Below are 57,671 nucleotides of genomic sequence, written 5' to 3'. Positions count from 1 at the left end.
TTTTTGATTCTTTTCAGTCGCTACCTTTTGATTTTTTTCTGTCTCTGCTTTTTGATTCTTTTCTGTTGCTACCTTTTGAGTCGTTACTGCAGTGTTTTTTTGTGCCTTCGCTGGTGCTTCACTTTTTGCATTTTTTTCTTCTTCATTAATTTTAGTAACTAATCCTACCGCTTTTTTATTATATTCTTCAAGTTTCTTGTTATCTTTTGTTTCTGCAACTAGCTTATTTAATATCTCTTTTGCTTCTGCATAATTTTTCTTACTTATTAACTCTTCACTTTTCGTCAGTTGCTCGCTATACTTCTTTTTTTGTTCTAAGATGGCTAGTAATGCTGTTCGTTCTTCCTTTGCTTGTTTTATAAGCGTAGTATTTCCATTCTTCATGTTCTCTACTTTTTCAAATGACTTGATTGATTCTTCTATCTTTGTTTCTTCTTTTAACTTTACAGCTTCAATCATTGCTTTCGTTTGTTCTACTAGAACTTTTGCATCTGAATCGTGTTTTTTCTCATCTAACGCTTTTTCAAATGATGATAAGGCATTTTTATATTCTTTATTCGTTAACGCGGTCTTTCCTTCATCCATTGCTTTGTCAAAATTCCCATTACTACATCCAGCTAACATTAAAAATGTAAGTCCAATTACCATTAATAACTTTTTCATTTTTTCTCCTCCTATATATCCCTAAAACAATAACAGCATATGTATAAAAGTCTGTGTAGTAATTAGACTGAAAGTAAAGATGTACTGTGTGTGGGAAAGGAAGTACATTTCATTTACTATCATTACTTAAAACTCCTAAATAGTTGGTAGTTGGTTTTCTTCTTTTAAAGACAGAAAGGAATTTTAATAATGTGCGTAAAGCTCTCACCAGGCCCTTTACTACACACACTCTTATACACATAGAAAAACTATTTTTAGGTTGCTATTTTTTTAACTTTACATATTCTCGGTTGTTTTGCTACGAATCTCATTTCGTAACATACCGAAAAACAAAAGAAAACAAACCGTAATGTAAGTTACAGTTTGTAACTTTTCTGTAACACAAATGTAACATGATGTTTTTAAATATACAATAGTTTTTTTTACATTATTTTCCCCTATCTACATTTTAAGGTGCTACTACAGTGCTAAAACGCTTTTCATCTCCCACCTGCTATTGGACTATTATCCTTTGAGTACTTTAGGAAATAGACTTCTTTCCTAAAGTACTCAAATTAATTACAAAGATAACTCTTTTTTCATCCAAACATTAAGAAGGCCTTTAATCTTTTACTTTCACATTAAATATATATAGCTAACTTTTTTGATATAGCCACATTAAGAAAATAGGGCAAACTTTGTATTCCTTTTTGTTTTTATTTGTATCGAGTTCTTTTGCTAAATACCTTTTTTATGTCAAATAAAAAAGGTATCCTCAAATACTTTGAGGATACCTTTTCACCTTTATTATCTCCGCTGTTTTCTACCTAATACGAGTAACCCAAAACTCATCATTACAAGAAGTGCTCCCATATATGGTTCCACAGGCATTTTCTGCCCTGTCTTCGGTAATTCTTTTTCAGGATTTTCTGGATTCGGTATTCCAGGTTTTTCTGGATTTGGTGTTCCAGGCTTTTCTGGATCTGGTGTTCCAGGCTTTTCTGGATTTGGTGTTCCAGGCTTTTCTGGATTTGGTGTTCCAGGCTTTTCTGGATCTGGTGTTCCAGGCTTTTCTGGATCTGGTGTTTCTGGACCTGGTGTTTCTGGACCTGGTGTTTCTGGACCTGGTGTTTCTGGACCTGGTGTTTCTGGACCTGGTGGTGCTAAATGATTCAATTTGTTTAATACTTCTAATTGAACTGCATTTATCATTCCATTTGTAATTTCAAATGGAATTGGATTAGTTAATTTTTCATATCCTTTTGGCGCTTCTACTTCTACTAGTGTGTAGTTACCTACAGATAGATCTGCGATTTTTGCCTTTCCATCTTTATCTGTTGTTACTTTCACTACTACTTTTCCCTTGTCATCATGAACTTCAAACACAGCTCCTGATAAGACTTCCTTGCTTTCAGCGGCCATTTTTGTAATCTCCACTGAACCTTTGTCTAACTTTTCATTCTCTACTTTCAATGATAAGACTTTTGTCATACCTTTTTTAATTTCGAATGATACTGGTTCCGTTAACTTCTTGTAACCTGGTAAGCTCTTCGTCTCTACTAATTTGTATTTTCCTACTGATAGATCTGAAACTTTTGCTTTTCCTTCTTTATCTGTCGTTACTTCTGTTACTACTTTGCCTTGCTCATCTTGTACTTCGAAGACTACGCCTTCTAATACTTTTTGGCTATCTTTATCTACTTTTGTTACTTCTACATTTCCCTTGTCTAACATTTCATTTTCTACTGTTAAAGCAAGAGATTTTGTCATGCCTTTTTCAATTTGGAAAGTAATCGGATCTACCAATTGCTTATATCCTTTTGGTGCTTTTACTTCTACTAACTTGTATGTTCCAACTGATAAATTAGTAACTTGTGCTTGTCCTTTTTTATCTGTCGTTATTTTAGCGACTACTTGTCCTGCTTCATCTTGAATCTCAAATACAGCATCAGCTAAAACATCTTTCGTTTCTTTGTCTACTTTTGTAATTTCTACATTTCCTACATCCACTAATTCATTTTCTACAGTCAATTGTAATGCTGTAACTCTACCTTTTTCAATTTCGAATGAAACTGGCTTTTCTAGTGGTTTGTATCCTGCCGGTGTTTCTACTTCTACTAACTCATACTTTCCAATAGATAAATCTGAAACGTTTGCTTTTCCTTCTTTATCCGTTGTTACTTTTGCAACTACTTTTCCTTTTGAATCACGTACTTCAAATACAACATTTTCTAATGGTGCTTTACTGTCTTTATCTATTTTTGTGATTTCTACATTCCCCGTATCTACCATTTCATTTTCTACAGTGAACGTTAAGGATTTTGTCATACCTTTTTTAATTTCAAATGGTACAGGCTTTTCTAATTTTTTGTAGCCTGGTAAACTCTCTACTTCTACTAACTTGTACTTTCCTACAGATAAATCTGAAACTGTTGCTTTTCCAGCTTTATCTGTCGTTACTTTCGTTACCACCTTGCCTTTGTCGTCTTGAACTTCAAAGACTACACCTGCTAACGGTGCCTTATTATCTTTATCTATTTTTGTAATTTCTACATTTCCCGTATCTACCATTTCATTTTCTATTTTTAATGATAGAACTTCTGTCATGCCTTTTTTGATTTCAAACGATACTGATTCTGTTAATTGTTTGTAACCTGGTAAGCTTTCTTTCTCTACTAATTTGTACTTTCCTACAGATAAGTCTGAGATTTTTGCTTTACCATTTTTATCTGTTTTTACTTCCGTTACTACTTTGCCTTGCTCATCTTGTACTTCGAAGACTACGCCTTCTAATACTTTTTGACTATCTTTATCTACTTTTGTGATTTCTACTGAACCTTTGTCTAACTGTTCATTCTCTACTTTCAATGATAAGACTTTCGTCATACCTTTTTTAATTTCGAATGATACTGGCTCTGTTAGATTTTTGTAGCCTGGTAAGCTTTCTACTTCTACTAGTTTGTAATTTCCTACAGATAGATCTGAAATTTTCGCTTTTCCTTCTTTATCTGTTTTTACTTTCGTTACTACTTTGCCTTTTTCATCTTGCACTTCGAATGTTACGCCTTCTAATGCCTTCTGGCTGTCTTTGTCCACTTTTGTAATTTCTACTGAACCTTTATCTAACTGTTCGTTCTCTACTTTTAGTGATAAGACTTTTGTCATGCCTTTTTTGATTTCGAATGATACTGGTTTTGTTAGTTTTTTGTATCCTGGTAAGCTCTTTGTCTCTACTAGTTTGTATTTTCCTACTGATAGATCTGAAATTTTTGCTTTTCCTTCTTTATCTGTCGTTACTTTTGTTACTACTTTATCTTTTTCATCTTGCACTTCGAATGTTACGCCCGCTAATACTGCGCCACTTTCTTTGTCCACTTTTGTAATCTCTACTGAACCTTTATCTAACTGTTCGTTCTCTACTTTCAATGATAAAACTTTCGTCATACCTTTTTTGATTTCGAATGATACTGGTTCTATTAATTTTTTGTAACCTGGTAAGCTCTTCGTCTCTACTAATTTGTATTTTCCTACTGATAGATCTGAAACGTTTGCTTTTCCATCTTTATCTGTCGTTACTTCTGTTACTACTTTTCCTTTGTCGTCTTGAACTTCGAAGACTACGCCTTCTAATACTTTTTGACTATCTTTATCTACTTTTGTTACTTCCACATTTCCCTTGTCTAACATTTCGTTTTCTACTGTTAAAGCAAGAGATTTTGTCATGCCTTTTTCAATTTGGAAAGCAATCGGATCTACCAATTGTTTATACCCTTTTGGTGCCTTTACTTCTACTAACTTGTATGTGCCGACTGATAAATTAGTAACTTGTGCTTGTCCTTTTTTATCTGTCGTTATTTTAGAGACTACTTGTCCTGCTGCATCTTGAATCTCAAATACTGCATCAGCTAAAGCATCTTTATTTTCTTTATCTACTTTTGTAATTTCTACATTTCCTGTATCCACTAATTCATTTTCTACTGTTAGCTTTAGCGCTGTTACTCTACCCTTTTCAATTTCGAATGAAACTGGCTTTTCTAGTGGTTTGTATCCTGCCGGTGTTTCTACTTCCACCAACTCATACTTCCCAATAGGTAAATCTGAAACGTTTGCTTTTCCTTCTTTATCCGTCTTTACTTTCGCAACTACTTTTCCTTTTGAATCACGTACTTCAAATACAACATTTTCTAATGGAGCTTTACTATCTTTATCTATTTTTGTTATCTCTACATTCCCTGTATCCACCATTTCATTTTCTACTTTTAATGATAGAACCTCGGTCATGCCTTTTTTGATTTCAAATGATACTGATTTTTCTAGCTTTTTATAACCAGGTAAACTTTCTACCTCTACTAATTCATACTTTCCTACAGGTAAATCTGAAACATTTGCTTTTCCATCTTTATCTGTCGTTACTTTTGTAACTTCATTCCCCTTTTCATCTTGGACGATGAATGTTACTCCCGCTAACGGTGCTTTATTATCTTTATCTATCTTTGTTATCTCTACATTTCCCGTATCTACCATTTCATTTTCTATTTTTAATGATAGAACTTCAGTCATGCCTTTTGTAATTTCAAATAATACTGGATCTGTTAGTTTCTTATAGCCTGGTAAACTTTCTTTCTCTACTAATTTGTACTTTCCTACTGATAGATCTGAGATTTTTGCTTTACCATCTTTATCTGTTTTTACTTCCTTTACTACTGTTCCAGCTTCATCTTGCACTTCAAAGACTACGCCTTTTAATGCTTTTTTGTTGTCTTTATCGACTTTTGTAATTTCTACTGAACCTTTATCTAACTGTTCATTTTCTACTTTCAATGATAGGACTGTTGTCATACCTTTTGTAATTTCGAATGATACTGGTTCTGTTAGCTTTTTGTAGCCAGGTAAACTTTTCGTCTCTACTAATTTGTACTTTCCTACTGATAAATCTGAGATTTTTGCTTTACCATCTTTATCTGTTTTTACTTCTGTTACTACTTTTCCTTGCTCATCTTGCACTTCGAAGACTACGCCTTCTAATACTTTTTGACTATCTTTATCTATTTTTGTAATTTCTACTGAGCCTTTGTCTAACTGCTCATTTTCTACTTTTATTACTAAAGCTTTTGTCATACCTTTTGTAATTTCAAATAGTACTGGTTCTGCTAGATTTTTGTAACCTGGTAAGCTTTTCGTCTCTACTAATTTGTACTTTCCTACTGATAGATCTGAAACGTTTGCTTTTCCATCTTTATCTGTTACTACTTTTCTTACTACGTCATCTTTCTCATCTTGGACTTCAAATTCGACACCGGCTAATACTGCTCCGTTTTCTTTGTCCACTTTTGTAATTTCTATATTACCTTTGTCTACCATTGCATTTTCCACTTGTATTGGGAATATGCCGTCCCCTGTTACATTTACTTCGAACTCTGTTTCTTTTAATTGGTAGCCTTCAGGTGCTTTTGTTTCTTTTAAAATATATTTTCCTGGTGCTAACGGTTTAGAGATTGCCTTACCATCTTTATCTGTAACAATATATTCGACTACTACACCGTCTTTTACTATATCAAACTCTGCATTTGCTAATGGTTTTTCACCATTTTCCGAATCAATTTTCTTTACTTCAATTTGACCCTTTTGCATAGTATTTTTAATTTCAATTGTTTTTATTTCTCCAGCTTGAAGTGTAACCTCTACTGGGCTTGTTAATTTTTGATATCCTTCTGGTGCTACTGTTTCATAAACTTTATACGTCCCAGGAGCTAAAGTTTGAGGTACTGAAAAACCTTTTTCGTCCGTTTTCAGTTTTACAACAACTTCATTTGCACTATTTCGAACTTCAAATTCGGCACCTTTTAACCCTTTGTTCGGATTCTCAGAATCTATTTTATGAAGCGATACTGTACCATCTTTTGGAGCTTCAGGCGGCGTAATAGTTACTTCTTTTGATGTTAATGTTTTATCATCAAAATGTAATTCCGCTTTATTAGGAATCTTCTTATCTACGTAAGAAGATAAGTCTGCATTATTTTTAATTTTCGCCTTAATACTAAGGTTAATTATCTGGTCTTCATATGACTTATAGTCAAAACTCTCACCAAATGTAAATGTTACTTCACTTCTTTGTTTATCTATATTTAACGTTCCTTTAGAAGTAATATCTTGGCCATTTTGATCATACACTTTTGCCTCTAATACTTCTAAAACATCTTCTAAATCATCACTAATTACCATAGATGTGTATTTAGGAGGATCGTTCGGTATATGTGTACCAACTTGGTATTGAATAACTTGATCCATTTGTGTTAACTGCTCATTCTCTACAAGCTTGCCATTCTCATCAACTATATTTTTTTCAATGCTAGGTGGATTATTGTCACCTGAACCGGATCCTCCCCCACCACTTACAAATACTTGTCCTACTTTTTCTTCAGTTTTAATATTTTTACCTTCTAATTTCACAGTATTTTTATGAGGCTTTGCAGCAGGATTAGTAATCTTTGTTTTATATCTTAAAATATAGCCTTTTGAACTGTCGGGAAATTCAATTGTAAATCCAGTCTTCGTTGCATTTATTTTAATGTTAGATAAATTTGCTGGCTTAATATTTGTTGGTGCATAACCATCTTCAAATACAGCCTCTTCTAATACTACGCTGTCTGTAATTAACTCATGCCCAGGTCCTAATGTATCTGTTAATTTAAGATCTTGCATTTCTGTTCCAGTCGCATTTACATATACAAGCCAATCAGCAATGGACGGATCTTCTTGATTATAAGAACCCCATTTCAATAGATTATCTGTATTGGGCTGTGGCTTCGGTCTCTCTGTAGTATTACTTACATTTACTTCTTTATTTACGATTTGACCATCAACGTTAAATTCTAATGGAATTTCTTTAACACCATCATATGCTTCTAGACCAAAGTAGAATTCTACGAATAAAGAACCTTTAATGTTATTCTTTCCTTCTACGTAATCACCCATAGTACACGTTAATAGACCCTTTTTCATCTCACATGTACCAACTGTTTTTCCTTCAGCATCTTTTAAAGGAAAACTCATATTCATAAGGTCTTTTCGAAACTCTTTTGGCATATCAATTGTGAATTGATCTCCACTTTTTATTTTTTCTTTAGCTGACCACTTCACTTCTACTTTCATACCATCTGAGGCTTGATATGGTTCAGATGTCGTGCCATCAGTACGGGAAATATTAATTTCGTCCACTGGACTTTTCATCACAGCAGCTTGAATCACTGGAGCCCACACATTCAGCACTGAAAATAATACTAGAAAAACTAATGAAACCATTGAAATATGCCTTTTAGTACTTTTCATTTGCATAGTTCCCTCCTATTTTTTATATTTATATAACAAAAAAAGACCGTCCGGTTGCATCAAAAATGTGCAACCAGACGATCTTAGTAACCAATATGTATTACCGTAGACTCTAAGCTTTGCGGCCTATCCTTTCGAATAGTGTGCTAAAAATATCTTTTATTCTTTTTTTGTTTCATTTTCCTCTTAAACCAAATATTACTATACCGTCTGGACGGTTATAATTCAATACTCTATAAAATTGTTCTATTTTTCTAATAAAAAAAACAATTCACCACTACATTAAATAAGTAATGGTGAATTGTTTTCGCATTATATAGTTCGTATATTCTATTTATATGAATTACTAATAAGAGCTTGAATCACTTTTTCTCTTAACTCGGGGCTTAGTCTGCCAACCCCTAAATATTCCGAATACCATAATCCATCTGCTGCTAATCTAATAATTGTTGCACAAACTGAATCTATCTCATCGTTTTCTATATTCTTTTGCAGTTGCTGAAATGATTGTTGTAATGGCTCAAGTAATTCAGGTTTTAACATGAATGCTGCCATCATACTACTAGACAACTCTTCTGTTCTTCTCTCATTACTTAATCTTTCCTCTACAAAAGAGCGAACCCATCTCCCTTTCCTCTCTGAGTCTTCCGCTACTTTATTGTAAATAGCGCCCTCATTATCCTCTATCCCTCTGACTATCATACCTTCTATTAAAGCTTCTTTATTTGCAAAGTGATACAATAATCCACCTTTACTTACACCCGCCTCTTTTGCCACTGCTTCTAAGGTTAATTTAGCAACCCCTTTACATTGCACAATTTGAGAAGCGGCCGCCAAAATCTTTTGCCGCGTTATGCTGATACTCATTCCTTTTTAAAACCCCATTTCTACTAAATTTATATAAATACGAATCTTATTTTTAATATTGTTGATTACTACTAAGTATTTTCTTTATACAACAAAAGCTGCATTACCTTTGAATTTTCAGTTACTTATTCCATTAAAAATTTCCATATCATTCAATATGATAACATCAAATATATAACATTGACTATACATCTATACTTTTATATTCATCGAAAATATATCCATAAACACGAAATGTATAAAAATTGATTATCCTTATACATCTAATCTATAATTTAAAGAGGTTTATATTTTCATAAAAATAAAGTGAAATTTTATAAGGATGATTCCATTGAAAAAATTTTCTATTAGTTATTTAATATGCTTATTGTTTTTTTCTATCATTGTGAATGTTTTACAGTATACAAGCGTTCCAAATTATGCGGATTCATGGGGGCCGATTTGGGTATCTATTATTATGCTTTCAATTCTTGGAAGTATTCCTGTTCTTATCGGTTGTTTAATAGGCGAATTTTGTTATAGAAAAATAAAAGGAAGTCACGAATTAAAAATTGGTATTCCTTTATTTATAGTGTTAGGTATTTCCTACAATCATTTCTTCTTTATGTTATTTAACGACCGATATTTTCTATCCTTTAATTTAGAAGCCTTTTTGGAAACAGGCCTACCTATTACGTTATCATCTTTATTATTTTACCTTATAAGACGCCGTTAATTCTTTCATCATTACATAAAAAAATGTTATTACTCTTGTTACATCGAGTAATAACATTTTTATTTAAATCTATTTAACTAATTTGCTTCCAACTAGTATTCTTCACATCTTCGCTAGTCGGCTTTCTAACTGATTTCACAAAACATTCCTCGCAAGCACCAAATGCAATGAAGTTTTTCTGTGCTTGTCTTAACGAGACTTCATTTGCCCCGCCTTCAAAGTCAGGATCGTTAAACTGTACCTCATCATCTTCCCAGTAACATATATTACAAATTTCATATGTACCTGGTGGTTCTTCTTCTATTGTTCTATACCCGCAGCACGGACATGTATATTTCATTCTGTCACTCCATTATTCATTTCTTTTTTCTCCCATATATTCCGGCCCATAAAGAATGTAACAGCGCAAATCATAGTTATTACCATGAAAGTAGTATTAGAATCCTCATATGTAGTTGGAATTCCAACCGTTACAGAAGCAATACTAAAAGCTAAAAGTAAATATAATAATAAAGATAGAATATAGCTTAGTTTAAATCGTAAAATGATACCTCTAAACAATAGCTCACCAAGTAGACAGCCACCTAAAATGATAGGTACTCCGAAATATAATGTAAGGACTCCCATTTGCGCAGTAGATTGAATTATCTTACCGATTATGTTCGGCGAAACCAGCTCACTATTGTTTCCCATCCTATCATATAAATCAAGTGCCGTTACTGAAATAAAGAAACTTAATATAGAAAACGAATACGGTATTAAAAATTTGCTCACTCTCATTCACCTCACTTTTTTTGTTTCACATATATTATTCATTACTTTCACAAAAAAAATAGCCCTCTATGCTAAAACATAGAGGGCATAATTTTTATATAAAAACCTATACCTTATCCTGAAACCCCCCCTAAACAGAACATCTAAACTATCTGTGCCCTATATTCTTTAGGAGATAGGTGGTTATTAGAAAGTAGTGCCTTCTTTTTTATAATATTCTTTTGAAATCTCTTCATAAAATGCGGCTGATGTCGCGTAGAAATACGGTGCTAACCATAAGAAACCGATTCCTATAGTAAGAATACTTAATATGAACCAGCCTAAGAAACTTAAGCATAGTAAAAAGTAATCCATTTTATGTCCATTCATCATATGACGACTCTCAGTAATCGCTTGATTCGCTGTATATTCTGGATGATCATTCAAAATAAAATATGTCATAGAATAAGAAAATGATTTAATAATACCTGGAATAATAAGAAGTAATGTCCATAGAGTCAAGTATACATACATTAGTAAATATGTTAAAAACGACTTCATCAACTTACTTCCATCGCTAAACCATCTAAATATATGACCAATGCGAGCATCAGTCCCACGAATTGCATTTAAAACAAGATAATAGGCACCTATTGTTAATGGACCAATAACAAGCATTACTATAATACTTACTGTAAGTGAATCACTTGCCTCTTCCCAACCCCAAAATATCGAGAAAATACCTGTTGTTAGCATTTCAACAGCTCCAATAAGGATTCCAATTAATAAAGTTGCCCCTACCGCTAATCCCCATCTTCCTTTTAATGCATCAAGCGCTTCTCTTTTCAACTGACTTATCATATATAACCTCCTAATACTATTTATATTTTAGTATACCATTTATATCAAAAATTCCACAGATTCCCCTGAAATAGAAGCATACTCCTTTTTGCATACGTATTGATACATGTGTGCTGTAGTTGTACTAATATATGGATTAAACGACTCTTTTCCCTATAACAAAAAAGCTTGCCCTTCATAATAGGCAAGCTTTCTCAAGTTATTTCTCACTTAACTTCTTATACCAATTCTGCATTCTCTCCGCATCTTCTACTCTCGTATGCTCTATTTTATAACTAGATGATGCACTCGAAAACTTATACGTACATAAATCCGCACGGCGCTGGAAATATGATTGTGTCTTCTCCATTGATTGGACATGTCTTCTTCTAATAAGTCCTGTATATTTTCCGACGCTACGATAGACAAGTGTAATTTGTTCTCCGTTAACACTGTAACCATTTGTTTTAAATGTTGCGTATCCAAGTGTAAAGATGAGGATCGCGAGCGGAATTAATGCCCACATGATGAAGTGCTTTTCAGAGTATATACTTATTCCAATAAACGGGATTGCTAGCATTGCGAAGAAAATGAAACTATCAATGAGATAGCGGCGTAATGCTGCTTTTGGTAATGCAATAATGTTTGCATTCAGTTCGTATGGTAATTGTAAATGGGCGAGTAACTGTTGTACTCGATCTTTTCGAATGATTGGGTGCAGTGTAACCTTTTCTTTTTCGTCACTCATTCCTTTACTTTGAATGACTTCTACTTGCACAGCACAATAACCGAATGGTTGGCGTAAAATACTTTCTTTTATCGTAATACCTTGAATACGATGCAATTTTAGTACGAGCTCTTTTTTCTCAAGCAATCCTTGCGAAATGCGGACTTCGTCATTTCTTCGATTCACTGTGAAATCGCCATGTTTTAACGCGTAACCGATTGTAGATATAATCCAAGAAAGAACGAGTAACATGGCTACCATGAAAATCCAGCCATATATATCATGTTCCATTACATACGACTTTACGCCATTCTCTATCCATTTCGGAATGTACTCATCTACTTGGTGATAAACGAAAAAGATTAAAGAGAATAATAGTCCAAATTGACCAGATGTAACAGATGCTAATAAAATCTCTTTCCAAGTTAATTTATATTCTGTCGCTTGTTTTTCTTCTGTAACAATTTCTTTTTCTACTACATTTTCTGTTGCTTCGTCTAACGTTCCTTCTGCTTTCACTTCTGGAGTTGGCTCATTTAGCAAAGTAATAAGCTCCGCCGCTTCTTCTGCCGTAATACCAGCTAAGCTAACTTCTGCTTCATCGCCCCCACCAGCTGTTTCAATCTGAATTTTTTTTAAACCGAGCATTTGATATAGTACGTTAGAACTTGTATTAATCGTTTGAACACGTTCTTTATTTAAGTAGCTCTCCTTTTTCACGAAGAGACCTTTTTTCACATGTAATACGTTATTTTCAACCCAATATGTTGTGTAATACCATTTTTCAAATGCTGAAAAAACGGTGAGTAAACCAAATGCTGCGGGAATTAAATACCAAAACGGGAATTTTCCGTTTAAGCTAAACATGAAAATAATGAGTGGTATAAAATCTGTTATTTTTAATTCTAATAACATCGTGATTGGATGCTGCCTCTTATACATCCTCATCACTCACTTTCGCTAATTCTGCGATTTTCGTTTTCAACATTTCTGCTTCATACATCGTTAAGCCTGGGATGCTATGAGAAGTTGCTGCTGTTGAAATGTGTAATTCTGCTAAGCCATATTTTCTCATAATTGGTCCTTGTTCAATCGTTACGTGCTGCACACGAATCATCGGTACTAATACGCGCTTTACGACAAAAAGACCATGCTGAATTTCAAGCTCTTCTTCATTTAGTTGGTAGCTGTAATAACGTTGACGTAGTTTCGGGAATAAGAAGTACGAAAATGGTGCGAACACAACTGTCAGCCCAATCATTACATACAAAATCCACGCCCACCAATCAAACTTTATCATGAGGAAAAGGTAAGCTAAAATGACGAGTATACCGATCCCTTCTTCAATTACAGCACGAACTTTCCACACCTTGACCATGTCAGGGTGAATTTCATTTTTCAATGGATCCATGTAACCACTCCAAATCTAGTAATCTAATATATGAATACTCTTAATCTACATTTTACATAACTTTACAGAAAATTGAAATTTAATCTTCTTTCTTCTCAGGAATAAAATATCCGAACCAAAGTAACCAAATGAAACCGATTAACTTCATCCAACTTCCATCCGCTTGAAAAGCTTCAATCATACCTGGTATTTTATAAATCCCAATAAATCCAAGAAAACCGAGCCACCAGTTTTTTTGCATTTTCATCTTTACTCCTCCTTCATGACGTTTTTCACATTTCGAATCCAAATTTCTTTATACTTTAAATGGAATCCCATGAGCATATAGTTGCTCATATTATCGATCACAAGCGCTAGCGTATGAGCATTTTCTTCCGTTTCATGTTGTGACACAACGCCCAGTCTCGCGCCTTTCTTCAATAAATCGTGGAAACCATGTAAGAAATCCTCTTGTATTTCAAATAAACGTTTCTGGTACTTTTCATTTCGCGATGCAGTTACGATAAATTCATTGATAACGCGCAGTATTCCTTCTTGCCCTTCATACTCAGAGAGCATATGTAAACCATCTGCGATTAGCTTTTCTGCAAAGTTTTCTTTCGTATACTGCTCTTTATCGAAGTAATTTGCAAAATGATAATCAGAAAAAATCTCTTCAAATAAAAAATCAACTAACGCTTCTTTAGAAGAAAAATGATAGTAAATAGCCGGTTTTGAAATACCTACCTCTTTCGCAATCATGGAAAGACTCATCTTCTCAATGCCGTGTTCTGCCATAAGTTTAAATGATGCCTCTACAATGTTCTGCGATGTTTGTAAATTCTTCGTCATATTGTACCTCACTTATTTTTACTTACCGGTCGGTAAGTGAATTATAAAACAAAACGAAATGATTTTCAATTTAGTTAGCACTACATAAGGTATTTATTGGAAAATACAGAAAGTTATAAAGTAAAAGCAATATATAACAATAAGGAGGATATCATATGGGACTTGGTGGTAATGGCGGCGGTGAAGCGGGACAAGCTGGTAAGAGCGGATTTTCATTAATCATTGTACTTTTTATCGTATTGATTATAGTTGGAGTTAGCTATATCGGACTTAGCTTCCAAGAAAAGGCGTCCTACATTACACATGTAGGACGCCTTCTTTTTAATCCCTATTCAGCAACCGCATACGATAACAATTCATCGTTACTTCCCCAAGTCTTTGCAGTAATTGATAGTTCGCATACGCGCCGACTGGGGCACCGATTATGGGTACGAGCTGAAGCATTTTTGCTAAATCGATATAGTCTCGGTACTCTGTTTGGAACTTTTCCCAGTCCATATGATTTTCTTCTTCTGTATCCCATGTTTCGATTGCTTTCCATATTTCTTTTCGGTGGTCGTCACTTGAAAAGGCAAGCTGGAAAACGTGAAGGATAAAAAGGCGCTCTTCTTTGTCGCTCGTATCAAATCCGTACAATGTTGCTGCATCGAATAAAAATTTAATTTTAATGCCGAGTAAAAGCGGAAAGTCAGCAAGGCCAAGGAGAATACCGCCTGCTCCCGTCCCTGCTCCTTCTGCCGCTGCTATTTTTTTGTACTCATCCATTTTTTTACGTACTTCATCGTCTCGTCTTTGCAATGACCAGTTCGTCTCTTTTAATTTCGGCTTTATAAAGTTTGATCCGGCGCTAATTGTTTGTACCATCATCCGAATCGTTTCTGTTAATACTTTTTGCACTTTCGCCGGAATAAGCTGTTGTACTTTCGTCTGCACTTTCTTTGAGAACCGTGTCATCATAGAAGAATCTTTCATGAATGTAGCTTTCCACTGCTCCAGTTCTTTTATAACCTTTTCTTCATATGTAATCATAGGTTCATTCCCTTCAATTTAAACGCTCAATACGTTTTGCCCCGTATTGATAAACGAAACCGATACTAAATACTATGCTTACGACTAGTAAAATTCCCGTCATCATGAAATCTTTCGTCGCAAGTGCAAATATCACTGTAAAGATTACGCTCCCGATGATTAGAATCGCATTTAATAAAGTAAGAAAATCTTTCTTCTTCTCTTCTCCCCCTACTGGGTACAAATCAAGCCAAATTTTCATGCGGTGATGTTTCCATAAAGTTAATAGCTGATAACCGATTAAGTATAGGAAGATAAGGCTTACGATAAATCGTCCATATAAAAACGGAATGAAGTAAAGAATAACTCCGCCAAGAGCAAGCAGGCGCACATATAAGCCAAAATAATTACCAGATCTTAAGAAAGTTCTCGTATATAAGTATAAATATGTACGCTTTTCGCCTATCATCGACAGAATGAAATCAAGCCATTTTCTGCGTGCTACTCTCTCTTTTAATGCTGGTACATCAACGAACATATTCGCAATTCGGTACAGCAGCATCATTTTCTTACCTTCTTCAGAAATTAAATACTCCCAGTTTAGCGGCTTTCCTTTTACCATTTGATGCATGATAGCAAGATATAACACCATGAGCAGAACGATTCCGCCAATAACAAGAACTGAATTACGTTCTACAAGGAAATATACAAATAAACCGTTTAAGATAAAACGAATAAACCAATCAGCCTTTTGTATATTTTGATCTGTTAAAAATGACTTTTCCCACGCTACAAATAAATTCCACGCTTTTACAATGACGAATGCGAGTACGATCCATATGTAGCCAGCACCTGTTTGCTTCATTTGTTGGAAGTATAACGGAGCAAGCGCAGCTGCTACGATTGCAATTATGTATAACTGAATCATAAATGTAAAAAGAAATGCCTTGGTGAAGTAAGGTTTTAACTTTTCTTCAACTGGCAGTAAGTAAACGAGATCCGCTTCTTTTAATAACGTTTGAATGGATCCAGCTGTTAACACGAGTCCAAGCAACACTGCCATAACAAGCGCTGTCGGAAACGAAGGTGTTAACGTTTGTAACCATTGCTGGTAATAATACGCTCCTGCGCCGATGATAAATACAAAAATAAATTTCAAATGATCATTAAATACGTATTTACTATATGTACGAACTTCTTTTAGAAAGTGACGAAATCGTTCTTTCCATAATGCTGTGCTATTCATAATCTTCTTCCTTTGTTAGCGCGATGTAAATATCATCTAACGTTGCACCTGGCATATTAAACTGTGATTGCAGCTCAGATAACGTTCCCTTCGCTCTTACTTCACCTTGATGCAAAATAATGAACGAATCACAATAACGCTCTGCCGTCGCTAAAATATGTGTGCTCATTAAAATGCCGGCGCCACTCTTTTTCATTTGATCCATCATTTGAAGAAGTGATTGAATTGCTAACGGATCTAATCCAACGAAAGGTTCGTCTACTATGTAAAGAGATGGCTCAACTAAAAACGCGCTCATAATCATTACTTTTTGTTTCATCCCTTTTGAGAAATGAGATGGAAACCATTTTAAACGATTTTTCATGCGAAATTCATGTAATAGTTGTCCTACACGTTCTTCATATTGTTTTTCATCGACACCGTACGCCATCGCTGTTAGCTTCAAATGTTCTTCTAGCGTTAGCTCATCATATAATACAGGTGTTTCTGGGATGAACGAAAAACTAGAACGGTATGCTGTCATATCATCACGAATTGTTTTCCCATTAATTGTGACAGTTCCTTTTTTCGGTTCCATTAAACCAATAATATGTTTAATCGTCGTACTTTTACCAGCTCCATTTAAACCGATTAAGCCGACAAGTTCGCCTTTATTAACAGAGAACGAAACATCTTTTAATACAGGTCGTTTCGTATATCCTCCTGTAACATTTTCTACACGCAATAACTCGCTCATACGACACCACTTTCTTCATTAGTATTCATTCTATATTCATCTTACCAAAAATGGCGCTGTACTACATAGTATCGATGTCTTAAAAAAAAATTAAATTTGTTAGCATATATTTTTACGAAAGCGGACATCATAATTAGTGAAGAAGGAACACATTGAAAAAGCGACCACCAATTGATGAGTACAACAACATAGTGAAGTCATCATGAAATGGGGTGTCCATGTTGGACAATGAAATTTACACATAACCAGATTATTTGTTTCATTTTCGAAACGGGGTGTCTCTGAAAGAGCATATACTGTTTTAAAAAATAAACAATTTCATTTTAAAAAAGATTGCAATTCATTTCACTTGAAAATGGGGTGTCTACGGCAGAAACTTTAGCCGATTTACCGTGCATTTCTTAAATAAATGAGGTGTCTGCGAAACGTAAATTACGATAATGCTTTTTCAATCCCTCTTCAGAAAACAGGAAGCTGAGTCAGCTTCCTGTTTTTCGTGTTTGTTCTCTTATGTAATTATGGTAAAATACGGCTAAGGATATTTGAAAGGATGAGATCAATGAATCATACAGCAGACAATTGTATTTTTTGTAAAATCATTGACGGGCAAATCCCTTGCTCAAAAGTATACGAAGATGAACATGTGCTTGCATTTTTAGATATTAGTCAAGTAACAAAAGGACATACTCTTGTTATTCCGAAAGTTCACAAACAAGACATTTTTGCGTTAACGCCAGAAATCGCATCACACATTTTTTCTGTCGTTCCAAAAATCGCAAATGCGATTAAAGCAGAGTTTAATCCAGTTGGCTTTAACCTACTTAACAATAACGGTGAAAAAGCTGGACAAACTGTGTTCCACTTCCACCTTCATTTAATTCCACGCTACGGTGAAAAAGATGGTTTCGGTGCTGTTTGGAAATCACACCAAAATGAATACACTATGGAAAATTTACAAAACATCGCAAGTACAATTGCAAATAGTGTGAAATAATGACACTATAAGAAGGCGTAATACATAACAAGCCACTTCCCTGAAGTCATCAAATTCCGCATGGCTTGTTTCTTCACTTAAAATGCTCAGGGATGATTGTTTGTGCATAGCACATATAAGAAAGATATGCATATTTTTTCACATCATGAATACGAACAAAAAATAAGGAGGTCTCCTTTTATGTCAAAAGCTAAATCCTTTATTACAGGTGTTATTTGCGGGGGAGCAGTTGCTGGACTAGCCGTTCTTTTCTCAACTCCTTCTTCTGGTAAAGACATGCGCGGCAAGTTAAAAGAAAAAGGAAATGATATTAAAAAGACTTTAGCTGATATTACAGCTGATACGAAATTATTAAAGCGTCAAATTGTTGAAACGGCTTCAGAAGGTAAAGAAGTGTTTCAAGAACTAAAAGATGACATGCAAGACACGCTTTCTAACTGGAAACAAGATATTTCTCAAAACAAGCGCCATATTGAGAAAGAAATTTTGGACATCCAAAAGTCAATTGAGAAACTACAAGAAGCTGTTCCAGAAAAAGCGTAAACAAATTCCTGCTTAGTTTTTTGCATATAACAAATATTTTTTATATAAATTGACCTTGACACGGCATATCGTATAGATATGCCGTGTTTTTATGCATTTACAATATATGTTATCAATTAACATGTAAGGACAACGCATGTATTCACGACTCATAAAACGCTTCCATAGTTATGCATGATTTGTATAGAATGTCATTTTGTTAAAAAATTTTCACAATTCTTACAAAAAGACTTTATTAATTTTTATTTTACTGGCATAATAGATAGTAATGAAAAAGAATGTTAAAGTGGGTGAGTAAATGAAAAGTGGAGAAAAAGATTACTCGGTAAAAGAAGCGATGATTTTCAGCCAACGCATTGCTCAATTATCGAAAGCGTTATGGAAATGTGTAGAGAAAGATTGGCAGCAGTGGATTAAACCTTACGATTTAAATATTAATGAACATCATATTTTAACAATCGCTTATCATTTAAAAGGGGCTTCTATTTCTGAGATTGCTAAGTTTGGAGTTATGCACGTATCAACGGCGTTTAACTTCTCGAAAAAGCTGGAAGAACGCGGCTATCTTGTATTCTCAAAAAAGGAAGATGATAAACGAAATACGTACATTGAAATTACAGACAAAGGGGAAGAATTACTACTTCGCTTAATGGAGGAGTATGATCCTGAAAATAATTCAGTGTTTAATGGGGCTCTTGCACTTCGTAATTTTTATGGGAAGTTCCCAGAAAATATCGAACTGATTGCAATCCTGCGTAATATTTACGGACAAGACTTTATCGATATTTTTGAGAAATCATTAGAAGATATTGAAGAGAACTTTACAGAATCCGATCAAAAGTTAGTTAAGAAATAATCTATTTATTTTTTCGCAATCATGCTTAAGAATTCATTCATAAGCGGCTTAAATAAACCTTGTTTTGCTAGCGCTTCCGCAGTTTCGTGTACTTCGAGCTGATGTGGAAGCGCTTTTTCAAATTGATTTAACAGCGCATCGAACAAAAGAAGCCCTTCAGCTTTCTCCACTACATATTGCTCGTTCAGTTTTTCACAAAGATTTAGTATACGTTCAATATCTTTTTTACGAGCTTTTTTCTTTATGATCAAAGAATAAAATGGACACTTCTCTTCATCAATCATTTTAAATAGTAGGTCTACGTAGTATTCAGCTTGTTCTAATCTTCTAACAACGTCCATTTTCTCCCTCACTTTCTAACACAAAGTCTTCTATTTCTGAATTTTGTAACACGAACAAAATATCGTGTGATACAATATATGTATATGTATTTTAGCCAAAAGGAGGTCTCGCCTCATGACACTTATAACAGTTGTTTTTGTCGCATTCGCACTTCTTGTTATATTTTACACGAATTTCATGACACATACACTGTGTGAACGAAAACAAATAGCTGCGAGCCGCCAGCCCGGTGTCTTTCGGGTTATTAATGTATGTATAACAATTTTATTAATTTCTAGTTATATAGAAATTATATTTCATGGAAAGTGAGGAAGGAAAGCCCCTTCCTCACTTTTTTCCTCTATAAGCAAATTATACCTACAATAACCAATAAAATAAACAGTACAAGTAATAAAATAAGTTGAGAATTCATCCCCATCCCCTCCTCTATTCTGTATATGCGGCATACGCCCAATATGGCACACTTTTAAAATCTGACACGTACTGGTTAATTTTTCTTTATCAATATGAAAACGCGTCGAAATATGATATATTAAATTTTGTACATATTGCTTATACTATAGAACAAAACATTCATCAAAACTTTATCCTCAGCCACGGTAAGCCCTGTTAAGCGCGCTTTACCAATACAAAAAAGCAAAAGTATCAGTGAGACTTAATCGGGCTCTTATGAATTTAAAATTCATCGGTGTAGGATAAATTAAAAATACATAATAGTAGGAGTGTTTATCGAATGAAGAAAGCTATGCTTGCCTTAGCCGCAACAAGTGTAATCGCATTATCAGCATGTGGAACATCATCATCAGACAAAATCGTTACATCTAAAGCTGGTGACATTACAAAAGAAGAATTCTACGATCAAATGAAGACACAAGCTGGTAAACAAGTACTAAACAACATGGTTATGGAAAAAGTACTTATTAAAAACTACAAAGTTGAAGACAAAGATGTAGACAAAAAGTTCGATGAAATGAAAAAACAATACGGTGATCAATTCGATACCCTAATGAAACAACAAGGTATTAAAGAAGAAACTATAAAAAATAGTGTACGTGCTCAATTAGCTCAAGAAAAAGCGGTTGAACAATCGATTACTGATAAAGATGTAAAAGCAAAATTCGAGGATTATAAAAAGGAAATTAAAGCAAGTCATATCCTTGTAAAAGATGAAGAAACTGCTAAAAAAGTGAAAGATGAACTTGCTCAAGGTAAATCTTTCGAAGAATTAGCAAAACAATACTCTGAAGATACAGGTTCAAAAGAAAAAGGTGGCGACTTAGGATTCTTCGGACCAGGGAAAATGGTAAAAGAATTCGAAGAAGCAGCTCAAAAGTTGAAAAAAGATGAAGTAAGCGAACCTGTAAAAACACAATTTGGTTACCATATTATTAAAGTAACTGATAATCACGCAGATGCTACTTTCGATAAAGCAAAAGCTGATATTAAAAAATCACTAGCTCAAGAAAAAACGCAAGATGCTCAATTCATGAACGATCTTATGATGAAAGAAATCAAAAAAGCTGACGTAAAAGTTGACGATAAAGATTTAAAAGATCTTTTCAAAGAGCAAAAAGCTGACGAGAAAAAAGACGAAAAGAAATAATGAAAAGCTCGGGCTAAGCCCGAGCTTTTTTATATTCCCTCTTCCAGGGGGAAATTGTGTACAGATTGAGTAAATGAAATTACATGATTGACTCTTCGATTCTATAGAAAGGATAACGTCTTTTTCATTTTATGGATAGTGTACAATCTTAGCTAGTTTTACACTATCTTCGTTACCGAAAGTTTATTTTGTCATTCGTTTAACTAAAACCACCTTTTATGCATTTCACTTAAAAACATTTCTGTGATTCTAAATCCTGAACTTTCCCCTATAATAGAGTCAATCCCACAATACGGACAAACTGCTGTGTTATCATCATCCCACCACTCTGTAATTTTTTCTGGATGAAAAATTTCTAAACAATAGAAACAACCACATATAACATCCTTTTCTAAGTGCTTTCTATTACGAGAACAAAAACGATGTGCTTCCTCAAAATATTTTTGCATCAGTATCCCCCTATTCCTGATTGTTGCTATACTTTACTTAGATCATCCTCGGCAAAATTGCAATTATTTCTTACAGAAAAACAAAAAACCCTTGATTCACAATGCGTGGAACCAAGGGTTTATCTCATCATTATTGATTAAATTAAGAAACTATGTTAAATTAGTACAGAAACACGTTTCCTAAAATACACAGAACGTATTTATCCGTATCTTAATTTTACAACAAAACCTTTCTTCAGTCAACCTCTATTTTTCACTTTTAAAGGAGTGCTTACGTATGAACAAAAAACTTGATCTAGAGCAAAAACGATTGGATACCGTAATCGAAACGATTACGCAGCAAATTGATAAGCTGGAAAACGAAACTGGCAGACGCCGGGCAGAAGTAATCAACATCCGTAAACACTTCTGGGATGACGTTAAAGTGAATACAGATACTTTTGATGATTACCTTGAAACAGTTATCAACTTAAGACAACAAGCTCAGTCACTAGCTGTTACACAAATCACCCATAAACACACCTTTAATCGACTTGCCGCGCTGCGACGTATGCAAAAAGCACCTTACTTCGGACGCATCGATTTTACTGAAGAAGGCGAACCTGCCGCAGAACAAATCTATATCGGTGTTTCTACCCTTACTGATGCAAGCGGAGAAAACTTTCTTATTTATGACTGGCGCGCCCCAATTTCAAGTGTTTATTACGACTATCCACCAGGACCGGCTGAATACAACACACCAGGCGGCGTAATTCGCGGTAATGTGGAGAAAAAATTACAATACATTATTCAAAATGGCGAGATTGATTCCATGTTCGATACGAGCCTCACAATCGGTGATGAAATTCTGCAACAAGCGCTCGGAAAAGGTACAAACAAACATATGCAGAGCATCGTCGCTACGATTCAGCGTGAGCAAAATGAAATTATCCGTCACGATGAAGGCCGACTCCTTATCGTTCAAGGAGCTGCTGGTAGTGGTAAAACATCAGCTGCCCTGCAGCGAATCGCCTACTTACTATATAAATATCGCGAATGGCTAAAAGCGGATCAAATTATTCTCTTCTCCCCAAACTCTATGTTCAATAGCTACGTATCTAACGTACTACCTGAACTCGGTGAAGAAAATATGCAGCAAGTTACATTCCAAGAGTATTTAAATCATAGACTAAGTAAGTCATTTGATGTTGAAGACCCTTATGAGCAATTGGAATATATGTTAACTGAAACGAATAGCGCAAATTACAAAATTAGAAATATGAGCATCCGATTTAAAGCATCCACTCAATTTTTCGAAATGATTAGAGCGTACAGACAATCTCTTGAAACTTCAGGCATGCTATTTAGAGGAATGAAATTTAGAGGAAAACTGATTGCCTCTGCTAAAGAAATTACAGAGCAATTTTACAATACTGACTCCTCCCTCCGCTTCCATAGTCGAATTGAGAAGTTAACGAATTGGCTAAATAAACAAATAGATGCACTTGAAAAAGCAGAACTGAAAAAGCCTTGGGTAGAAGAAGAAATTGAATTACTTAGTAAAGATGAATATCAAAAGGCTTATAAATACTTGCAGAAAAAAGGCGAGTTTGACGACAACTCTTTTAATGACTATGAGAAAGAAACGAAAGTCCTAGGACGTATGATTGTCCGCAAAAAATTGAAGCCGCTTCGTAAAGGCGTTCAAACACTGCGCTTCATCAATTTCACAGGAATCTATAAACAACTCTTCACAGACGCATCATGGGTTACTGGAGAAAAACCGAAAGAATGGGATGACATTTGCTCTCTAACGGTGAACATGCTTGATGAAGGAAAGCTATATTACGAGGATGCGACTCCATTTTTACTTTTAAAAGAATTAATTGAAGGCTTCCAAACAAATAGATCGATTAAACATGTACTCGTAGATGAAGCACAAGATTACTCTCCGTTCCAGTTCGAGTTTTTAAAACGTCTCTTCCCTGCCGCAAGAATGACGGTACTCGGAGACTTTAACCAAGCGATATTTGCCCATGCGAGTGAGGCAGTGAATTTCAATACACTTACTAGCTTATACGGACCAGATGAAACGAACGGTATTAACTTAACTCGTAGCTACCGCTCAACAAAACCGATTATTGAATTTACACGTGCTCTCGTACCGGAAGGGAAGAACATTCACGCCTTTGAACGCGACGGCGAGAAACCTACAGTAACGAAAGTAGCTGATTACAGCGAACTGCACGAGCATATTACTGCTAAAGTTGCTGCACTACAAACAGAGCAACACAATACGATCGCAATCATCTGTAAATCCGCAGCTGAAAGCGCCGCTGCCTATGAGGAACTTAGTAGCATTGAAGATATTAAACTTGTGAAGAGCACCTCTGCTGAATACGAACAAGGCGTTGTTATTATCCCTGCTTATTTAGCGAAAGGCATTGAATTTGATGCCGTTATTATTTACGATGCTTCTAAAGATGTGTACAGCGATGAGAGCGTTCGTAGATTGTTCTACACTGCTTGTACGCGAGCGATGCATGAATTGCACCTTTATAGCGTTGGCGAGGTTAGTCCTTTTGTGCTTGGGGCTGATTCGGATAGTTTTGAGCTTATAACAAAAACACCTTGATGATTATCAAGGTGTTTTTCTCATTCTAAAAGGAATATCTTTACGTCGATATACACTTAACACAATTCCCATTATAAATGCATGAAACAGAGTTGGTATCAATCCGTAGCTAATAAAAGGTAATGATATAGAAACACGTGGTAATATCCCGAGGGTCATGCCAACGTTACAAATAAAATGGATTACAAAAAGAGTCACTCCGCCAACGAGAAGCAATTTACCATAACCATCATTTATTTTATAAGCTATGTTCATTATTCTTACTGCAAAAAGAGAAAGAATCACGACAAGAACTAGCGCAAGTACATATCCATAATAGTAAGTCAAACTTGCAAATACAAAATCAGTATGGGCAGCACGGATAGACTTTATATTTCCATATGTACCAAACCAACCTGCTGAAGACATTGCCTCTTGTAAACGTAAATCCCATTGATCATGCGCTGGATTTATAAATCCTAAAATTCTAGCTATCCGGTATTCTTTTACCGCAGACCAGGAAAATAGATCCCTAACAATAAAGGGTAAAATTGGTAAAATTGTAATGAGCCATGCCGTGTTCTTTCCTAACTTACTCCACCAAAGCATAACGAATACCATCGTAATGTAGATGAAAATTGGTAAAAGAATTGATGCAGTTGAAAATAGATATAAAGAAAATACGTATAATATGAGAAGATGCATAAACTTTAACCTACTATTATTGAAAAAAGAAGCCCAAGCTAGAAAGAAGAATGGCATCGTCATTAAACAGTCAATTTTGATGGGGCCAATTTTTATTATTGCTTCCCCAATCACGTAATCAGTCGGAAAACATTTTATCATTAACAAGATAAGTACGCCAATTGTATAAAACAGCCACCCAAGTTTCTCTAATCTCCGATAATCAAGTAGCATCATGCCCATAGCTGTTACAACACCGAGAATAACAAATATCACCTTATTCATGAATAAGTCAGCATGTCCAAAAGTTATAATCGGCAAAAACCCTAGCCCCATCGCAGCCACTAATAAACCAATTAAAAACCAATCAACCTTTGGCTTATACAGTTTGTTAAGTTCTTCGCCAAGTTTGACCGGGCTTCCCATTTGTTCAACAGCCTTATCTTCAGCAACTTCCTCACTTAATCCTTTATACATCCACATATTCTTCGCCTGTTTTAAGTGAAAGTCTAGTTCCATCGCCACCAAATCCTTCGCTTCTTTTGATTTAATATGGTTCGTAACTTCTTTTAAAAAACGCTCCCCTTTTTTGTTCAATTCCGCCTCACTCCTGTACTAATCCTTTTAATATAAATCGTGCCTTCGTAGCATTCTTCTCTGCCTTTCGCAGCATCTTGTTTCCTTTATCATTTAATTGATAATATTTAGCTCCCGCATGATCCCAGCTAGATTGGATAAAGCGATTCTGTTCTAGACGATGCAATAAAGTGTATAGAGATCCTTCATCACCTTCGAATTTTTGAATTCCTCTCCCCCGCAGTAACTGCATCAATTCATAACCTGTTTTTTCATTCATAAGAAGTTGCAACACCGCTAAAAGGATATCTTCTTCCTTTTCGGACGATTGATTGATTTTTTCACGTACCCGCTTTCGATGTTGATCAGAAAAACTCAAATGTTTAAACGTTGTATTCTCCATTGATTTTCGCAAGCCTTTTAATCGATCTTCCATTTGATTATCCCTCCAATCCTTTCTTCAATAGTTCCTTGGCTTTTTTCAGTCTCGTTTTTATCGTGTTTTCTTTCACGTCTATTACAATAGCAATCTCTTTAATTGATAATTCTTCATAATAAAATAGATAAATGACCTCTCGATATTTTATCGGTAAATTCATTACTGCAGAAGCGAGCTCACGGTCCTCCGCATTTTGAATGACAGTTTGTTCCACACTTTCTTTTTGACTCTCCATATACGTAAAGTCATCCTCTGTAACGATAACTTTTTTGTTATACCAACTTTTTAAATAGTCCTTACAATGATTAATAGCAATTCTCCATAACCATGTTTTTAAATTCGAATTTCCTTTATATGTATGAAGAGATTTATAGCATTTCACAAATATATCTTGCGTTAAATCCTCCGCAACCTCTTTATTATTCACATATGAATACACAAGCTGCAGGACTTCTTGTCCATACTTGTTCATTATTTCATCGATAAGGAGTTCCTTATCTTCTATTTCAAACGCTTCTACCGTTAATTCATCCACACCATTTCCTCCTTCCCATATATTAGACGACGCACCGTATGGAAAAGTTTTATAAATGTATAAAAAAATACGATTGGCAATCATATTTTTTATAAAGCACTTCCTCAGTAAATTACATATAATAAACCGAATAGTCGTTACAATGCGTTCACCTAAAGAGCGTCTTTCTCCCAAGGCGCTCTTTAAGTTTACAATAAGGATTTTGTCTTAGTTTTATATCATCAAGATTCCCCTCATCGCTAAATTAAAAAGAGAACCGATTTAATTGAGTCCTCCTTCTTTCTAACGCTCACTTAAAGAATCTAATATATCATGGCCATACAAAGATGAATCGAAAATATCAAAACTAATATATTCTTCATACAAGTGTAGTATTTAAACTTCTATACATAACGCAATTGCATGAAAACCTTAACTTGTAGGAAACTCATAAACAGGTTATATATGATAAACCAAAATTTACACAACCACCATTTAAAACTAGGGCTTTTCATCCATATGTCTTGTTCCCTATTTTAAAACATAATACAATGAATACGTAACTTAATAAGCTATAACTAGTAGGTGTGGCAATCATCTCTTCCATTTTGAAAAAAAGGGGGAGGTGATAATATGATCGCGATGTTTGTAATTAAATTAGTGTATGGTATCCTAACCGGAGCTGGCGTTGTCATCGGTAGAAGATACGTCGGTCCATGGCTAATTTCTGTATACAAAAAAGCGAGAACCACCCTGCTTCGTGGAAAAGGTAAGGGCGGTTCTCGGCTAAAACGTTAATGTAATTGTCTTATAACCGCACCTACTACCACCACAATAGCAAGTTAGGTTACAAAGGCAGAAGTTTCTCAGGCTTCTGTCTTTTTTATTTTATGCAAAATTCACACTAAATACTCTATCATCATTGTAACACATTTTATTTATTTTTAGTCAAGAGAAAAAACCACCTAAAGGCTCCCCTTCAGGTGGTTCTCTATTTTATGCTAACGCAGCTGCCTGTTCTTGTTGATCTACAGGAATTACAGCGTCTGTTAATGCTTTTTCTAGTTCAGCTGTATATTTCATTTGTTCTTCTTTGCTCCAGCCTAGTTTCGCAGCCATGTAGTTGATTACTGCTTCTTTCCACTCGTATACCCAGTGGATGTTGAAGAATACAGCGCCTCTGCGGCGTACGAAGAAGTCAACCGGTTTTGCTGTCATTTCGTAATCCATTGCGTATACAAGCGGGATTAGAACGTCTAGCGGCATGTTGTATTCTTTCGCTTCGTCTTTATGTTTTTTCGCTAAGTCGAATAGTACGTCAACGTTAGATCCATAGAATTTCGCGAATTCTTCTGCTTGTGCTGTCGTTAAACCGTATTTCGTACCTTCGCCTGCTTTTTTCGCAACGAATGCTGGGAATCCGTGTGAACCACTTACATGTCCACCAGAGATTGGCATATGTTTCGTGTCGCTCTTCGGATATGCACTATGACCTTCTTTTTGTAATAGATTCGTTACGTAGTCTACTACCATTTCAGCCATTTTACGGTATCCAGTTAATTTACCACCTGCGATTGTAATTAAACCAGATTCAGAAGTCCAAATTTCATCTTTACGAGAAATCTCAGATGCACTCTTACCTTCTTCATAAATTAACGGACGAACACCAGCCCAGCTTGATTCAATGTCTTTCTCTGTAATTTTCACGCTTGGGAACATGTAGTTAATCGCATTAATGATGTATGTGCGATCTTCTGTTGTCATTTGTGGTACAGCTGCGTCTTTATCATAGAACGTATCTGTTGTACCTACGTATGTTTTTCCTCCGCGAGGAATCGCGAACACCATACGTTTATCTGGTGTATCGAAGTAAATCGCTTGCCCGAGTGGGAAACGTTTTTGATCAATTACTAAGTGAACACCTTTTGATAACTGAAGTACTTTTCCTTTTTTCGAGTTATCTTTTTCACGAAGTGTATCTACCCAAGGACCAGCTGCGTTTACAATTTTCTTACCGTAAACTTCATATACTTCACCGTCTAGTAAATCGATTACACGTACACCGCATACTTTTCCATCTTTATATAAGAAACTGTCTACTTTTGCGTAGTTAACAGCTTTCGCGCCATGCTCAATTGCTTCTTTCATTACTTCAATTGTAAGACGCGCATCGTCTGTACGATATTCTACGTAGTAACCGCCGCCTTTTAATCCTTCTTTTTTCACAAGAGGCTCTTTGTTTAATGTTTCTTCACGGTTAAACATTTTTCTGCGCTCGCTTCGCTTTACACCTGCTAAGAAGTCGTATACACGAAGACCAATTGATGTACTAAATGATCCGAACGTACCGCCTGTATGGAACGGAAGTAACATCCACTCTGGTGTTGTTACATGGGGACCGTTCTCATATACGATCGCACGCTCTTTACCCACCTCTGCTACCATTTTCACTTCAAGTTGTTTTAAATAACGTAGACCACCGTGTACAAGCTTCGTTGAACGACTTGATGTACCTGCTGCAAAGTCCTGCATTTCAAACACAATTGTTGATAACCCGCGTGTTGCTCCATCTAATGCAATACCAGAACCAGTAATACCTCCACCAATTACGATCACATCTAACTCTTGTTTATTTACTCCGTTTAATACGTCTTTACGTTGTTTACTTGAAAATTTCATGGTAATTCCTCCCTTTGATAACGAAAAAAGAGACCACAAACTCCGCTATAGATTTCGCCTCTATAGCGCGTTGTGGTCTCTCCAAATCTCCTACCGAATTATTAACTTGTCACCATTATAACACTGTTTATGATTATTTGAAAGCTTTTGTTGCTTCAATTGCTTTTTTCCATCCAGCATATAGCTCTTCGCTTGTTTCCGCTTCCATCGTTGGTTCAAAGCGTTTGTCCATATGCCACTGTGATTTAATTTCATCTTGGTTTTTCCAATATCCAACCGCAAGACCAGCTAAGTATGCTGCACCTAAAGCTGTCGTTTCGTTGATCACTGGACGCTCTACAGGAACATCTAAAATATCACTTTGGAACTTCATTAAGAAGTTATTTTTAACCGCTCCGCCATCAACGCGTAATGTTTTCAGTTCAATACCTGAATCTGCTTCCATTGCGCATAATACATCTTTCGTTTGGTAAGCTAAAGATTCTAGCGTTGCACGAATGAAATGCTCTTTCGTCGTACCGCGTGTTACACCAAACATAGCGCCGCGTACTTCACTATCCCAATAAGGTGTTCCTAGTCCAACGAATGCTGGTACAACGTATACACCGTCAGTTGATTCAACGCGAGAGGCATATACTTCACTCTCACTTGCATCTTTAAACATGCGCATTCCGTCACGTAACCACTGAATCGCAGAACCTGCTACGAAAATACTTCCTTCTAATGCGTAGTTCACTTTACCATCTATTCCCCATGCAATTGTTGTTAATAGACCGTGCTCAGAAGCTACTGCTTTTTCACCTGTGTTCATTAACATAAAGCAACCAGTTCCGTAAGTGTTCTTCGCCATACCTTCACCGAAACAAGCTTGTCCAAATAAAGCTGCTTGTTGGTCACCAGCTACACCTGCAATCGGTACATTTTGACCGAAGAAGTGGTAATCAATTGTTTCTCCATATATTTCAGATGATGGACGTACTTCTGGAAGCATACTCTTTGGTACTGTTAACATGTCTAGAAGCTCATCATCCCACTGTAAGTCGTGAATGTTAAACATTAACGTACGTGATGCGTTTGAGTAATCTGTTACGTGTGCTTTACCACCAGATAGTTTCCATACAAGCCATGAATCAATTGTTCCGAATAATAGATCCCCGTTTTCTGCTTTCTCTCTTGCACCTTCAACGTTATCTAAAATCCACTTTACTTTCGTTCCAGAGAAGTATGCATCAATTAAAAGACCTGTTTTTTCGCGAACCATTTCGCTATAACCTTTTTCTTTTAACTCATCACAAATTTCAGCTGTTTGGCGAGATTGCCATACGATTGCGTTGTAAATTGGTTTACTAGTTGTTTTATCCCATACAACCGTTGTTTCACGTTGGTTCGTAATACCGATACCAGCGATTTGTTCTGGTTTTACATCTGCTTCGCTTAAGCAAGTTGCGATAACTGCTAAAATAGATCCCCAAATTTCTTGCGCATTATGCTCTACCCAGCCTGGCTTTGGAAAATGTTGTGTAAACTCTTTTTGAGCTGAATGAACAATTTCACCTTTTTTATTGAATAAAATTGCACGTGAGCTTGTTGTTCCTTGGTCTAATGAAAGAATATATTTTTTCATATCGGTTTCCCCCTTATGCTACTTTTCTACTATTTGTATTGCTTCCGCTTTTTTTACTTGTCATATAAGAGATTGCTAGTACAATCACAGTTGCGATAATCACATAAATAAGTGCTGAATTTTGTTTTCCTTCAAATACAACTTGATGGAATAAACCTGCAAGTGATCCACCTAAAATTGGACCTACTACTGGAATCCATGCATACTTCCAGTTTGAACCGCCTTTTCCTGCAATCGGAAGGAAGAAGTGTGCGATACGCGGACCTAAATCACGTGCTGGGTTAATTGCGTATCCTGTTGTCCCACCTAATGATAAACCAATACTTACAATTAAGAAACCTACGATAAATGGATTTAATCCATCTGCAAATTTATTTGCACCAATTGCTAATATACCAAATACTAAAACGAATGTTCCAATCATTTCACTTAAAAGGTTTGCAAATGTGTTCGGAATTGCTGGACCTGTTGCAAATACACCTAACTTTGTTCCTGGATCTTCTGTTTCTTTCCAGTGTGGTAAGTAATGTAAATATACGATAACTGCCCCGATAATTGCCCCAATCATTTGTGCTACGATATAACCTGGTACGTCACTCCATGGGAACGCTCCCTTAAATGCTAGTCCTATCGTTAAAGCTGGATTCAAATGTGCCCCACTAATTGATCCAACCGCATACGCTGCAACCGCTACTGCTAAGCCCCAGCCCATTGTAATAACAATCCAACCTGAATCTTTCGCAAACGATTTCTTTAAACTTACACCAGCACAAACGCCGCCACCAAGTACGATTAACAACGCAGTCCCTATTAACTCTCCTAAAAATGCTGACATAGTATCCCTCCACAATCAATTTAAACGCTTCCAAATGTGATAGAGGTAAAATGAATGGCCATTCGTTTTTGTCAAAAGAAAAAGACCCACAGCTTTGCACGCTTCTATATAAATTTATATAGAAACAATGAAATGTGGATCTCTTCTTTTCTCCGTCACGTTTATTAACTTGTCTATAATGTTAACCTCTTATGAAAGCGGTGTCAACAGAATTTTTTCACATTTTCGTCACTTTTTTTGGTAATGTTTCCATAGTTCGCGTTTTGACGTCGTAATCGCTGTCGCACCAGTGTTTAAAGCTCTTTCCACATCTTCTACAGTACGAATAAAACCACCTGCTAAAATCGGTACACCAGTACGCTCTTTCACTTCAGCGATAATATCCGTCATTGCTCCTGGAAGCACCTCAATATAATCCGGTTTTGTCTTATCTAAAAGATTGCAGCTCTTCTCCATCGCACTCGAATCGATTAAAAAGATGCGTTGTATTGCCACAACACCTTTTTGCTTCGCCTTCATAATAACGCTCGCCTTTGTCGAAAGTAACCCGTACGGTCTAAACTCCTGACATAAATATTCCGTCGCATGCCCATCACTCTGCAAGCCATGAATTAAATCCACATGTAAAAACACCTTTTTACAATATTGCTTCGCAAGTGATATAACACTCTTCAATTGGCCGACATGAATATCTAAAATAACGATATATTCATACGAACTATGTAATAGCTTTTCCAAATCTTTAATTTGCCTCACTGCCGGCAAAATTTTCTGTTCATGAAATTCCATTCTAAATGTCCCCTTCTTTATGTCATCCTATCCTTTATAGTACACAATTTAAGTGAAAAGAACAGCCAGTGTTGGGGATTTCTTTCAAATCTTTCCTCTATTTATATATTTTCTTCAACTTATCGGAACCTATACCACCTATAATCATGAATACAAGGGGCAAAAGATTCATTACATATGGCGCATCTGCTACAATTGTAATACTTGCTCCAGCAAACTTATTTAGCATCCATACAACGATTTTTGCAATAAACAAAAATACTCCTATCATAAATAGACTATCAAAAAACACCTTCCATTTTGGATACGCCAATTGCTTACTATCTTTAATTATTTTCTGCGTCAATTCTTCATCACTCCTTAGCAGTTCATCAATTGTAATACCGAACAGATCGCTTAAATGAATAATAATTTCAATGCTCGGATAGTTCTTTCCCGTCTCCCATTTCGAAACAGATTGCCTACTTACATGAATTTTTTCAGCCAAATCATTTTGCGACCAATTTCTTTTTTCCCTTTCTTCTTTTAAACGCTCACTAAAAATCATACTGTGTTTATCACCTCTCTATGCCCATTATGTTCAAATAAATGATGAAGAGTAAAGCTAGTTATCGTTGCATTTCCTGCGCAACTTATGCGTTACAGCTTATAATAGCGCTATTTAATATGGATCTTCCCTATACTATGCTCCAATAATAATTTCCCGAACAATAATACAAGGGACGGATACTAATAAAGTGAAACTTTAATCAGCCCTCACTAATCGGGCTTTTACGGACAGCCCGCGCCCCACCTAACTTCTTTGATTCCGCTGAATTTTGAGGTGGGTCTTACTGCCCGGCAAATAGCGGGATAAAGACTAGATTAGGCATAAAAAATACGCCATCCCTTCTTATCAGTCTCCAGAAAGAATAACGCAAATTTTCATTTTTACTCATCATTTTTCGGACTATATGAAAACCCCGGATATTTCACAACAGGCCTCTTCTCCTTACGCAGGGAATCCATTACTTGCGGGCCAACATGTATATTACTCTCCACTATTTCTTTAGGAGTCAGTGCCATCCATTGATTTAACGATACATCTTCAAAACGATTACTTCTGAACATCTCTAAAAACCATAATGTTTCGGTACCTGTATTTTGAATATAATGCCCCGTCGCAAACGGTACATATCCGACATCGCCAGCTCTATAATCAAATGTACGAGCGGTACCATTTCCAAGAAACACAGTCATTCTCGCTTCCCCTGTCAAATAATATTGCCATTCATCATTATTCGGGTGCCAATGAAGTTCTCTCATTCCACCAGGCTCAACCTCAACGAGCGCTGCTGCGATTGTTTTGGAAATAGGGAAATTTGTAGAATCTACAATTCGAACGCTACCACCAGGTGTCTTAATCGGCTTTTGTTTTAACAATTCATGTTTAAATGTTAAAGGAACTTCTCCTTTCGGCGATTGAATTTCCTGACTTTCAAGCGAACCTGGCACCTCTCCTTGATAAATATAAACTTGATCTGAAGGGATAGAACGAAAAGCACTCTCAGGCACTCCGAAATTAGCCGACAACACTTCTTTTGGCGTATGCGCAAACCAATCGGAAATAGCTAAAGTAGATAAATCAGAAAAATGCCCATCATCGAAAACGAGTAGAAATTCACAATGTTCCAATCCTTGAATGGAATGCGGAATACCAGGCGGAAAATACCAAAGATCACCTGGTCCAACATCAGCAATAAAATTCCGTCCATTTTGATCAACAGCCGTTATGCGCGCCCGTCCTAAAAGCATATACGCCCATTCTGCCTCTTTATGCCAATGTAGTTCTCGTACTCCACCGGCCGTTAAACTCATATTTACTCCCGCAATCGTCGTCGAAACCGGTAGTTCCCGAGCAGTAATCTCCCGAGACCACCCGCCTTGTTTCAAAATCATAGAAGTGTCCGAGAATGAAAACTTCAAGTTAGGAACTAACCCTGCATCCGTTATAGGCGGAACAAGCATATTCGGATTTTGAATATCCCGCATAACATTACGAGGTCCAGAATCAATCGCACCTGCTCCGTCGCTGCGGATTGGTTGTGGCACATTCCCTCCCGCTTCATTAACAGTACGTTTCTTCATGATTACACTCCTTTTTCATCCGGTTATGAAGTAAAAAGCCTCCATCATAGTGTATGAATAGGGCTTTGGATGGTTACAGTTACATCATCTGCCTATCATTATCGTTTTGTTCATTTCTCAGCTTATAATAGTATGAACAGCGCCTGGAAAGATAATGAAGAAATTAAATTAAAACTATTAAAAAAACCTGTAAAATTTAGTGCAAACAAGTTAATATACTTAATTAGTAAATTTCCCTCGAATAATTTATTAAAATCTAACATCCGTATACTTCTTACATATTTATAATATTTCCACATGTACTGTTTTACAAATAATCACATATTCGATCAAAGGGATTTATGTAGTCTTTAAAAGGAAATTTACTAAACGAAAAGAAAATTTTAACAACAATGAAAAGAAGCTAACAATAAATTGTTAACTTCTCAACCGAAAGTAAAATACTATCTTTCCTTATCTTCTAATATCTAGGTTGTGATTGAATATTTGTAAGATGAACATCAAACATATCAATGATTTCAAGAAATCTATCAGCTTCACGGAAAACATGGTCTGCTAATAAGGGATGAATGATACTCTTTATTTTACATTGCTCAATTAAATCACGTGCTGTTTTCTTAAAATCCCGAAGAGATGCAACCGACACACGATTTTGATCTAAAAATTGATCTAAAAGAGGGGCTGTTTGGGATTGTGGTTTCATAGATTCTAAGTCAATTGCTTGATACATCAATTCATCAAAATCATTGCTAAAATTCCGCGCTGTATCTACAAGCTTTCTTTCCGATGGATCAAGAAGATGGCCAATAAATTTAGCATGGTCTGCCATAATCCGTAAAAAGAAAACATTTTCTTTAATAATAGCATCAGGAAGCGCATCTAATTTACCTTCATTTAATTGTATTAAACGTTTTCTAAAATAATCAGCTTCCCTACTTGTATGGTCAACTAAAAGTGGAAAGTTATTTTGTCCTGGCAATTTACATGTGAGAATTAATCCTAAAATTTTTCTTTTAAATCCCCAAATATTAGTTGCGGCTTGTTGTACTTCTGCATTAAATCTTTTTATTTGCTCAGGATCTGTTTCATTTGTATAGGAATGCGCTATTTGTTCAATATGTTCAAACAATCGATAAAATTGATTCGCCTCTTCGATTAGTTGAGTATCCTCGCACCTAAATCCTAAACGAAGAAAAAAAGAATGCTCCTTCATGATTCTAGACCAAAAACGAATTTCATTTAATGAACGCTCAACAAACATTACAGATGTAACACCTGTATCCGGATGTAATGAAGTTTCATCCCTATGCATTGTTAATCCCCCCCAGTAAAATCCCCACTAGTTCCATTCTTATGAGTAAAAAAATATATAAATACCATCAATAAAAGTTTATGATGACTCTCTTATACATGTAAAATTAAACTAATATAACCTTAGCTTGATGAACATATACTGCTCCCGCAGAAGAAAAAAAGCTACCACCGAGATGTAAAATCCTACTAGGTGGTAACCTTTCAAAATTTCTATTAAAGCAATACCGAATCTTTATCACTTTCCTGATTACGTTTCTCACGCTCTTCTTCTAAACGCTTCATATATACTTCGCCTTCTTTTTCAATAAACTCATTATCCATATCTTGCTCTTTTTTCGAAGTATATAAAACCATGTAGCCACTTAGTACAATCCCGACAATTACAAGATACACCCACCATGGTAAAGTTTCCAAATCACTTCATTCCTTTCCTTAGACAAGCCTTATTAGTTTCACTCTATGAGGAAAGAAGTGGATTTATGCTTAAAATTTTTATTGTGGATGCTTCGCGAAAAATGCTTGTACATATTCCATAAACTCAATTGGTTCCTGACGAAACGGTGCGTGGTATCCTTTTTCAATAATATGAAACGTACTATTTGCAAATAGCCCATGATACAGTTCACCATTTTTCCAAGAAACGCTCTTATCGTGTCGTCCCCATATAATTAAAGTCGGCACCTTAATCTTATCGGCTTCCATCGCGATGCGGCGCTCTCTCATTTTCGTAAGCTGATCATAATGCTCTTTATCATCACGACTATTTTTCACTTCATTTTTATTATACTTCGTAATCTCGGTTACAGTTTGTAAGTCCGTCGATAGCGGTGGTACTTCATAACTTTCTTTTTGCTGGAAAGACTCTATCCCTGTAGCATCCGCCAAGATGAGATGCGTTACTGCATCCGGATATAAATACGCTAAATTGAGGGACATCTCTCCGCCCATCGAATGGCCAAGCACCGCAAACTGATCGTATCCGAGCTTCTTCATTAACTTATAATATAAATTCACTTGCACAGGAAACGAATACTGAAAATCAACTGGCTTAGAAGAACGCCCAAACCCTAAAATATCAACCGCAATAATCGTATGGTCTCGCGCTAGTTCTGGATAAATATCACTAAACCCATCAGAAGAACCACCAAACCCGTGAAACATAAGTAACGGAGGTTTCCCCTCACCAATTTGTTTAAAATAAATCGTTTGCCCATCAATTTGCGCCATACTCTCTTTCGTATTCAGCTTCATCATAACAGTATCTTTCACTTCTCCAACCTTCGCAATCGGCTTCTCAACGAAGTTACAAACAATTAACAAAACGAGCACAATACCGCTAATCATATAAAACTTAAACCGTTTCAAAGTTCCCGTCTCCTTTCTCTTGTTTCCATTTAAAGTTTTTACATTTTTTGGTTGTTTTATGTTCTCTTTTTAATTGTAACTGAGACAGTTACAATTATACTAAAAAAATATAACTCATTTCTATTACTAATGGTTATTATGTAACTATTATAGTTACACATTTAAAGTAAGTCAATTCTTTTCTCTGCATGGCCTGAAAATAGAAAAAGGGACTTCATGTTGAAGTCCCTTTCTTTGTTATTATAGTTGGCTTACTCCGCCGTCGCCTCTATTATCTGCTGGTGCTCCGCCTGTGTCGCCAATGTTCATGTAGTCTGGTCTTGCTGGTGCTCCTCCTGTGTCACCAATATTAACGTAGTCTGGTCTTGCTGGTGCTCCTCCTGTGTCACCAATATTAACGTAGTCTGGTCTTGCTGGTGCCCCTCCTGTGTCACCAATATTTACAGCTTGATTTGTAAAAGAACTATTGAACCCAATTGATAATACCCCTACTAATGCAGTCCCAACAATAGCCAAACGAAATTTCTTCATTATTTTAACGCTCCCTTTTCCAATATATTTTTTTGAGCCTTATTATTCATATAAAAATATTTACTTGCCTTAACATGATCATCAAATTCATAAAATTTCAGTGCTAAAATTTCAGTGTATTCTTGAATACAATCCCATAATCTTTCTCTCTCAAAATAAGAAATTCCTTCTAAAATTACATCTTCAATAATTGATACTGAAGATTTTCCATTGAGTTCTTTCAAAATTTTAAACCGATGTTGAAATTCTTTTTCCCCTAAATCAACACAAATATTTAAACCTTTTTCAACAATTGGATTCGCTAAGTTATATTGTCCTAATTTGTAATGTTCATGTGCTTCTACAAACAAGGCTTTAAAGTGTTCTGGGTAATTTTTGGTCACCTCAGATATATGACGAATCGCTAATTCTGAAAGATTTTGACTAGCATAAAGCCAAGCTAAATTATGCCGAACCATTAGCATATATTTTTTTTGATCTGCTTTTTGCAATACTTCCATAGCAGAATTAAAGTTCTCTTCCGCTAATTCATAGTGATCTATGTCTACACAACATAGTCCAAAAGCATTTTCACATAATCCTACTTTTATTTCATAGCCTGGATATTGTAAAAATGCTGTTTTTGCCCTATTCAAGTAATCTATTGCATGAACTTGGTCATATTTTTGATAATAGAAATTCCCCATCCGATAATTAAACTCCGCATGTTCTATCGGATCTGCAATATATTTCAATAACTTCTCAGCTTGCTCATACTGTTCTTTCGCTTCGTTATAATTTGAAATTAATGTGCAATGAAACCCTTTAAAAAAGTGATAATAATAAGCTAAAAAGCCCTCTGTTGGAATTTCGAAAGATTCCACTTTATCAAAACTATCTTCTCTAACCCCAATCCAATCAACTAATGCATCATATCTAAAATTCAACAACGCATGATAAAGCAATACATCCTGATCCACGTCCAAACCACTAATCTTACTTTCAATCTCCTCTTTCATTTCCGTAGCTTTCTCTATATTTTGCTGCAACATTACACGATACCAATCATCTAAAGAATGTTTCATTTGCTCCCGCGTTACTACATCTGCTCCCATACACTCGCATCCCCTTTTCTCCAAAATTACAAAATTAGGATTTTTATACAATTATCAAAATTGTATATTACCACTCCTTTTCTATGTATTGAAAAATAATTATCAGAAAATTAAATATTTTAATTGATTATACCAAACTTTTCCTTTTTAATAACTTGAGAAACAATTGTCAGAAAATTTAACAGGACAAATAAAAAGCAAGCAGTTCCAGCACTCCGCTAAAACTACTTGCTCTCCTACTTATTATCTCTATTTTTACTCTTTAATAAATTCCTTCGTACTTCTCACTGTATCAATTGGACGAACTAATTTTTCAATTTCTTCACGTTTTGGCTCTAGGAATGGAGGTAAAGATAATTTTTCGCCAAGTGTTTCGTATGGCTCATCTCCCATAAACCCTGGGCCATCTGTTGCAAATTCAAATAAAATTTGTGGTGCAACTCTTGCGTATAATGATTCGAAGAAGTGACGGTTTACATATCCAGATGAAGGAAGTCCTACGCTACTGATTCTCTCAATCCATTCTTCTAATACAGCGCGATCTTCTACGCGGAATGCCGCATGGTGCACTGTACCAAAACCTTGTTGTGCTTCAGGAAGAACTGTATTATGTTCTACAATAACAGATGCACCGTTTCCGCCTTTGTTCACTTCAAATAAATAGAATTCCCCTTCTTGCGCAACCTCTTTAAATAATAGAACTTTTTCTAACACTTCTTTGAAGAAGCTAAAGTTTGCAATACGGATAAATACAGGTCCTAAACCAGTAATTGCGTATTCTAATGGTACTGGCCCGTTTTGCCATGGTGTACCTGATTCGATTCCTTTATCAAGTTCATCTGAGATTAATTGATAGTGTTGGTCATCAAAGTCAACGAAAGAAAGAGTTTTCTTACCAAATTGCTCTTTAATTCCTGTATGTTCTACTTCAAGACGGTCAAAGCGTTTCACCCAATACTCTAATGCTGCATCAGTCGGAACACGGAATGAAGTTTTTGAAATTTCATTTGTACCGTGTACTCCTTTCGGAACACCTGGGAAATCAAAGAATGTCATATCTGTTCCTGCACTACCTTTATCATCTGCAAAGAATAAATGATACGTTTGAATATCATCTTGGTTTACTGTTTTCTTAACTAAACGCATTCCTAAAACGTGAGTGAAAAACTCATAGTTCTTTTCTGCACTACTTGTAATCGCTGTAACGTGGTGAATTCCTTTTAATTGGTTCATTAGTATATTCCTCCAATGTTTTTTAATTTATATTTTCTCTCCTATTACTTCTCTTCAATAGGTGCTAAATTCGCTTCAATCTCTGCACGCTGATCTTCTAAGAACGGTGGTAAATCAAGTTTTTCTCCTAAATGTTCCACATCTCCATCAACTGTAAACCCTGGTCCATCTGTCGCAATTTCAAATAGGATTCCGTTTGATTCACGGAAATATAAGCTTTTAAAGTAGAAACGGTCAATGATTCCTGAAGAATGGAAGCCTCTTTGTTTCACTTGTTCTTCCCAATAGGCAAGCTCTGCATCGTTTTTCACACGAATTGCTAAATGGTGGATGCTACCGCGGCCGGGCTTTTCAGTAGGACCATCTAAATATTTCACAACGATTTCTCCGAAGGCTTCTCCTTTAATAGACTGGAAAATCGCTTCTTCGTCACTTCGGCTAACTTCTGTATAACCAAATATATCTGTTAATGTACTCCCCAGTTTATCAAGTCTACGCACTGTCATTTCCACTGAACCCATTCCTTGAATTTGATGCTGTGCAGGAACTTCTGATTTCTCCCACGTTTCCCAGTGCTCCACTTTTTCTCCGTTTGAAACGAGTAGTACTAAGCGAAGACCTTCCGCATCCTCAAATTGCAAAGCAGGACGATTTGCATATGTTGTCATCTCACTATGTTTCACATCAAATTTCTCAAATCGTTCTTTCCAATAATGTAAGCTTTCCTCTGAAGGAACGAGTAATCCAATTCGAGTAATCGCATTTGTACCGCGATATGTTCTTCCTACTAAAGGAATTTCAAAAAATGATAACTCTGTACCCGGACTTCCTGTTTTATCTCCGTAAAATAAATGGTACATTGACGGATCATCTTGGTTCACTGTCATTTTCACACGACGTAATCCAAGCACATTTTTATAAAAGTGATTATTTTCATTTGCATTTTTCGTAACCATTGAAATGTGATGATGCCCTTTAATTTTATACATTTTTAATTCCTCCGCTTCGTTTTACTAGTCAAGTGATGATAAAAAAATAATATGCTTTTTAGCTGTTCAATTTATTCTCATTATGTTTTTGTAAATTCATCTTAGTTTTTACTGTATAAGTTACTTTGTTTTTTAATCGAAAACAACTGAGTGTATGTTTTTCATATGACTCAATCGCTTTCGTTACTATCACTTTACACCTCAAGTGATTGAAAAGCAAGTAAAAAATCTCGAATTCAAGATTTTTTGTTAAATAACATTTAGGGTGTAAAATCATTAATTTCTGGATAGCGTCACATCACTATCAAGCTAAAAGACTCAAAGTTCTCCATGCCCATCAAGCTAACAAGAATATACTACCCCAAAACGATAAAAATGAACTTCGTTGCTATAAAAGACAACTTTTTTGTTCCGAGGGAATTATAGAATTTTATATCTTTACAATTATTTATGGGGAGTTAATTCATTTTTTTCAAGAATAAGTAATTTCTTAAATAAAAGTTCACGTACCTCTCCCTTATGATAATTAATTTTTGTTGATTGATAAGAAATTTAATGAATGATTATTCGAATATGCTTTCGTAAATGTTAAATGTAGTTTTTGGATAATGTTTGGTCAAGTTGATACTAATACCCTCGATAAACGAAAGAAAATTAAGAGTGTTCCGAGAAAAAGTAATTAAAAAACGCTCATTTACAGAAGAACATTATTCAAGTGAAGCCCTCTATAATTCAATTACAACTCCTTGAAAGTTTATGATACTATCCTGATCACACTTTTTATATTTAATGTTTTAAGGAAAAAAGCTATACTATAAGCGAAACTAAAAATCAGAAAGGAAATACCATAACATGGAAAATTATATGCTATTTATCCTTACAGCACTCCTTATTATAATGATGCCTGGTCCCGGTTTTGCTTTAGTTACAAAAAACACTATCTCTCATGGTAGAAATGGTGGTATAAAGACCGTCTTAGGAACGGTATCTGGAATGATGATTCATACAATAATGGCTACACTAGGACTCTCTGCTATCTTAATGAAATTTGCTATGCTATTTACATTAATAAAATATGCTGGGGCATTTTATTTAATTTATTTAGCTGTAAAGTCAATTAAAAGTGCCTTTTCTAAAAAAGAAGATATGTCAGGTTCAGTGGAAATAAACTCTAAGGATATTGGAACGGTTAAAAGTTTTAGACAAGGATTTACCACGGCAATCTTAAACCCAAAAACGGCTGTATTTTTCCTTAGTTTTCTACCCCAATTTATTGTGAGTAATCAAAGTCATTTCTTCCAATTTCTTTTGTTGGGATTCACATTTACGACTTTGACAGCAATATGGTATTTACTTTATATCTCTCTAATACGTCAATTAAGAACTTTTTTAAGAAAAGAAAAGGTGAACCGTACAATAGAGGGTATTACTGGCACAGTATTATTAGTATTTGGAGTTAGGCTATTTTTCCAAAAATAAATATGTAATAGAGAGAGTTTAAAACTTTCGGTTTTTCCAATAAATGAATCAATATAAAAAGTATGGCTTTCAAACAGTAAAAAAGTGAACAAACGGGTGTGTTTGTGGAATAAGCTTCAATAAAATAACCAAACTTTTTATAAAGAAGTGAATCGATTATATTAAAATTGATATAAAGGCGTTATCCTTTCCTATGATTTCTCAGAAAGAATAACGCCTTGCTCTTTTTAGAGGGTATTTTGTCTAGTTAGCTTGATAGCGATGTGGTTCTATCCCTTATAAAGTGAAACTTTAATCAGTGGGGGTTTTGTTCATCCCCCACTGATTATTAGCCCACACCAATCGGGCTTTTACGGACAGTTGATCCCCCACCTAACTTCTTTGCTTCCGCTGAATTTTGAGGTCGGGGTCTTACTGCCCGTTAATGCGGGATAAATGTTACAAAAACATTTATAATAGCTCTAACTTGCACAATGCTTCCCGTTAATATAATACGCTGATTCTGTGAAAACCGTAAATACGACCTCTACTTCTGGAAGTCCAAAATCCATTACATATGTAGTAATGGCCTTGGCAAATCGATCACGAATTTCCTGTCCACGCTCGAACCATTTCACTTCAATAAGAGGAAACGCTTCTATTTCTTCTCCATTGAATACAAACGTAGAACTTGGTAGTTCCAACGTAAAATTATCCGTACCACACTCACAAATCTCTGCGAGCTCTTCTACTAATGGCTTGCTTATGTGTTTTAATTGTTCAGTAGTAATTCCACGAAACACAATATGCGGCATGTAAATCCCTCCTTTAGATAGTTTTATATTTGCCCACATCATAGCACAATTCTCCCACCTTTTAACAAAAATAGATGCTAAACAAGTTTCAACTCTTATTTTTAGGCCTGTTATACAGGCTGAAGCGATTCTAAGTATCTGCCATATTAAAGTTGATATGCTCCCATTCTAGTGGTGGGATATGTTTTAATCGTTCTTCGTTAACCCCATGCGTACTTCTTAACTATTTCATTTAATTTTTAATAAAGAAAACAGCCTCACTAAGCTTTTAAAACTTAATGAGGCCACTTTATTCACACTTTTAATTATGGAACGTCGGTTTATAGAACGAACGATTATCAAGTGCGAAGACACGCTCTGTGTATTCGCCTGGTTTTGTGCGTCCTAATGCGCGGTCCATCATGTTCATTTTTGCATCTAAGTTATCGATATAATGCAGAATTTCTGCTTCTTTTACTAATGGTGGTTTTGGGCTACCCCATTCTGCTTTTCCGTGGTGAGAAAGGACGATGTGTTGAAGAATTAATACTTCTTCTGCATCGATTTGCAATTCGTCTGCTGCTTTACCGATTTCGTTCACCATGATAGAAATGTGGCCTAGTAAGTTTCCTTCTAACGTATACGTTGTAGAAATTGGGCCAGATAGTTCAATTACTTTACCAAGGTCATGTAAAATAACGCCTGCATATAGTAAGTCTTTATCTAATGATGGGTATAGATTTGAAATAGCTTTCGCTAAATCTAGCATCGATACGACGTGATAAGCTAGTCCAGATACGAACTCGTGATGGTTCTTTGTCGCTGCTGGATATTCTAAAAATTCGTTTTGATGCTTATTTAACAAATGTCTTGTTAGACGTTGAATGTTCGGATTTCTCATTTCAAATATGTATTGTGTAATTTTCTCAACCATATCTTCTTTTTTCACTGGTGCTTTTTCAACGAAATCCGAGATGTCTGTTACTTCATTTTCATTCGCAACACGGATTTGTTTCACACGTAATTGAATACGGCCTTTGTAATTTAAAATATCACCAGCTACTTTAACGATTGTTTCTGCTACATATTGTTTCTCAACTTCTGGTGATACGTCCCATAGCTTCGCTTCAATATCTCCACTTGGATCTTGTAAGATTACTGTTAAAAATGGCTTTCCATTACTTGCTAGACCTTTTGTCGCTGTTTTAATTAACAAGAAAACATCGACTTGTTCACCAACTTCATACTCTGCAATTTTCTTTTTCATTCGAATTCCTCCACCAAATCAGTTACTTTTAGTATAGCACACTACAACTCATTTTCTTTACGCATATGTGTTAATTTTATAATCTGTTTTTCTGTAAAATACGCAAGTAAATGCGCATGACATGTAAAGAATATGACTTGTCTATCCTTTGCAATTTCCTTTATTAGTTCAATCGTTCGATTCGTCCTTACCGCATCAAAGTGCACGAAACTATCATCAATAATAAATGGATAATCGTGTTCAAATGTTTTCGCAAGTGCAAATCTCAGCGCTAAATATAACTGCTCCGCTGTCGCTTGGCTTAGTTCATGACTGTAAAAACGCATACCGTCGTTACGCTCAACTATGAACGGCTCTGACTCTGACGGTGAAAAGATTTTACTATAGCGTCCGCCCGTTAAATACACAAAGTACTCTTCTGATTTTTGTAAAATACGTGGCAGATGCACTTCATGATAATATTGCTTCGTTTTCGTTAACACCGTTTTTGCGGCCGCATAAGCAGCCCATTTCTTCACTTGTTCACGCAATTGCGCTTTTTTCATTTCACATTCATGCATTAAATCGCCGTACGTACTACCTTCTTCTAAATTCACAATTTCCATACGATGTTTCGCAATGCGCTCTGTCAGTTCTTTCTCTTGCGCCAGACAGTTTTGCACGACTGTCATTTCTCTCTTTAATTTCTCTTCATAACCGTCAGCTTCGTAATGTTCAGCTAATGATAAACTCTTTAAACGCTGTTCTAACAGATCAATTTGCGGTAATAAACGCACTACTTGTTTCTCAGCATCTTCACGTTTTCCCGCTAGTTTACCTGCTTCTAAAAACATCTCTTCATCTGTAGCATCTGCAATATGCCATAAACTGTCTCGTTCTACTAGCAATTGCTTTAATTGTTCTTTCATAAACTCATATTCTTCTTGCCATTCCGCCAGTTTCTCTTTCAGCTGCTTACAAGTTTGTCTCTTCTCTTTCTCATTTTGCATAAGCCTTTGCGCCTCATACAACTTACTATACTCCGCACTACCGATAACAGTTTCTAGTTTATGTTCAAATTGCGAAATCATTTCATATAATGAAGATTTTCGTGTGCCTTGCTTCTCTAATTCACGATATAATTGCTGCATTTTTTCCATACGCTCAAACGCCGGCAATATGTGCGCATACGTATAAAATTCTGGGAACATATAGCGCGTTTTATATGCATCTACTTGTTCTCCCGCCTGGAACGTTTCTCTCTCCCATTCCTCATACGATGAAACGACTTTATCATAAGCTCGCTCCATTTGCTGCAATTTATAAGACTCACGCTCAAATAGCTTCCGAATCTCTGCATCTTTTTCTAACTGATAGCGCACAGACAGCGCTTCTTCACTTTGTCTCCCGCCAGCACTTTGCTGAAGAGTAAGAAGCTCTTCTTGTAATCCACTTGACGGATCTTTATATAAAACAAGGGCAAGAACAATCCCTACAAAAACAATAACACTAATAAATAAGAGCGGGCGGTTATCAATAAATAAACTCGTGAATAAAACAAGCGTGTTAATAAGAAGTAACAGAAGACAAACTCTTTGCCACTGCTTTTTCTTTTGCATAGCTGCTCCTGCTTTTTCCTCATACTTGCGCTTCATTCTCTCTGCGCCCATACCGATAAACGCCTCATCTTGGAACGATTTCTCTTTCTCAACTAACGTATTTCGCTCTTCATCAACTAACATTTGTTTCTGAATCTGTCTTATATTTTCTTCTTGTTCTTCTAATTGCTCTTGCGCTACTTTAAAACGATCATCAAGCTGTACTTTTTGCGTTTCTAATTCACGTGCCTTTTGCACGGTTTGCGTAATTAATTCTTTCGTTGCCAAACTCATATCAAACGAAAGAACCGCTTCCTTTTCAAAAGTAGCACCAATTTGTTGTTCTAGTTCTGCAATTTCTTCTTTTATATTCGCAATACTTCCTGTCATATCACGCATTTCTTGGCGTGCATTTTCGTAAGATAAATGCTGCATACGAAGTTCTTCTACATAACTTTCTTTTCGTAAAAACTCTTCATCTATTTGAATCGAGACAATTTCCGATTGCACTGTCTCGATTTTCTTATGGAGCGAATCAACTTGTAACTGAAGCGGCTCCATCTTCGCCTTAATCGCTTCATAGCGCGCCATTCCGTTTACAGGAAACTGCCTGCTCTCATTTTCTAACACTTTCTCATGCGCACGCTTTTCAATAACGAGGGGCTCAAGCGCTGCTAATATTTCATAATCTTGCTTTCGCCTTTCTGCACTCTCTTTCTCTCCGCGAACAGAAGCAAGCTTCTCTTCACTTTCTTTTAACTGCTCCACTTGTTTTTCATACGTGCCAATTTTTCCTTGCCACTCTTTCATCTTCTCTTCAAGCTTCTTCATCTCTTGCAGTGACACGTTAATTTCCGGTTTACGCCCACTCGGTTTAAAACGCTGATCCATTTCTTTTTCTAGCTTTTTATCTAACTGTAATAGCGCATCGCTTCCGACTGCACTTGCTGAAAATAAATAATTGCCAATATCCGCTTCGCCGAGCTGATGAATATTTTGAAGACCATGCATATCAAATGAAAAGACCGATTCAAATAAACTTTCATTCATCCCGCTTAATATATCGTTTAAAATTTCCTCGCCGCCCGTTTTCCCGTCTTCAAAATAAACGGTCACCTCGCCAGCTGCCGTCTTTGGCAATCGTTCAATTTTCAAACGGCCGTACTGCTCTGTTTGCACAGTCATCGTACCGCCATACTTCCCGCCTTCTTTCGGCTCATAACGGCGCTGTCCTCTCGTCGGAAAACCGAACAAAATACTTTTCATAAACGAGCGAATTGTCGATTTCCCCGCTTCGTTTTCACCGTATAGTACCGTCAGCAAGGAAAGATCCATTTCCACATTTTCTAATTTTCCGTATCCATAAATATGGAGTTTTTCAATTCTCATTTTTTATCCCTCTCTTGCTGGAATAATTGTTCTAAAATAATATTTTCTGCTTCCTTTTGAATCTCTTTCTTCTCGTCTTCTGTAAAAGATTCAATACTATTACGCGCTACAGGAGATGTCCAAATAGTGCGCAACACGCCGTCCATATTTGTGAAAGCTTCTAGCTCCTTTAGCACACTACCGACGAAATGATTTTCCGCTTTCAAACGTTCGATTTCCGCAAAAGAAACCGTCTCATTTTTCCACTTCATTGCATATACGAAATCTTTTCGCTCTTCGCCAGATGCTAAAATATGAAAAATCTCTTCCACACGCTTTTCGTCACGCAAATAAGGAGAAAGTGGGCCCTGCCCTGTGAATACGACAGTTAAAAGCGTCCCTTCCTCTTCTCTTCGGCAATCATTCATCGCAGTTGACATGCTCGTCATAAGTTCATCAACAGTTTCAAGTCCATCAATACAAACCTCGATCTCATCCCATACAACATCTGCCGTATGGAAAAATGAACACTGCGTTCCTTGTTTAGTAAGTTCAATAAGGTACGCACCCTTCTCGCCTGCTTCCTTACGATGACGACCTTGTATGTTTCCTGGATAAATAATGTATGGCTCTTCTGATAAAATTTCACGTTTATGTATATGGCCAAGAGCCCAATAATCAAACTGTTTTTCTTTCAATTCACGAATTTGAAACGGTGCATAGCGATTATGCTCTGCATCTCCTTCCACACTTCCGTGAAGCATTCCAATATGAAAAGGCGCATCACTCATTTTCGTATACTGCGCTGTCATATTATCCGTTACCGCTTGCTGCAAATAACTAAACCCATAAATAGAAGCTAATAGCTCACCATTTTTATAAAATGATTTCTCTTCTACGTAAGGCTCCGTAAACACATGAACATTTTCCGGAAACTCAATCGCTGCCCAGCTTCCTCCTAAATGATCATGGTTACCGTGAATAATAAAAACAGGGATATCGTACTGCGAAAGTCTCTTCATTTGCTCACGCACAAACACTTGCGCCCTCAAACTTCTCGTCTCCGCATCATACAAATCCCCAGCTAGTAATACGAAATCAACGCGCTCTTGAATCGCTTTATCAACAATACGCTCAAATGATTCAAACGTACTTTGCTTCATTCTCTCCCAAACAGACTGCGCAACATTCATCTCCATTCCTTTAAACGGACTATCCAAATGCAAATCAGCCGCATGTATAAACTTTACTTGTTTCACAAATAACGATCCTTTCTATCTTTCAAAAGTTTCATTTTATTAAAATTAACATCGCTGAAAACTAATAATCATCGAGAATGAAAATATTCTCGATGATTAAAGTTTCATTCTATTTTACCACGCAATGTCATATATTTCTTTGCATATTGTAGCGTTTTATGTCAAAATAATTATAAGATTCTGATTTTAATTATTGGAGGGAATTTTCATGGGAGTATACGTTCTAACAGTCTTTGAAAAAGATGGTTCAAAAGCATTAGACGAATCATTCGAGGCGGCAACTGAAAAAGAAGCAAAAGCAAAAGGTGAATCTATTTTACAAGAAAAAGGATTGTATGAAAAAACACATCGCTGTACATCTACTGCAGGTAAGCTCGTTTTATTCCAGCGCTAAAAAAAAGAAGCGTCATCCGCTTCTTTTTCACTCTACTATATCTTCGTCACACCACGTAAACACCACATCTAGAATGCGATTACCAATACGTACGCGTTTATTCCATTTACCTGTTTGGATCTGATGTTGCAATTCAGCTTTCATCTTTTCCGTCCAGTCGTGAATCGTTTCACTACCGTCGTACGGATATACGCCTGGAAACTCTTCCTGCAGTAGATGCAAGCTCTCTGCATCAAAATGAAAATGGAAGAAGTAGTTTGCTGTAAGCGATGGTTCTTGCAATCGTAAAAAATGATCATCAATTTGCTTTCTATTTCTATAGAAAGTAAAGATATTCACTTTACCGCTAGTAATTTGGTCAATTTGAATTTCGTGCTTCTCTATAATCACGTCTTGTCCACCTCGTTGTATACTATCTTTAGTATATATGTCTTTTGCAACAAAGTTAACCATTTTCGCGCGAAATTCATTTCCTTCATTATATTACCTGTACCTCCATATGCAATCAGAACAAATAAAAACAAAGTTGAAGGGGAGCGATCACATGTATTTCGGAAGCAAAGGTTGGTATGTAAAAGAACTTAAAAAATTAGGTATCCGTACTTATGAAGGTAAAAAACTAGAATCGTATCGTACGCATGTGTTATCTAGTTTACTTGAGAGAATGAAGAAAGCTTCGGCTTAATAGAAAAACACCTCCCGAATTCGCATACTAAGTATGCAAATTCAATGGAGGTGTTTTTATCAGTTTTCATAAAAGATTTTTTGCTTCCGCTGGAACGGATACGTTTTAATCTCAGCTGTATCTAAATCTTCATTGAATAAATGAATGGCTATAATTTGTCTACAATCGTAAGTATGGTAATAATATGTTCCAGACTCCATACACATTGCACTTGTATAGATCGTATTATCTAATATACCGTCTTCTGTTATTACTGCCCCCTTAGGAACCTCACAATTTGATAAGATATGAAAAATAGCCGATATCCCCTCTTCTTCGTTCTCTATACTTTGAATGTTTTGTTTGCCATATGCTGCCCGTACAAATCTTGATGGCGGGGTGAAATCTCCAGGAAGTCCCATCGTTCCTGAACCTTGGCCAAAAGCACTTAATGGTACATCTCCCCACTCAGTTGGCGTAAATGGCTGCGATTTAAGTCCAATATATTGTCTTAAATTTTGTAAATGCCAATTAAACTCGGGACTATTAGTCATTACTCCTATTGGATTGTCATACACTTTTATTCCATCAACTGTCGGCTCAAGTACAATACACGCTCCCGATTTATCTGCTAAAATCCAATGTAGCGGTGGCGTAATTCCTAAAACTGGTAATGGCACATCTATAAAGGCAATGTTATCAATATATTTTCTTAATTCTTCAACAGAATTGAACTGCGTGAGGCTCCAAGTCACAAAATCAAATGGCGCTACATTCGTTTTATTGCTATCTATATGATTACTATAAGTAGCAAATCCTGGGAAATAGAGAGTTGCACATGTCATACCAGTTTCATTTACTCCGTCCGCCATCATGACCCTTCCTCCAAAATTAATTCCCATTCCGACAACAGCCTTTTTCGCTCGGATCGTTTCACCAGTTATATTGTTCCACTGATAACGCCGAGGAATGATTATTACTTCTTGATTCATATCTAATGTGAAATCCATTGTTCTCCCAAAAAGATGTTGGAAATTTTTTGTTTGTAACGTCAAACTAGTACACATGAAGAAATCCCCCCATTTTATAGTTCTATAAACATTTTATAAAATTCCGATAAATACGTAAATTAAAAAACCTATTTATCATTAACAAAATAATCGCCCAAACCAAAAATGCTATAATAAACCCAATCAAACTAAGGGGGAACATTTATGTTGGACGGAACATGCATTCAATTTCATAAGTTTGGCAATCCAAAAGACGTATTACAAGTTGAATATAAAAATATAGAACCACTGAAAGATAATGAAGTTTTCGTTCGTATGCTAGTTAGACCTATTAATCCATCTGACTTAATTCCCATCACTGGAGCATACGCACATAGAATCCCTTTACCTAACATACCTGGTTATGAAGGTGTTGGTATTGTAGAAGATGTAGGAGCTTTTGTTTCTAGAGAGCTTATCGGTAAACGTGTGTTACCGTTACGCGGGGAAGGTACTTGGCAAGAATATGTGAAAACATCAGCTGACTTTGTAGTTCCTATTCCTGATTCCATCGATGATTTCACAGCGGCACAAATGTATATTAATCCTCTTACGGCGTGGGTTACATGTACAGAAACGCTAAACTTACAACGTAATGATGTTTTATTAGTGAATGCTTGTGGATCCGCAATTGGTCATCTTTTTGCGCAGTTATCACAAATTTTAAACTTCCGACTCATTGCCGTGACAAGAAATAATAAGCATACAGAGGAGTTACTGCGCCTAGGTGCTGCATATGTAATCGATACTTCCACTACCCCGCTTTATGAAACCGTTATGGAATTAACGAACGGGCTCGGCGCGGATGCTGCAATTGATTCTATCGGGGGACCGGATGGAAATGAATTAGCTTTCTCAGTACGTCCAAACGGGCACTTTTTAACGATCGGTCTTCTATCAGGTGTACAAGTTAACTGGGCAGAGATTGTCACGAAAGCAAAAGTGCACGCGAACATATTTCATTTACGACATTGGAATAAAGAAGTGTCACCATATAAATGGCAAGAGACGTTTCGTCATTTAATTCACTTAGTAGAAAATAAGCAATTACGTTTTATGAAAGTACATTCTACGTATGGATTAGCGGATGTGAAAGCGGCAGTTGATGTTGTACAGTCCGCTGAGAAAACGAAAGGGTAACTAACTGTTACGATTTATTTAACCAATTATAACGAAAGTTAATTAAATATATCAGTAAGCCCTGCTAGTCAAGTGATTGGCTAGTAGTGAGGGTTAACTGCGGGCAATCCCTAAAGCTGATTGAACTACAACGTGGCTAGAAATAGTGAGCGTGAATGTCGCGAAAGCAGAAAAAATCAATCAGATTGTGCAAGGTTAAATCCTAAACACTAGAACAATGGGTCTTCCGCCTCGAATCATCTAAGTCAAAAGTGATAAGATGAACGTTCAACGACTATCTCGTATAACTGACGAGAGTACATCACAAGCCTATGGTGGTGGAAAAATCCTCTATCTCTAAGTAGATAAACATATAGTCTGCGCTCATGTGAAAACATGAGAAGTTCATAAGAGAACTGGCTAAGGAATTGCGCCCTTAGTTGAACAAGATAAATTTTATTGAATCTATCAAACTTCATTGATTTTATCGAACGTACGTGCTATGTTTGGTTCGATGAGGTGAGAATAATAATGAAATTTTCACGAGTTAGTCAAGTATCAGAATTAACAGGTTTGCATCCGAGTGGTCTCAGGAGAATGCTGGTGGAACACGCTACGATTCAGAAGAACAAATCTTTCATTAAAGGAGTTACATTCTGATGATATTGGCGAAGAAAGTCAGACTAATTCCAACGCCTGAACAAGAAAAAGTGCTTAGAAACCATGCTGGTGCTGCAAGATTTGCTTATAACTATTGTAAAAGAATAAGTGATAGATATTATAAGCTATTTGGAAAATCTGTTTCACAGTTAGCTTTACAGAAACGATTTACAAAGATCAAGAAGCGAAAGAAATATGAGTGGTTAAAAGACATTAATGCACAAGTTCCCAAACAGGCTTCAAGAGATTTTGATGCGGCGAGAAAAAATTCGTTCAAAAAGTACAAAAATGGTTCTCACACTTCTTATAAATCCAAAAAAGATGTAATCCAAGGATTTTATGCTAATTATGAAAGACTGATTATAGGAAAGAAAGTAGTTCACATTCAGTCTATTGGAGAAGTGAAAACAAGCCAACAACTACCAAGAAATAAAAAACCATCCAATCCAAGAGTTACCTTTGATGGTCGTCACTGGTGGATTAGTGTAGGGTTCCAAGAAGACTTTGAATTACAAGAACTAACGAATGAGTCGATTGGTGTGGATGTTGGTTTAAAAGAGCTTTTTGTAGCTTCTAATGGTATGAAAGAACGAAATATAAACAAAGATGCCAAGGTTAAAAAACTTTTGAAAAGGAAAAAGTCAGCACAAAGAGATATGTCTAGGAGATTTAAAAAAGGTGTGAAAATTCAATCTGCTGAATATGAAAAAGCGAAAGCTGAGCACCTGCGGTTATCTAGAAAAATTACGAATATCCGAAATAACCATATCCATCAAGCAACAGCTAAATTGGTGAAAACCAAACCAATGAGAATTGTTGTGGAAGACTTATCTATCTCAAACCTGTTAAAAAACAAAAAACTATCGAAAGCATTTTTATTTCAAAAATTACACTTCTTCTTTCAATGTTTATCATATAAGTGCGAGAAGTATGGCATTGCGTATGTAAAAGCTGATAAATGGTTCGCCTCAAGCAAGATTTGTTCATGTTGTGGAGTTAAATACGACCATTCAGTTCAACCAGAAGGACAGTGGAGTTTAAAGATTCGTGAGTGGCGTTGTGCTTCATGCAATAGCTATCACGATAGGGATGTAAATGCTGCGATAAATTTATCAAGATGGGTAAAATAAATGCTTGATAATAGGAGGTAACGATACTGCCTCGTGTGGAGTGTTATACCCCTCGTCCCTTTGGGGCTGCGAGAACACTTTGAAGCACTAACTTGTGTAAATTTGATTGAATTGTATAGATTTAGTTAAGTTTATCGTATCGGAAAGTGTTTTTGACGAGTTATTAAATGCAAAAGAAGAAGTCTTTTGCATTTACCTTTTAAATAGACTAGATAGTACGTTTAGCAGTCTATAATTATAATTTTTTGGTACAATTATATTGAAAGGTAAAAGGAGCTTCTAACATGTGGTTCATTTCGGCAATTTGGCCTATTATACTAGTCGGGGGAATTGTAGTATTTGTAATAAAAAGATTGGAACATAAATATAAGCACGGCAAATTGGGTAAGAAAAAATCAAAAGAGACTCAACTGTTATTAGACAGTTTCATACCTATAGGAATGCTTTTTGGCTGTATAATCGGTTTGATTTTCGGCATGTTTTCCCCAGATTTCTCACTGATTTCAATTAGTTTAGGATCCGGAATAGGCTATTTATTTGGATTTTTTGCTTATGAAATTTATAGCAAGACAGGAAACAATTTTTGTTAATCCAAAAGGAATAAGCGGGACAGTACATAGTAATCATATAAAATATGTAACTGTCCTTTATTTTTGCATCAATGTTATCAATTTTTCTTCCACATCCTATACACCTTTTTTATTGATGTTTCTCTCCTCTTTCTTTCGCATATCCGCTTTTTTGTTCTTCTCGGCTCTATAACCAAAGTAAAGTAGCGCACATGTAGTAATAGAACCTACAATGTATCCTAAAAAGCCTCCTAACCAAAACATAAAAATTGCCTCCAATCCATTATAAATTTTATGTAGTAGACATCTGTAAAACGCTCTCGGTACCTCCGTTTTTTATTACAGATTGGAAAATCCCCTTAACTATTCCATCCATGAACATTCTGTCTTCTCTATTTTGATTATTATCTATAAAATTATTTATACCACTAATTCTTCCATTATCTCAAATAACAACTTTATTATAAAGTTTGCACTCACATTACATATATGTAGCATCACTGTCTCTTTTTCATTTTACCCTTGTAACTGGAGTTTACTTCTACAACTTAAAAACAAAAAACCCCCTCAAAGCATAAACTTCAAGGGGTGAGCCTGTTTTTTATTTACTTATATACGTACAGCTGTACCACTTACAGCAACCATTAACATTCCATCACGAACAACTTCGTAATCTACGTCAATACCAACGATAGCGTTCGCACCTTTTTGTTTTGCGAGTTCTTTCATTTCATCCATTGCGATATCACGAGCTTCTTTTAGCTTGCTTTCATAAGAACCAGCACGACCACCGACAACATCACGAACTGAAGCGAATAAATCGCGGACAATATTTGCACCCATAATAGCTTCACCATTTACAATATCGATATACTCAATAATTTCTTTACCTTGAATTCCAGACGTTGTTGTTACAATCATGACTGACACTCTCCTAATAAGTTGTAGTTTTGATAAGCTTTCTTATGTCTTTATTATGACATGGAAAAAGTATCTAATCCATTGAATTACCTTACAGGAATGTGGCAGTTTTGTAATAATAAAGCGCGCATTATGTTTAATTTTAATAAAGTGCTTTAATATTGGGATACATAAACGATTCTCTATTTTCTTTCCAATCCTTTTCTACTTCTTTAAAAGTTGGTCGCCCTAATTCTTTGTTATTTTCATGTTTACTAAACCATTTTTTCACATACTGGTCTCCATTTTTGTTTTGAACTGTACAAAGGAAACTATTACTGCTATCCTTTAATATTTTTACAATCACGAAAAGGCACCTCTTCCCTTTTAAATAACATGATAGAACTTGATCTTTTACTATAAGCCCTTCCTCTCTTATAGTCATACGACTCCTCGGCCGCGCCAAAGTTGTAAGATCAAAAAACGATATTCACTTTGTTTATATTTTATTTAAAGAAATCAGAGTTATAGGCATTATGCTTATCAAATATTTTATAGATTTCTAACTTATCGTCTAATTTTGCATCTACTAAAATTAATATATTGCCATCGTAAATATATTCTTCATACTTTTTAGCATGGTCTTCAGGGATTCCTAAGCCGATAAATGCTCCTATTAAACTTCCAGCTCCTCCGCCAATACCGGCTCCTCCAATAGCTGCTGCGATTGGTCCTGCTGCTACAATTGGCCCCATTCCAGAAACGGCAAGTACACCAAGACCTGTTAATAATCCACCAAGCCCGCCTGCTACCCCTCCAGCTACAAGCCCTGTCGCTGAAAAGATATCTGCTTTATGTGCAGTTTCGCTATTCACTTTTTCACCCGATTTTTCTTCTAGATGTTCAATTTCCTTTTGATCTTTCGCAATAGCTGAAATGTTATCTGCTGAGTATCCTTTTTCATTTAATTCATTAATAACGAGTGCCGCATCATCAATTGTTCTAAAAACACCTACTATTTTTCTATCTACATTCATAACTATTAACCTCCTAAATTTTTATATAATGTATTTTTATTTTTCTTCATTTCTGTATACACTAATTTTCTTATTAACATAACCATTTATGAAAAAAGCGAATAGTAAAAGCACTACAAGTGAACTACTTAACAAGTAAATTAAATCAAATGTAATATTAATCATCATTTCATTCATGTATACCAGGCTCCTTTTTATTTAAAGTAAAAGTATATTTTGATAGACTAATCTACTAAACATAGACATCTTACAATTCATCTTCAGTCAATCTCTTTGTAGTATATGTATACCCTTCCTAACCTTTTCTAAACGTAAAAAACTATAATTATATTTTTTCTTATTTATATGTTTAACATTTTTTAAAACGGGTATGTTTATATTGTTATGCTTACTATATGGAAAGGAATATTACGATGAACGCCATTCACTCTACTACTATTTCTTATAATGAAATACCTACAATAACGCAGATTCATCATTTTTATGCTTTAATGACAACATTTCAAACGAATGTATTTATAAGTAAACACGGAACACTTACTTCTATTAAAAACTTAAGCACTCTAGTATCCTTTTTCCTTACTGTAAAAAAGAGAGATCTTGTATTATTTATTTTTGAAGGAATAGATGCAAAAAGAGCTTTAAGAACACTCTTCCCTTCTTAAAAGTTTTGTTATCCCCTATTCCCTCGATTGTTACTTTTCATATATAGTTTTATATTTCAAAATGATTTCCTCTATTAAAAAAGCCCCCCCCTAATACAATAGGGGGATTTCTAGTTTAGCCTTATGAAAACTGATATAATATATATTACGTTTTTCATTCTTTAAAATAGAAAAGTTTTAATAACCTTGAAGGTAGGAATTTTTAATGAACTCGAAAGCAAAATTTAGTATTCGCTACAAAATTATGGCTGGTTATTTAGTTATCATTTTGTTCTTACTTGTTTCTTTCATTATGTTGAACAATGAGATTTCTAATTTACAAAAATCTCGTAATTTTATTATTGATCACGATTTTAAAGTTCTCAATTTAACAAATCAAGTGGAGAAAGATTTACTAACAATTGAAAATAAAGCGAAAGGGTTTATCATTTCTAATAATCCAAATTACGTACAATCTCTTAATTCTGCGGAAAAGGATTACGA

59 protein-coding genes, 1 pseudogene and 1 riboswitch (2 of these 61 cut by a window edge) are annotated in these 57,671 nt (G+C 35.6%); of the genes and pseudogenes, 18 read left to right on the top strand and 42 right to left on the bottom strand.

Going from position 1 to position 57,671, the window contains the following annotated elements; all coding sequences use genetic code 11:
• From ATL10_RS10430 to ATL10_RS10420, 3 genes are all read right to left on the bottom strand, one after another.
• Window positions 1-663, bottom strand: the 5' portion of a protein-coding gene (locus ATL10_RS10430) for a hypothetical protein (RefSeq protein WP_100909955.1). The gene continues 306 nt to the left of window position 1, outside the view; the window shows 663 of its 969 coding nt (coding positions 1-663); it begins with the start codon at window positions 661-663; its stop codon lies beyond the left edge, outside the window.
• A 786-nt stretch (window positions 664-1,449) separates the two neighbouring features.
• Window positions 1,450-7,977: a SpaA isopeptide-forming pilin-related protein gene (locus ATL10_RS10425; RefSeq protein WP_110496873.1), complete on the bottom strand. Its 6,528-nt coding sequence runs from the start codon at window positions 7,975-7,977 to the stop codon at window positions 1,450-1,452.
• A gap of 59 nt (window positions 7,978-8,036) precedes the next feature.
• Window positions 8,037-8,129, bottom strand: a riboswitch (cyclic di-GMP riboswitch).
• 172 nt (window positions 8,130-8,301) lie between these two features.
• Window positions 8,302-8,838 carry a TetR/AcrR family transcriptional regulator gene (locus ATL10_RS10420; RefSeq protein ID WP_000028013.1) on the bottom strand — a complete coding sequence of 179 codons (537 nt, stop codon included), beginning with the start codon at window positions 8,836-8,838 and terminating at the stop codon, window positions 8,302-8,304.
• A gap of 331 nt (window positions 8,839-9,169) precedes the next feature.
• Between ATL10_RS10420 and ATL10_RS10415 the strand changes: the two genes are divergently transcribed.
• Window positions 9,170-9,553, top strand: coding sequence for a hypothetical protein (locus ATL10_RS10415; RefSeq protein WP_000714567.1), 384 nt, complete (start codon window positions 9,170-9,172; stop codon window positions 9,551-9,553).
• A gap of 73 nt (window positions 9,554-9,626) precedes the next feature.
• On the opposite strand, the gene ATL10_RS10410 is transcribed toward ATL10_RS10415, so the two are convergent.
• The 7 genes from ATL10_RS10410 to ATL10_RS10380 all read right to left on the bottom strand — a co-directional run bounded on the left by ATL10_RS10410 (window position 9,627) and on the right by ATL10_RS10380 (window position 14,115).
• The gene (locus ATL10_RS10410; protein ID WP_000877838.1) at window positions 9,627-9,893 is read right to left on the bottom strand and encodes a CPCC family cysteine-rich protein; all 267 of its coding nucleotides are present in this window, start codon (window positions 9,891-9,893) and stop codon (window positions 9,627-9,629) included.
• Entirely contained in the window at window positions 9,890-10,333 is a 444-nt protein-coding gene (locus ATL10_RS10405) for a hypothetical protein (RefSeq protein ID WP_100909954.1), read from the bottom strand. Before ATL10_RS10405 ends, ATL10_RS10410 begins: the two co-directional genes overlap by 4 nt.
• A gap of 180 nt (window positions 10,334-10,513) precedes the next feature.
• Window positions 10,514-11,167 carry a DUF975 family protein gene (locus ATL10_RS10400; RefSeq protein WP_000625399.1) on the bottom strand — a complete coding sequence of 218 codons (654 nt, stop codon included), beginning with the start codon at window positions 11,165-11,167 and terminating at the stop codon, window positions 10,514-10,516.
• A gap of 199 nt (window positions 11,168-11,366) precedes the next feature.
• Window positions 11,367-12,815: a PH domain-containing protein gene (locus ATL10_RS10395; protein ID WP_071713729.1), complete on the bottom strand. Its 1,449-nt coding sequence runs from the start codon at window positions 12,813-12,815 to the stop codon at window positions 11,367-11,369.
• Window positions 12,808-13,284, bottom strand: a complete 477-nt coding sequence (locus tag ATL10_RS10390; protein ID WP_000371358.1) for a PH domain-containing protein — start codon at window positions 13,282-13,284, stop codon at window positions 12,808-12,810. The genes ATL10_RS10395 and ATL10_RS10390 overlap by 8 nt, the downstream gene beginning before the upstream one ends.
• Window positions 13,285-13,363: 79 nt before the next feature.
• Window positions 13,364-13,531 (bottom strand): hypothetical protein, encoded by a 168-nt coding sequence (locus ATL10_RS31240; protein WP_000783808.1) that lies wholly within the window; start codon window positions 13,529-13,531, stop codon window positions 13,364-13,366.
• A 2-nt stretch (window positions 13,532-13,533) separates the two neighbouring features.
• On the bottom strand, window positions 13,534-14,115 hold the full coding sequence (locus tag ATL10_RS10380; RefSeq protein WP_016082590.1) for a TetR/AcrR family transcriptional regulator: 582 nt from the start codon (window positions 14,113-14,115) through the stop codon (window positions 13,534-13,536).
• Between the two features lie 155 nt (window positions 14,116-14,270).
• On the opposite strand from ATL10_RS10380, the pseudogene ATL10_RS10375 reads away from it, so the two are divergent.
• Window positions 14,271-14,393, top strand: a pseudogene (locus ATL10_RS10375) (YjcZ family sporulation protein); the annotation flags it as partial.
• A gap of 43 nt (window positions 14,394-14,436) precedes the next feature.
• On the opposite strand, the gene ecsC reads toward ATL10_RS10375, so the two are convergent.
• Genes ecsC through ecsA form a run of 3 tightly spaced genes read right to left on the bottom strand, consistent with a single transcriptional unit; the run spans window position 14,437 to window position 17,105 of the window.
• Entirely contained in the window at window positions 14,437-15,144 is a 708-nt protein-coding gene (gene ecsC, locus ATL10_RS10370) for an ecs operon protein EcsC (RefSeq protein ID WP_000634126.1), read from the bottom strand.
• Window positions 15,145-15,157: 13 nt separating this feature from the next.
• On the bottom strand, window positions 15,158-16,369 hold the full coding sequence (gene ecsB / locus ATL10_RS10365) for an ABC transporter permease EcsB (RefSeq protein WP_071713730.1): 1,212 nt from the start codon (window positions 16,367-16,369) through the stop codon (window positions 15,158-15,160).
• Window positions 16,362-17,105 carry an ABC transporter ATP-binding protein EcsA gene (ecsA, locus tag ATL10_RS10360; protein WP_001292598.1) on the bottom strand — a complete coding sequence of 248 codons (744 nt, stop codon included), beginning with the start codon at window positions 17,103-17,105 and terminating at the stop codon, window positions 16,362-16,364. Before ecsA ends, ecsB begins: the two co-directional genes overlap by 8 nt.
• Before the next feature lie 559 nt (window positions 17,106-17,664).
• Between ecsA and ATL10_RS10350 the strand changes: the two genes are divergently transcribed.
• The 3 genes from ATL10_RS10350 to ATL10_RS10340 all read left to right on the top strand — a co-directional run bounded on the left by ATL10_RS10350 (window position 17,665) and on the right by ATL10_RS10340 (window position 19,498).
• On the top strand, window positions 17,665-18,099 hold the full coding sequence (locus tag ATL10_RS10350; protein ID WP_001016835.1) for an HIT family protein: 435 nt from the start codon (window positions 17,665-17,667) through the stop codon (window positions 18,097-18,099).
• 180 nt (window positions 18,100-18,279) lie between these two features.
• Window positions 18,280-18,642, top strand: coding sequence for a YtxH domain-containing protein (locus ATL10_RS10345; RefSeq protein ID WP_000030302.1), 363 nt, complete (start codon window positions 18,280-18,282; stop codon window positions 18,640-18,642).
• 298 nt (window positions 18,643-18,940) lie between these two features.
• A complete protein-coding gene (locus ATL10_RS10340) occupies window positions 18,941-19,498 on the top strand; it encodes an HTH-type transcriptional regulator Hpr (RefSeq protein ID WP_000834924.1) in 558 nt (185 codons plus the stop codon).
• A gap of 5 nt (window positions 19,499-19,503) precedes the next feature.
• Here ATL10_RS10340 and ATL10_RS10335 read toward each other — a convergent pair whose 3' ends face one another.
• The gene (locus tag ATL10_RS10335) at window positions 19,504-19,839 is read right to left on the bottom strand and encodes a DUF1878 family protein (protein WP_000383657.1); all 336 of its coding nucleotides are present in this window, start codon (window positions 19,837-19,839) and stop codon (window positions 19,504-19,506) included.
• Between the two features lie 115 nt (window positions 19,840-19,954).
• On the opposite strand from ATL10_RS10335, the gene ATL10_RS10330 reads away from it, so the two are divergent.
• Both ATL10_RS10330 and prsA read left to right on the top strand, forming a co-directional pair.
• Window positions 19,955-20,149, top strand: coding sequence for a hypothetical protein (locus ATL10_RS10330; RefSeq protein WP_000172690.1), 195 nt, complete (start codon window positions 19,955-19,957; stop codon window positions 20,147-20,149).
• Window positions 20,150-20,573: 424 nt separating this feature from the next.
• Window positions 20,574-21,443 carry a peptidylprolyl isomerase PrsA gene (gene prsA, locus ATL10_RS10320; protein WP_016513168.1) on the top strand — a complete coding sequence of 290 codons (870 nt, stop codon included), beginning with the start codon at window positions 20,574-20,576 and terminating at the stop codon, window positions 21,441-21,443.
• 203 nt (window positions 21,444-21,646) lie between these two features.
• On the opposite strand, the gene ATL10_RS10315 is transcribed toward prsA, so the two are convergent.
• Window positions 21,647-21,892: a cytoplasmic protein gene (locus ATL10_RS10315; protein ID WP_069355163.1), complete on the bottom strand. Its 246-nt coding sequence runs from the start codon at window positions 21,890-21,892 to the stop codon at window positions 21,647-21,649.
• A 277-nt stretch (window positions 21,893-22,169) separates the two neighbouring features.
• Between ATL10_RS10315 and helD the strand changes: the two genes are divergently transcribed.
• On the top strand, window positions 22,170-24,506 hold the full coding sequence (helD, locus tag ATL10_RS10310) for an RNA polymerase recycling motor HelD (RefSeq protein ID WP_098329475.1): 2,337 nt from the start codon (window positions 22,170-22,172) through the stop codon (window positions 24,504-24,506).
• Window positions 24,507-24,512: 6 nt separating this feature from the next.
• Here helD and ATL10_RS10305 read toward each other — a convergent pair whose 3' ends face one another.
• Genes ATL10_RS10305 through ATL10_RS10295 form a run of 3 tightly spaced genes read right to left on the bottom strand, consistent with a single transcriptional unit; the run spans window position 24,513 to window position 26,719 of the window.
• On the bottom strand, window positions 24,513-25,766 hold the full coding sequence (locus ATL10_RS10305) for an FtsW/RodA/SpoVE family cell cycle protein (protein WP_098284209.1): 1,254 nt from the start codon (window positions 25,764-25,766) through the stop codon (window positions 24,513-24,515).
• A gap of 7 nt (window positions 25,767-25,773) precedes the next feature.
• On the bottom strand, window positions 25,774-26,181 hold the full coding sequence (locus tag ATL10_RS10300) for a PadR family transcriptional regulator (protein WP_002159014.1): 408 nt from the start codon (window positions 26,179-26,181) through the stop codon (window positions 25,774-25,776).
• A 4-nt stretch (window positions 26,182-26,185) separates the two neighbouring features.
• Window positions 26,186-26,719 carry a sigma-70 family RNA polymerase sigma factor gene (locus ATL10_RS10295; RefSeq protein ID WP_097925217.1) on the bottom strand — a complete coding sequence of 178 codons (534 nt, stop codon included), beginning with the start codon at window positions 26,717-26,719 and terminating at the stop codon, window positions 26,186-26,188.
• Between the two features lie 612 nt (window positions 26,720-27,331).
• On the opposite strand from ATL10_RS10295, the gene ATL10_RS31235 reads away from it, so the two are divergent.
• Window positions 27,332-27,496: a hypothetical protein gene (locus ATL10_RS31235; protein ID WP_000561154.1), complete on the top strand. Its 165-nt coding sequence runs from the start codon at window positions 27,332-27,334 to the stop codon at window positions 27,494-27,496.
• Window positions 27,497-27,694: 198 nt separating this feature from the next.
• Here the strand turns inward: ATL10_RS31235 and glpD are convergent, their stop codons facing one another.
• From glpD to ATL10_RS10225, 13 genes are all read right to left on the bottom strand, one after another.
• Window positions 27,695-29,377 carry an aerobic glycerol-3-phosphate dehydrogenase gene (gene glpD / locus ATL10_RS10285; protein ID WP_090975733.1) on the bottom strand — a complete coding sequence of 561 codons (1,683 nt, stop codon included), beginning with the start codon at window positions 29,375-29,377 and terminating at the stop codon, window positions 27,695-27,697.
• A gap of 133 nt (window positions 29,378-29,510) precedes the next feature.
• Complete coding sequence (glpK, locus tag ATL10_RS10280) at window positions 29,511-31,001, bottom strand: glycerol kinase GlpK (protein WP_000760007.1); 1,491 nt, start codon at window positions 30,999-31,001, stop codon at window positions 29,511-29,513.
• Window positions 31,002-31,014: 13 nt separating this feature from the next.
• Window positions 31,015-31,836 carry a glycerol uptake facilitator protein GlpF gene (gene glpF / locus ATL10_RS10275; RefSeq protein ID WP_001272200.1) on the bottom strand — a complete coding sequence of 274 codons (822 nt, stop codon included), beginning with the start codon at window positions 31,834-31,836 and terminating at the stop codon, window positions 31,015-31,017.
• Between the two features lie 228 nt (window positions 31,837-32,064).
• Complete coding sequence (gene glpP, locus ATL10_RS10270) at window positions 32,065-32,625, bottom strand: glycerol uptake operon antiterminator GlpP (RefSeq protein WP_110496869.1); 561 nt, start codon at window positions 32,623-32,625, stop codon at window positions 32,065-32,067.
• Between the two features lie 97 nt (window positions 32,626-32,722).
• A complete protein-coding gene (locus ATL10_RS10265; protein WP_069355155.1) occupies window positions 32,723-33,172 on the bottom strand; it encodes a helix-turn-helix domain-containing protein in 450 nt (149 codons plus the stop codon).
• A gap of 383 nt (window positions 33,173-33,555) precedes the next feature.
• Window positions 33,556-34,752, bottom strand: a complete 1,197-nt coding sequence (locus tag ATL10_RS10260) for an oxalate decarboxylase family bicupin (RefSeq protein ID WP_000747514.1) — start codon at window positions 34,750-34,752, stop codon at window positions 33,556-33,558.
• Window positions 34,753-35,212: 460 nt separating this feature from the next.
• Entirely contained in the window at window positions 35,213-36,064 is an 852-nt protein-coding gene (locus ATL10_RS10255; protein WP_000554478.1) for a DUF2935 domain-containing protein, read from the bottom strand.
• 215 nt (window positions 36,065-36,279) lie between these two features.
• Window positions 36,280-36,480 carry a sporulation YhaL family protein gene (locus ATL10_RS10250; protein ID WP_000449225.1) on the bottom strand — a complete coding sequence of 67 codons (201 nt, stop codon included), beginning with the start codon at window positions 36,478-36,480 and terminating at the stop codon, window positions 36,280-36,282.
• A gap of 78 nt (window positions 36,481-36,558) precedes the next feature.
• Window positions 36,559-37,431: an alpha/beta fold hydrolase gene (locus ATL10_RS10245; RefSeq protein WP_139213190.1), complete on the bottom strand. Its 873-nt coding sequence runs from the start codon at window positions 37,429-37,431 to the stop codon at window positions 36,559-36,561.
• A gap of 240 nt (window positions 37,432-37,671) precedes the next feature.
• On the bottom strand, window positions 37,672-37,962 hold the full coding sequence (locus ATL10_RS10240) for a Phr family secreted Rap phosphatase inhibitor (RefSeq protein WP_110496867.1): 291 nt from the start codon (window positions 37,960-37,962) through the stop codon (window positions 37,672-37,674).
• Window positions 37,962-39,056, bottom strand: a complete 1,095-nt coding sequence (locus tag ATL10_RS10235; RefSeq protein WP_090975727.1) for a response regulator aspartate phosphatase — start codon at window positions 39,054-39,056, stop codon at window positions 37,962-37,964. The genes ATL10_RS10240 and ATL10_RS10235 overlap by 1 nt, the downstream gene beginning before the upstream one ends.
• Window positions 39,057-39,311: 255 nt before the next feature.
• Complete coding sequence (locus tag ATL10_RS10230) at window positions 39,312-40,289, bottom strand: ring-cleaving dioxygenase (RefSeq protein WP_001072577.1); 978 nt, start codon at window positions 40,287-40,289, stop codon at window positions 39,312-39,314.
• A gap of 44 nt (window positions 40,290-40,333) precedes the next feature.
• Window positions 40,334-41,278: a ring-cleaving dioxygenase gene (locus tag ATL10_RS10225; protein WP_098284212.1), complete on the bottom strand. Its 945-nt coding sequence runs from the start codon at window positions 41,276-41,278 to the stop codon at window positions 40,334-40,336.
• Window positions 41,279-42,130: 852 nt separating this feature from the next.
• Here ATL10_RS10225 and ATL10_RS10220 point away from each other — a divergent pair.
• Window positions 42,131-42,757 (top strand): LysE family translocator, encoded by a 627-nt coding sequence (locus ATL10_RS10220; RefSeq protein WP_000433006.1) that lies wholly within the window; start codon window positions 42,131-42,133, stop codon window positions 42,755-42,757.
• A gap of 461 nt (window positions 42,758-43,218) precedes the next feature.
• Here ATL10_RS10220 and ATL10_RS10215 read toward each other — a convergent pair whose 3' ends face one another.
• From ATL10_RS10215 to ATL10_RS10200, 4 genes are all read right to left on the bottom strand, one after another.
• Window positions 43,219-43,551 (bottom strand): DUF1904 family protein, encoded by a 333-nt coding sequence (locus tag ATL10_RS10215; protein WP_029442057.1) that lies wholly within the window; start codon window positions 43,549-43,551, stop codon window positions 43,219-43,221.
• Window positions 43,552-43,852: 301 nt separating this feature from the next.
• A complete protein-coding gene (gene yhaM, locus ATL10_RS10210; RefSeq protein ID WP_000726652.1) occupies window positions 43,853-44,797 on the bottom strand; it encodes a 3'-5' exoribonuclease YhaM in 945 nt (314 codons plus the stop codon).
• Window positions 44,798-44,838: 41 nt separating this feature from the next.
• Window positions 44,839-47,763, bottom strand: a complete 2,925-nt coding sequence (locus ATL10_RS10205; protein WP_110496865.1) for an ATP-binding protein — start codon at window positions 47,761-47,763, stop codon at window positions 44,839-44,841.
• Window positions 47,760-49,001: a metallophosphoesterase family protein gene (locus tag ATL10_RS10200; protein ID WP_110496863.1), complete on the bottom strand. Its 1,242-nt coding sequence runs from the start codon at window positions 48,999-49,001 to the stop codon at window positions 47,760-47,762. Before ATL10_RS10200 ends, ATL10_RS10205 begins: the two co-directional genes overlap by 4 nt.
• A gap of 208 nt (window positions 49,002-49,209) precedes the next feature.
• On the opposite strand from ATL10_RS10200, the gene ATL10_RS10195 reads away from it, so the two are divergent.
• The gene (locus tag ATL10_RS10195) at window positions 49,210-49,395 is read left to right on the top strand and encodes a YhzD family protein (protein ID WP_000539552.1); all 186 of its coding nucleotides are present in this window, start codon (window positions 49,210-49,212) and stop codon (window positions 49,393-49,395) included.
• A gap of 27 nt (window positions 49,396-49,422) precedes the next feature.
• Here the strand turns inward: ATL10_RS10195 and ATL10_RS10190 are convergent, their stop codons facing one another.
• Window positions 49,423-49,785: a hypothetical protein gene (locus ATL10_RS10190; protein ID WP_000582776.1), complete on the bottom strand. Its 363-nt coding sequence runs from the start codon at window positions 49,783-49,785 to the stop codon at window positions 49,423-49,425.
• Between the two features lie 154 nt (window positions 49,786-49,939).
• Between ATL10_RS10190 and ATL10_RS10185 the strand changes: the two genes are divergently transcribed.
• A complete protein-coding gene (locus tag ATL10_RS10185; RefSeq protein WP_000273536.1) occupies window positions 49,940-50,080 on the top strand; it encodes a YflJ family protein in 141 nt (46 codons plus the stop codon).
• A gap of 59 nt (window positions 50,081-50,139) precedes the next feature.
• Here ATL10_RS10185 and bsh read toward each other — a convergent pair whose 3' ends face one another.
• Window positions 50,140-51,126 carry a choloylglycine hydrolase gene (gene bsh, locus ATL10_RS10180; RefSeq protein ID WP_110496861.1) on the bottom strand — a complete coding sequence of 329 codons (987 nt, stop codon included), beginning with the start codon at window positions 51,124-51,126 and terminating at the stop codon, window positions 50,140-50,142.
• Between the two features lie 147 nt (window positions 51,127-51,273).
• On the opposite strand from bsh, the gene ATL10_RS10175 reads away from it, so the two are divergent.
• From ATL10_RS10175 to ATL10_RS10165, 4 genes are all read left to right on the top strand, one after another.
• A complete protein-coding gene (locus ATL10_RS10175; RefSeq protein WP_090975716.1) occupies window positions 51,274-52,248 on the top strand; it encodes a zinc-dependent alcohol dehydrogenase family protein in 975 nt (324 codons plus the stop codon).
• 510 nt (window positions 52,249-52,758) lie between these two features.
• Entirely contained in the window at window positions 52,759-52,887 is a 129-nt protein-coding gene (locus ATL10_RS31835) for a hypothetical protein (protein ID WP_000672782.1), read from the top strand.
• Entirely contained in the window at window positions 52,887-54,017 is a 1,131-nt protein-coding gene (locus ATL10_RS10170) for an RNA-guided endonuclease InsQ/TnpB family protein (RefSeq protein WP_098508247.1), read from the top strand. The genes ATL10_RS31835 and ATL10_RS10170 overlap by 1 nt, the downstream gene beginning before the upstream one ends.
• Before the next feature lie 284 nt (window positions 54,018-54,301).
• Window positions 54,302-54,607: a hypothetical protein gene (locus ATL10_RS10165; RefSeq protein WP_110496859.1), complete on the top strand. Its 306-nt coding sequence runs from the start codon at window positions 54,302-54,304 to the stop codon at window positions 54,605-54,607.
• A gap of 96 nt (window positions 54,608-54,703) precedes the next feature.
• On the opposite strand, the gene ATL10_RS31230 is transcribed toward ATL10_RS10165, so the two are convergent.
• The 5 genes from ATL10_RS31230 to ATL10_RS31225 form a co-directional block, all read right to left on the bottom strand.
• The gene (locus tag ATL10_RS31230) at window positions 54,704-54,850 is read right to left on the bottom strand and encodes a hypothetical protein (RefSeq protein WP_000498642.1); all 147 of its coding nucleotides are present in this window, start codon (window positions 54,848-54,850) and stop codon (window positions 54,704-54,706) included.
• Window positions 54,851-55,195: 345 nt separating this feature from the next.
• The gene (locus ATL10_RS10160; protein WP_000637510.1) at window positions 55,196-55,507 is read right to left on the bottom strand and encodes a YbjQ family protein; all 312 of its coding nucleotides are present in this window, start codon (window positions 55,505-55,507) and stop codon (window positions 55,196-55,198) included.
• A gap of 142 nt (window positions 55,508-55,649) precedes the next feature.
• Entirely contained in the window at window positions 55,650-55,853 is a 204-nt protein-coding gene (locus ATL10_RS10155; protein ID WP_000635853.1) for a DUF4028 family protein, read from the bottom strand.
• Between the two features lie 139 nt (window positions 55,854-55,992).
• Window positions 55,993-56,523 carry a general stress protein gene (locus ATL10_RS10150; RefSeq protein WP_097925229.1) on the bottom strand — a complete coding sequence of 177 codons (531 nt, stop codon included), beginning with the start codon at window positions 56,521-56,523 and terminating at the stop codon, window positions 55,993-55,995.
• A gap of 36 nt (window positions 56,524-56,559) precedes the next feature.
• Window positions 56,560-56,700 carry a hypothetical protein gene (locus tag ATL10_RS31225; RefSeq protein WP_001004570.1) on the bottom strand — a complete coding sequence of 47 codons (141 nt, stop codon included), beginning with the start codon at window positions 56,698-56,700 and terminating at the stop codon, window positions 56,560-56,562.
• Between the two features lie 236 nt (window positions 56,701-56,936).
• On the opposite strand from ATL10_RS31225, the gene ATL10_RS10140 reads away from it, so the two are divergent.
• Window positions 56,937-57,188, top strand: coding sequence for a hypothetical protein (locus ATL10_RS10140; protein WP_030023661.1), 252 nt, complete (start codon window positions 56,937-56,939; stop codon window positions 57,186-57,188).
• 205 nt (window positions 57,189-57,393) lie between these two features.
• On the top strand, window positions 57,394-57,671 hold the beginning of the coding sequence (locus ATL10_RS10135) for an ATP-binding protein (RefSeq protein ID WP_110496857.1). The gene runs 2,413 nt beyond the window's last position; only the first 278 of its 2,691 coding nucleotides appear in the window; the start codon lies at window positions 57,394-57,396; its stop codon lies off the right edge, out of view.

Source organism: Bacillus sp. 196mf (genome assembly GCF_003217275.1).
GTDB classification, from domain to species: Bacteria; Bacillota; Bacilli; order Bacillales; family Bacillaceae_G; genus Bacillus_A; species Bacillus_A thuringiensis_S.
The sequence above is the reverse complement of the archived record's forward strand: the minus strand, read 5'-3'. Positions and strand labels throughout refer to the sequence as shown.

Bases quoted from the DNA above. Each gene is read 5' to 3' on its own strand.
- ATL10_RS10425 (WP_110496873.1), bottom strand. From the start codon at position 7,977: ATGCAAATGAAAAGTACTAAAAGGCATATTTCAATGGTTTCATTAGTT.
- ATL10_RS10420 (WP_000028013.1), bottom strand. From the start codon at position 8,838: ATGAGTATCAGCATAACGCGGCAAAAGATTTTGGCGGCCGCTTCTCAA.
- ATL10_RS10410 (WP_000877838.1), bottom strand. From the start codon at position 9,893: ATGAAATATACATGTCCGTGCTGCGGGTATAGAACAATAGAAGAAGAA.
- ATL10_RS10405 (WP_100909954.1), bottom strand. From the start codon at position 10,333: ATGAGAGTGAGCAAATTTTTAATACCGTATTCGTTTTCTATATTAAGT.
- ATL10_RS10400 (WP_000625399.1), bottom strand. From the start codon at position 11,167: ATGATAAGTCAGTTGAAAAGAGAAGCGCTTGATGCATTAAAAGGAAGA.
- ATL10_RS10395 (WP_071713729.1), bottom strand. From the start codon at position 12,815: ATGTATAAGAGGCAGCATCCAATCACGATGTTATTAGAATTAAAAATA.
- ATL10_RS10390 (WP_000371358.1), bottom strand. From the start codon at position 13,284: ATGGATCCATTGAAAAATGAAATTCACCCTGACATGGTCAAGGTGTGG.
- ATL10_RS31240 (WP_000783808.1), bottom strand. From the start codon at position 13,531: ATGAAAATGCAAAAAAACTGGTGGCTCGGTTTTCTTGGATTTATTGGG.
- ATL10_RS10380 (WP_016082590.1), bottom strand. From the start codon at position 14,115: ATGACGAAGAATTTACAAACATCGCAGAACATTGTAGAGGCATCATTT.
- ecsC (WP_000634126.1), bottom strand. From the start codon at position 15,144: ATGATTACATATGAAGAAAAGGTTATAAAAGAACTGGAGCAGTGGAAA.
- ecsB (WP_071713730.1), bottom strand. From the start codon at position 16,369: ATGAATAGCACAGCATTATGGAAAGAACGATTTCGTCACTTTCTAAAA.
- ecsA (WP_001292598.1), bottom strand. From the start codon at position 17,105: ATGAGCGAGTTATTGCGTGTAGAAAATGTTACAGGAGGATATACGAAA.
- ATL10_RS10350 (WP_001016835.1), top strand. From the start codon at position 17,665: ATGAATCATACAGCAGACAATTGTATTTTTTGTAAAATCATTGACGGG.
- ATL10_RS10345 (WP_000030302.1), top strand. From the start codon at position 18,280: ATGTCAAAAGCTAAATCCTTTATTACAGGTGTTATTTGCGGGGGAGCA.
- ATL10_RS10340 (WP_000834924.1), top strand. From the start codon at position 18,941: ATGAAAAGTGGAGAAAAAGATTACTCGGTAAAAGAAGCGATGATTTTC.
- ATL10_RS10335 (WP_000383657.1), bottom strand. From the start codon at position 19,839: ATGGACGTTGTTAGAAGATTAGAACAAGCTGAATACTACGTAGACCTA.
- ATL10_RS10330 (WP_000172690.1), top strand. From the start codon at position 19,955: ATGACACTTATAACAGTTGTTTTTGTCGCATTCGCACTTCTTGTTATA.
- prsA (WP_016513168.1), top strand. From the start codon at position 20,574: ATGAAGAAAGCTATGCTTGCCTTAGCCGCAACAAGTGTAATCGCATTA.
- ATL10_RS10315 (WP_069355163.1), bottom strand. From the start codon at position 21,892: ATGCAAAAATATTTTGAGGAAGCACATCGTTTTTGTTCTCGTAATAGA.
- helD (WP_098329475.1), top strand. From the start codon at position 22,170: ATGAACAAAAAACTTGATCTAGAGCAAAAACGATTGGATACCGTAATC.
- ATL10_RS10300 (WP_002159014.1), bottom strand. From the start codon at position 26,181: ATGGAAGATCGATTAAAAGGCTTGCGAAAATCAATGGAGAATACAACG.
- ATL10_RS31235 (WP_000561154.1), top strand. From the start codon at position 27,332: ATGATCGCGATGTTTGTAATTAAATTAGTGTATGGTATCCTAACCGGA.
- glpD (WP_090975733.1), bottom strand. From the start codon at position 29,377: ATGAAATTTTCAAGTAAACAACGTAAAGACGTATTAAACGGAGTAAAT.
- glpK (WP_000760007.1), bottom strand. From the start codon at position 31,001: ATGAAAAAATATATTCTTTCATTAGACCAAGGAACAACAAGCTCACGT.
- glpF (WP_001272200.1), bottom strand. From the start codon at position 31,836: ATGTCAGCATTTTTAGGAGAGTTAATAGGGACTGCGTTGTTAATCGTA.
- glpP (WP_110496869.1), bottom strand. From the start codon at position 32,625: ATGGAATTTCATGAACAGAAAATTTTGCCGGCAGTGAGGCAAATTAAA.
- ATL10_RS10265 (WP_069355155.1), bottom strand. From the start codon at position 33,172: ATGATTTTTAGTGAGCGTTTAAAAGAAGAAAGGGAAAAAAGAAATTGG.
- ATL10_RS10260 (WP_000747514.1), bottom strand. From the start codon at position 34,752: ATGAAGAAACGTACTGTTAATGAAGCGGGAGGGAATGTGCCACAACCA.
- ATL10_RS10255 (WP_000554478.1), bottom strand. From the start codon at position 36,064: ATGCATAGGGATGAAACTTCATTACATCCGGATACAGGTGTTACATCT.
- ATL10_RS10240 (WP_110496867.1), bottom strand. From the start codon at position 37,962: ATGAAGAAATTTCGTTTGGCTATTGTTGGGACTGCATTAGTAGGGGTA.
- ATL10_RS10235 (WP_090975727.1), bottom strand. From the start codon at position 39,056: ATGGGAGCAGATGTAGTAACGCGGGAGCAAATGAAACATTCTTTAGAT.
- ATL10_RS10230 (WP_001072577.1), bottom strand. From the start codon at position 40,289: ATGAACCAATTAAAAGGAATTCACCACGTTACAGCGATTACAAGTAGT.
- ATL10_RS10225 (WP_098284212.1), bottom strand. From the start codon at position 41,278: ATGTATAAAATTAAAGGGCATCATCACATTTCAATGGTTACGAAAAAT.
- ATL10_RS10220 (WP_000433006.1), top strand. From the start codon at position 42,131: ATGGAAAATTATATGCTATTTATCCTTACAGCACTCCTTATTATAATG.
- ATL10_RS10215 (WP_029442057.1), bottom strand. From the start codon at position 43,551: ATGCCGCATATTGTGTTTCGTGGAATTACTACTGAACAATTAAAACAC.
- yhaM (WP_000726652.1), bottom strand. From the start codon at position 44,797: ATGAAAAAGAAAATTGCAGAGTATGAAGTTGGTGAACAAGTCGATGTT.
- ATL10_RS10205 (WP_110496865.1), bottom strand. From the start codon at position 47,763: ATGAGAATTGAAAAACTCCATATTTATGGATACGGAAAATTAGAAAAT.
- ATL10_RS10195 (WP_000539552.1), top strand. From the start codon at position 49,210: ATGGGAGTATACGTTCTAACAGTCTTTGAAAAAGATGGTTCAAAAGCA.
- ATL10_RS10185 (WP_000273536.1), top strand. From the start codon at position 49,940: ATGTATTTCGGAAGCAAAGGTTGGTATGTAAAAGAACTTAAAAAATTA.
- bsh (WP_110496861.1), bottom strand. From the start codon at position 51,126: ATGTGTACTAGTTTGACGTTACAAACAAAAAATTTCCAACATCTTTTT.
- ATL10_RS10175 (WP_090975716.1), top strand. From the start codon at position 51,274: ATGTTGGACGGAACATGCATTCAATTTCATAAGTTTGGCAATCCAAAA.
- ATL10_RS31835 (WP_000672782.1), top strand. From the start codon at position 52,759: ATGAAATTTTCACGAGTTAGTCAAGTATCAGAATTAACAGGTTTGCAT.
- ATL10_RS10170 (WP_098508247.1), top strand. From the start codon at position 52,887: ATGATATTGGCGAAGAAAGTCAGACTAATTCCAACGCCTGAACAAGAA.
- ATL10_RS10165 (WP_110496859.1), top strand. From the start codon at position 54,302: ATGTGGTTCATTTCGGCAATTTGGCCTATTATACTAGTCGGGGGAATT.
- ATL10_RS31230 (WP_000498642.1), bottom strand. From the start codon at position 54,850: ATGTTTTGGTTAGGAGGCTTTTTAGGATACATTGTAGGTTCTATTACT.
- ATL10_RS10160 (WP_000637510.1), bottom strand. From the start codon at position 55,507: ATGATTGTAACAACAACGTCTGGAATTCAAGGTAAAGAAATTATTGAG.
- ATL10_RS10150 (WP_097925229.1), bottom strand. From the start codon at position 56,523: ATGAATGTAGATAGAAAAATAGTAGGTGTTTTTAGAACAATTGATGAT.
- ATL10_RS31225 (WP_001004570.1), bottom strand. From the start codon at position 56,700: ATGAATGAAATGATGATTAATATTACATTTGATTTAATTTACTTGTTA.
- ATL10_RS10140 (WP_030023661.1), top strand. From the start codon at position 56,937: ATGAACGCCATTCACTCTACTACTATTTCTTATAATGAAATACCTACA.